Source organism: Streptomyces sp. NPDC001070 (genome assembly GCF_053598835.1).
Genome location: NZ_JBSFLB010000005.1, coordinates 112,854 through 170,524, shown reverse-complemented (window position 1 = coordinate 170,524; position 57,671 = coordinate 112,854). Strand labels below are relative to the sequence as shown.

Annotated in this window: 48 protein-coding genes and 2 pseudogenes (2 of these 50 cut by a window edge); 31 read left to right on the top strand and 19 right to left on the bottom strand. The window is 72.3% G+C overall.

All coding sequences use genetic code 11. The features are described from left to right. The 3 genes in view from ACWDAS_RS08400 to ACWDAS_RS08390 are tightly spaced (at most 20 nt apart) and all read right to left on the bottom strand, a layout consistent with a single transcriptional unit that may run on beyond the window. Positions 1-240, bottom strand: partial view of a TolB-like translocation protein gene (locus tag ACWDAS_RS08400; RefSeq protein ID WP_450388079.1) — the 5' end (the start) only. 780 nt of this gene lie to the left of the window's left edge; the window shows 240 of its 1,020 coding nt (coding positions 1-240); the start codon lies at positions 238-240; the stop codon falls past the left edge of the window. Between the two features lie 20 nt (positions 241-260). Continuing rightward, the gene (locus tag ACWDAS_RS08395) at positions 261-1,523 is read right to left on the bottom strand and encodes an MFS transporter (RefSeq protein ID WP_450388078.1); all 1,263 of its coding nucleotides are present in this window, start codon (positions 1,521-1,523) and stop codon (positions 261-263) included. A gap of 7 nt (positions 1,524-1,530) precedes the next feature. Then, positions 1,531-2,430: an alkaline phosphatase family protein gene (locus ACWDAS_RS08390; protein WP_450388077.1), complete on the bottom strand. Its 900-nt coding sequence runs from the start codon at positions 2,428-2,430 to the stop codon at positions 1,531-1,533. 588 nt (positions 2,431-3,018) lie between these two features. Here ACWDAS_RS08390 and ACWDAS_RS08385 point away from each other — a divergent pair. The 4 genes from ACWDAS_RS08385 to ACWDAS_RS08370 all read left to right on the top strand — a co-directional run bounded on the left by ACWDAS_RS08385 (position 3,019) and on the right by ACWDAS_RS08370 (position 5,951). After that, the gene (locus ACWDAS_RS08385; protein ID WP_450388076.1) at positions 3,019-3,360 is read left to right on the top strand and encodes a hypothetical protein; all 342 of its coding nucleotides are present in this window, start codon (positions 3,019-3,021) and stop codon (positions 3,358-3,360) included. Positions 3,361-3,436: 76 nt separating this feature from the next. Next, positions 3,437-3,886 carry a hypothetical protein gene (locus tag ACWDAS_RS08380; RefSeq protein WP_450388075.1) on the top strand — a complete coding sequence of 150 codons (450 nt, stop codon included), beginning with the start codon at positions 3,437-3,439 and terminating at the stop codon, positions 3,884-3,886. Continuing rightward, positions 3,886-5,124 (top strand): hypothetical protein, encoded by a 1,239-nt coding sequence (locus ACWDAS_RS08375; protein ID WP_450388074.1) that lies wholly within the window; start codon positions 3,886-3,888, stop codon positions 5,122-5,124. Before ACWDAS_RS08380 ends, ACWDAS_RS08375 begins: the two co-directional genes overlap by 1 nt. 419 nt (positions 5,125-5,543) lie before the next feature. Then, positions 5,544-5,951, top strand: coding sequence for a hypothetical protein (locus tag ACWDAS_RS08370; protein WP_450388073.1), 408 nt, complete (start codon positions 5,544-5,546; stop codon positions 5,949-5,951). 124 nt (positions 5,952-6,075) lie between these two features. Here ACWDAS_RS08370 and ACWDAS_RS08365 read toward each other — a convergent pair whose 3' ends face one another. Beyond that, complete coding sequence (locus tag ACWDAS_RS08365; RefSeq protein ID WP_450388072.1) at positions 6,076-8,403, bottom strand: N-acetylmuramoyl-L-alanine amidase; 2,328 nt, start codon at positions 8,401-8,403, stop codon at positions 6,076-6,078. A 242-nt stretch (positions 8,404-8,645) separates the two neighbouring features. On the opposite strand from ACWDAS_RS08365, the gene ACWDAS_RS08360 reads away from it, so the two are divergent. Continuing rightward, complete coding sequence (locus ACWDAS_RS08360; protein ID WP_450388071.1) at positions 8,646-11,606, top strand: bifunctional [glutamine synthetase] adenylyltransferase/[glutamine synthetase]-adenylyl-L-tyrosine phosphorylase; 2,961 nt, start codon at positions 8,646-8,648, stop codon at positions 11,604-11,606. A gap of 51 nt (positions 11,607-11,657) precedes the next feature. Here the strand turns inward: ACWDAS_RS08360 and ACWDAS_RS08355 are convergent, their stop codons facing one another. The 3 genes from ACWDAS_RS08355 to ACWDAS_RS08345 are packed head-to-tail and all read right to left on the bottom strand — an operon-like array spanning position 11,658 to position 15,280. After that, positions 11,658-12,497: a phosphatase PAP2 family protein gene (locus ACWDAS_RS08355; RefSeq protein ID WP_450388070.1), complete on the bottom strand. Its 840-nt coding sequence runs from the start codon at positions 12,495-12,497 to the stop codon at positions 11,658-11,660. Between the two features lie 37 nt (positions 12,498-12,534). Further along, complete coding sequence (locus tag ACWDAS_RS08350; protein ID WP_450388068.1) at positions 12,535-13,623, bottom strand: LacI family DNA-binding transcriptional regulator; 1,089 nt, start codon at positions 13,621-13,623, stop codon at positions 12,535-12,537. A gap of 25 nt (positions 13,624-13,648) precedes the next feature. After that, positions 13,649-15,280, bottom strand: coding sequence for a glycoside hydrolase family 13 protein (locus tag ACWDAS_RS08345; protein ID WP_450388067.1), 1,632 nt, complete (start codon positions 15,278-15,280; stop codon positions 13,649-13,651). Between the two features lie 325 nt (positions 15,281-15,605). On the opposite strand from ACWDAS_RS08345, the gene ACWDAS_RS08340 reads away from it, so the two are divergent. The 8 genes from ACWDAS_RS08340 to ACWDAS_RS08305 all read left to right on the top strand — a co-directional run bounded on the left by ACWDAS_RS08340 (position 15,606) and on the right by ACWDAS_RS08305 (position 29,501). Continuing rightward, the gene (locus ACWDAS_RS08340) at positions 15,606-16,880 is read left to right on the top strand and encodes an extracellular solute-binding protein (RefSeq protein WP_450388066.1); all 1,275 of its coding nucleotides are present in this window, start codon (positions 15,606-15,608) and stop codon (positions 16,878-16,880) included. 135 nt (positions 16,881-17,015) lie between these two features. Further along, the gene (locus ACWDAS_RS08335) at positions 17,016-18,017 is read left to right on the top strand and encodes a carbohydrate ABC transporter permease (RefSeq protein ID WP_450388065.1); all 1,002 of its coding nucleotides are present in this window, start codon (positions 17,016-17,018) and stop codon (positions 18,015-18,017) included. Positions 18,018-18,072: 55 nt separating this feature from the next. Next, positions 18,073-18,999, top strand: a complete 927-nt coding sequence (locus tag ACWDAS_RS08330) for a sugar ABC transporter permease (protein ID WP_450388064.1) — start codon at positions 18,073-18,075, stop codon at positions 18,997-18,999. Positions 19,000-19,091: 92 nt separating this feature from the next. After that, complete coding sequence (locus tag ACWDAS_RS08325) at positions 19,092-20,723, top strand: glycoside hydrolase family 13 protein (protein WP_450388063.1); 1,632 nt, start codon at positions 19,092-19,094, stop codon at positions 20,721-20,723. A 31-nt stretch (positions 20,724-20,754) separates the two neighbouring features. Beyond that, positions 20,755-21,792 (top strand): LacI family DNA-binding transcriptional regulator, encoded by a 1,038-nt coding sequence (locus tag ACWDAS_RS08320; RefSeq protein WP_450388062.1) that lies wholly within the window; start codon positions 20,755-20,757, stop codon positions 21,790-21,792. 923 nt (positions 21,793-22,715) lie between these two features. Continuing rightward, positions 22,716-28,145, top strand: coding sequence for a pullulanase-type alpha-1,6-glucosidase (gene pulA, locus ACWDAS_RS08315; protein ID WP_450388061.1), 5,430 nt, complete (start codon positions 22,716-22,718; stop codon positions 28,143-28,145). 216 nt (positions 28,146-28,361) lie between these two features. Next, positions 28,362-29,138, top strand: a complete 777-nt coding sequence (locus ACWDAS_RS08310) for a TNT domain-containing protein (protein WP_450388060.1) — start codon at positions 28,362-28,364, stop codon at positions 29,136-29,138. Between the two features lie 12 nt (positions 29,139-29,150). Then, positions 29,151-29,501, top strand: a complete 351-nt coding sequence (locus tag ACWDAS_RS08305; protein ID WP_450388059.1) for a hypothetical protein — start codon at positions 29,151-29,153, stop codon at positions 29,499-29,501. A gap of 78 nt (positions 29,502-29,579) precedes the next feature. On the opposite strand, the gene ACWDAS_RS08300 is transcribed toward ACWDAS_RS08305, so the two are convergent. Beyond that, a complete protein-coding gene (locus tag ACWDAS_RS08300; RefSeq protein WP_450388058.1) occupies positions 29,580-30,086 on the bottom strand; it encodes a GNAT family N-acetyltransferase in 507 nt (168 codons plus the stop codon). Next, positions 30,083-30,205 (bottom strand): hypothetical protein, encoded by a 123-nt coding sequence (locus ACWDAS_RS08295; RefSeq protein WP_450388057.1) that lies wholly within the window; start codon positions 30,203-30,205, stop codon positions 30,083-30,085. Before ACWDAS_RS08295 ends, ACWDAS_RS08300 begins: the two co-directional genes overlap by 4 nt. Before the next feature lie 117 nt (positions 30,206-30,322). On the opposite strand from ACWDAS_RS08295, the pseudogene ACWDAS_RS08290 reads away from it, so the two are divergent. Beyond that, a pseudogene (locus ACWDAS_RS08290) lies at positions 30,323-30,434 on the top strand (DUF6230 family protein); the annotation flags it as partial. A 168-nt stretch (positions 30,435-30,602) separates the two neighbouring features. On the opposite strand, the gene ACWDAS_RS08285 reads toward ACWDAS_RS08290, so the two are convergent. Next, positions 30,603-32,570, bottom strand: coding sequence for a hypothetical protein (locus ACWDAS_RS08285; protein ID WP_450388056.1), 1,968 nt, complete (start codon positions 32,568-32,570; stop codon positions 30,603-30,605). A gap of 161 nt (positions 32,571-32,731) precedes the next feature. Between ACWDAS_RS08285 and ACWDAS_RS08280 the strand changes: the two genes are divergently transcribed. Then, positions 32,732-33,256: a DUF1203 domain-containing protein gene (locus ACWDAS_RS08280; protein ID WP_450388055.1), complete on the top strand. Its 525-nt coding sequence runs from the start codon at positions 32,732-32,734 to the stop codon at positions 33,254-33,256. 60 nt (positions 33,257-33,316) lie between these two features. Here ACWDAS_RS08280 and glnII read toward each other — a convergent pair whose 3' ends face one another. After that, positions 33,317-34,336: a glutamine synthetase gene (gene glnII / locus ACWDAS_RS08275; protein WP_450388054.1), complete on the bottom strand. Its 1,020-nt coding sequence runs from the start codon at positions 34,334-34,336 to the stop codon at positions 33,317-33,319. A gap of 308 nt (positions 34,337-34,644) precedes the next feature. On the opposite strand from glnII, the gene ACWDAS_RS08270 reads away from it, so the two are divergent. The 4 genes from ACWDAS_RS08270 to ACWDAS_RS08255 all read left to right on the top strand — a co-directional run bounded on the left by ACWDAS_RS08270 (position 34,645) and on the right by ACWDAS_RS08255 (position 37,169). Next, on the top strand, positions 34,645-35,019 hold the full coding sequence (locus ACWDAS_RS08270; RefSeq protein WP_450388053.1) for a 5-carboxymethyl-2-hydroxymuconate Delta-isomerase: 375 nt from the start codon (positions 34,645-34,647) through the stop codon (positions 35,017-35,019). Between the two features lie 2 nt (positions 35,020-35,021). Further along, positions 35,022-35,891 (top strand): Gfo/Idh/MocA family protein, encoded by an 870-nt coding sequence (locus ACWDAS_RS08265; RefSeq protein ID WP_450388052.1) that lies wholly within the window; start codon positions 35,022-35,024, stop codon positions 35,889-35,891. Positions 35,892-35,949: 58 nt separating this feature from the next. Further along, entirely contained in the window at positions 35,950-36,354 is a 405-nt protein-coding gene (locus ACWDAS_RS08260) for a hypothetical protein (protein WP_450388051.1), read from the top strand. A 230-nt stretch (positions 36,355-36,584) separates the two neighbouring features. Continuing rightward, positions 36,585-37,169 carry a TIGR03086 family metal-binding protein gene (locus ACWDAS_RS08255; protein ID WP_450388050.1) on the top strand — a complete coding sequence of 195 codons (585 nt, stop codon included), beginning with the start codon at positions 36,585-36,587 and terminating at the stop codon, positions 37,167-37,169. On the opposite strand, the gene ACWDAS_RS08250 is transcribed toward ACWDAS_RS08255, so the two are convergent. Next, a complete protein-coding gene (locus ACWDAS_RS08250; protein ID WP_450388049.1) occupies positions 37,159-37,995 on the bottom strand; it encodes an undecaprenyl-diphosphate phosphatase in 837 nt (278 codons plus the stop codon). The genes ACWDAS_RS08255 and ACWDAS_RS08250 overlap by 11 nt on opposite strands. Positions 37,996-38,414: 419 nt before the next feature. Here ACWDAS_RS08250 and ACWDAS_RS08245 point away from each other — a divergent pair, with 419 nt between their 5' ends. The 10 genes and pseudogenes from ACWDAS_RS08245 (at position 38,415) to ACWDAS_RS08200 (ending at position 48,172) form a co-directional block, all read left to right on the top strand. After that, a complete protein-coding gene (locus ACWDAS_RS08245; RefSeq protein WP_450388048.1) occupies positions 38,415-38,870 on the top strand; it encodes an SPW repeat protein in 456 nt (151 codons plus the stop codon). Positions 38,871-39,114: 244 nt separating this feature from the next. Next, entirely contained in the window at positions 39,115-40,209 is a 1,095-nt protein-coding gene (locus ACWDAS_RS08240; protein ID WP_450388047.1) for a magnesium and cobalt transport protein CorA, read from the top strand. Between the two features lie 26 nt (positions 40,210-40,235). Then, entirely contained in the window at positions 40,236-41,408 is a 1,173-nt protein-coding gene (locus ACWDAS_RS08235; protein WP_450388046.1) for an NAD(P)/FAD-dependent oxidoreductase, read from the top strand. Continuing rightward, a complete protein-coding gene (locus tag ACWDAS_RS08230) occupies positions 41,405-41,716 on the top strand; it encodes a (2Fe-2S)-binding protein (RefSeq protein ID WP_450388045.1) in 312 nt (103 codons plus the stop codon). Before ACWDAS_RS08235 ends, ACWDAS_RS08230 begins: the two co-directional genes overlap by 4 nt. 343 nt (positions 41,717-42,059) lie before the next feature. Beyond that, positions 42,060-43,399, top strand: a pseudogene (locus ACWDAS_RS08225) (FAD-dependent oxidoreductase). Next, entirely contained in the window at positions 43,396-44,295 is a 900-nt protein-coding gene (locus ACWDAS_RS08220; RefSeq protein ID WP_450388044.1) for a dihydrodipicolinate synthase family protein, read from the top strand. The pseudogene ACWDAS_RS08225 and the gene ACWDAS_RS08220 overlap by 4 nt, the downstream one beginning before the upstream one ends. 304 nt (positions 44,296-44,599) lie before the next feature. Further along, on the top strand, positions 44,600-45,601 hold the full coding sequence (locus ACWDAS_RS08215; RefSeq protein WP_450388043.1) for a proline racemase family protein: 1,002 nt from the start codon (positions 44,600-44,602) through the stop codon (positions 45,599-45,601). A 58-nt stretch (positions 45,602-45,659) separates the two neighbouring features. Then, positions 45,660-46,331 (top strand): GntR family transcriptional regulator, encoded by a 672-nt coding sequence (locus ACWDAS_RS08210; RefSeq protein ID WP_450388042.1) that lies wholly within the window; start codon positions 45,660-45,662, stop codon positions 46,329-46,331. Between the two features lie 14 nt (positions 46,332-46,345). Continuing rightward, positions 46,346-47,020 carry a (2Fe-2S)-binding protein gene (locus tag ACWDAS_RS08205; protein ID WP_450388041.1) on the top strand — a complete coding sequence of 225 codons (675 nt, stop codon included), beginning with the start codon at positions 46,346-46,348 and terminating at the stop codon, positions 47,018-47,020. A gap of 360 nt (positions 47,021-47,380) precedes the next feature. Further along, on the top strand, positions 47,381-48,172 hold the full coding sequence (locus ACWDAS_RS08200; RefSeq protein ID WP_450388040.1) for an SAM-dependent methyltransferase: 792 nt from the start codon (positions 47,381-47,383) through the stop codon (positions 48,170-48,172). Positions 48,173-48,187: 15 nt separating this feature from the next. Here the strand turns inward: ACWDAS_RS08200 and ACWDAS_RS08195 are convergent, their stop codons facing one another. Then, positions 48,188-48,646, bottom strand: a complete 459-nt coding sequence (locus ACWDAS_RS08195) for an SRPBCC family protein (protein ID WP_450388039.1) — start codon at positions 48,644-48,646, stop codon at positions 48,188-48,190. A 182-nt stretch (positions 48,647-48,828) separates the two neighbouring features. Next, positions 48,829-50,241, bottom strand: coding sequence for a type I glutamate--ammonia ligase (gene glnA, locus ACWDAS_RS08190; RefSeq protein WP_450388038.1), 1,413 nt, complete (start codon positions 50,239-50,241; stop codon positions 48,829-48,831). A gap of 199 nt (positions 50,242-50,440) precedes the next feature. On the opposite strand from glnA, the gene ACWDAS_RS08185 reads away from it, so the two are divergent. Next, positions 50,441-50,908, top strand: coding sequence for an RDD family protein (locus tag ACWDAS_RS08185; protein ID WP_450388037.1), 468 nt, complete (start codon positions 50,441-50,443; stop codon positions 50,906-50,908). A gap of 89 nt (positions 50,909-50,997) precedes the next feature. Here ACWDAS_RS08185 and ACWDAS_RS08180 read toward each other — a convergent pair whose 3' ends face one another. The 4 genes from ACWDAS_RS08180 to lipB all read right to left on the bottom strand — a co-directional run bounded on the left by ACWDAS_RS08180 (position 50,998) and on the right by lipB (position 54,145). After that, the gene (locus ACWDAS_RS08180) at positions 50,998-51,678 is read right to left on the bottom strand and encodes a DUF4191 domain-containing protein (protein ID WP_450388036.1); all 681 of its coding nucleotides are present in this window, start codon (positions 51,676-51,678) and stop codon (positions 50,998-51,000) included. Positions 51,679-51,752: 74 nt separating this feature from the next. Then, a complete protein-coding gene (locus tag ACWDAS_RS08175) occupies positions 51,753-51,992 on the bottom strand; it encodes an SCO2195 family GlnR-regulated protein (RefSeq protein WP_450388218.1) in 240 nt (79 codons plus the stop codon). A gap of 353 nt (positions 51,993-52,345) precedes the next feature. Next, positions 52,346-53,299, bottom strand: coding sequence for a lipoyl synthase (lipA, locus tag ACWDAS_RS08170; RefSeq protein ID WP_450388035.1), 954 nt, complete (start codon positions 53,297-53,299; stop codon positions 52,346-52,348). A gap of 39 nt (positions 53,300-53,338) precedes the next feature. Further along, positions 53,339-54,145, bottom strand: a complete 807-nt coding sequence (gene lipB, locus ACWDAS_RS08165; protein WP_450388034.1) for a lipoyl(octanoyl) transferase LipB — start codon at positions 54,143-54,145, stop codon at positions 53,339-53,341. Between the two features lie 361 nt (positions 54,146-54,506). On the opposite strand from lipB, the gene ACWDAS_RS08160 reads away from it, so the two are divergent. Next, positions 54,507-56,021, top strand: coding sequence for a regulator (locus ACWDAS_RS08160; protein ID WP_450388033.1), 1,515 nt, complete (start codon positions 54,507-54,509; stop codon positions 56,019-56,021). 683 nt (positions 56,022-56,704) lie between these two features. Here the strand turns inward: ACWDAS_RS08160 and ACWDAS_RS08155 are convergent. Then, positions 56,705-57,671, bottom strand: the 3' portion of a protein-coding gene (locus tag ACWDAS_RS08155) for an NAD(P)/FAD-dependent oxidoreductase (RefSeq protein WP_450388032.1). 320 nt of this gene lie beyond the right edge of the window; 967 of the gene's 1,287 nt are visible here — the last part of the coding sequence; its start codon lies beyond the right edge, outside the window; the stop codon is at positions 56,705-56,707.

Below are 57,671 nucleotides of genomic sequence, written 5' to 3'. Positions count from 1 at the left end.
GCTGCCCGCCGGGACGGTGGCGAGCTCGTCCCGGTGCGGGCCCCACGCCATGTTCCGGAACACCAGGCGGGGCGCGTCCGGCGCCAGCGTCACCGTCCCGGCCGTGACCGCGGGGCCGCCGGCCTGCGGGCGGTCCTTCTCCGCCGCGCGGTCGGCGGCGCGCAGGACGGAGACGGCGGCCACCGCGGCCAGGGCCACCACGGCGGCGAGCAGCACGATCAGACGGCTGCGGGTGTTCATGGGGGGCCTTTCCTCGGGGGTCACGTGCTCGGCGCCGGACGCAGGTACACCGCGCAGACCGCACACGCGGCCAGCGCCACCGCGGCGGTGGTGAGCGCCGTGCGGTCGCCCCAGGCGGTCCAGGCGGCGCCGAAGGCGAGGGAGGCGGCGAAGCGGGCCAGGACCTGCCCGGTCTGGACGAGGGCGAGCCCGGCTCCGCGCAGCTCGTCGGGGACGGCGGTGGAGGCGGCGGCCATCAGCACCCCGTCCGTGGCGGCGTAGAACGCCCCGTGCAGCAGCAGGACGGCGTACGCGGGACCGTGCGCGAGCAGCAGCCCGTAGCCGGCGAGCAGGGCGACGTGCCCCGCCAGGAACATCCGCCAGCGCCCGACGCGGTCGGCGAGCCGCCCCAGCGGCATCGCGAGCAGCAGGAAGGCCGCAGCGGTGCCCAGGGGGAGCAGCGCGAACCAGCGGTCGGGGACCCCGAGCCGGTGCTGGAGCAGCAGGTAGACGAAGGAGTCGCTGACCGTCGACAGGCCCAGCAGGGTCGCGCAGACCGTCAGCCGCCGCACGTCCCGGCGGCGCAGCAGCGCCACGGAGGCCCGCAGCGACGGCGCGGGGGAGTCCGCGGACGCGGACCCGGACGCGGTGGGGCCCCCGCCGCCGCGGCTGCCCGGCACGAAGAGCAGCAGCACCAGCACGCCCACGGCGGCCACGCAGAAGCTCACCGTGAAGACGGCGTCGTACCCCTCGGCCGCCTGCCGCAGGATGAGGAACGCCGCCAGCGGTCCCAGCAGGGCGCCCGCCGTGTCCATGGCCCGGTGCACGCCGAAGGCCCGGCCGCGCGCCTCCGCGGTGGAGGACAGCGAGATCAGCGCGTCCCGGGGGGCGGTGCGCAGGCCCTTGCCGGTGCGGTCGACGGCGAGGACGGCGCCGATCAGGGGCAGGCTGTGGACCATGAGCAGCGCGGGCTTGCACAGCGCCGACAGGCCGTAGCCGGCGGCGGCGACGACCTTGTGCCGGCCGCCGCCCCGGTCGGCGAGATGGCCCCCGGCCAGCCGTACGAGCGCGCTGAAGCCGTTGTAGAGGCCGTCCAGCAGACCGAAGCCGAGGGGGGACAGGCCGAGCCCGGCGACCAGGTAGAGCGGCAGGACCGCGGTGACCATCTCCGAGGAGACGTCGGTGATCAGGCTGACGGTGCCCAGGACGAGGACGGTGGGGGCGACGGCCGCGGCCCGGGGTCCGGGACGCGTCGCGTCCCGGACCCCGGTACCGGCTCCGCCGCGGCTGTCCGCGACGTACACGCCTGCCTCAGCTCGCCCAGATGCCGGTGATGTCCGAGGCGGAGGCCGCGTTGCCCGCGTGCGCGGTGAGACCGGCCAGGTCCTCCAGCGTGCGGAGCATGTTGTAGTGGTTGTACGTCGTGGCGGACGACGAACCGGCCTTCACCGGCTGGCCGTACAGGACCGTCGGGATGCGGTTGCCGCTCAGCCGGTTGTCCTCGTCGAAGGTGACGACGAGCAGGCTGTTGTGGGTCTTCGCCCACGTGGCGTACGCGCCCAGGTTGTTCTTCAGCCAGGTGTCGCCGGTCGACACCGAGCAGTCGTGCATGTCGCTGCACAGGTTCGGCACGACGAAGGAGACCTGCGGCAGGGTGCTGAAGTCCGTCGGGAACTGCGCGAAGGTCTTCGCCGTCGAGGTCGGCACGTTGCTGAAGGCGAACCACGGGTTGTGCTTGCGGGCGTAGTTGCCGCTGCTGCAGGTGGTGGAGCCCTGGCTGGGCAGCGTCTCGTTGTAGCTCGCCCAGCTCTTGCCGGCCGCGATCAGCTCGGAGGCGAGGTTGGGCTTGGAGCTGAAGCCGGGGGTGTAGCAGCTGTCGTCGGTGACGCCCTGGTTGCCGCCCGAGAAGATCTGCAGGTAGTTGGGCTGGCTGGGGTGGGTGACGCCGTACGACTGGGTGAGGACGGCACCGCCGGCCTTCAGCGTGTTGTTGATGTACGGCGCGCTGGAGCTGTCGATCACCTGGCTGTAGGCGTGGTTCTCGAGCATCACCACGACCGTGTGGTCGGGCGTGGGCACGCTGCCCGCGGCGTGCGCGGTGTCGGAGCCGCCGAGCCCGGCCCACAGGCCGAGGGAGGCGGCGGCGACGCCGAGAGCGGAAGTGAGGGCGGTGACGGTGCGACGGGGACTGGACAGGGACCAGCCGGACACGACGGACCTCCGAGAGGGGGGACGGGGAGTGGCGCCGCGCCAGGTTAGGTGGGAGATCAGAGACCCGGCACCGCTGCTCAGGTGAAGGTCTGCGGAACGCTGGGTACGTCTTCGGGTCTTGAGGTCAAGCGCGAGTAAAGCGGTCCGGGCGCGCCAGGCTTGTTTCCGGCCATGTGCCGACGCCAGGTCAGTTGCCCGGTAACCAGGCGGCGATGGCGTTCGAGGGGTCTCCCGAACGGCTCGCCGCCGTGACAGTGGAAGACGGTGGTCAGGGCTGCTTGCGGGCCGTTGGGTTGGGCCGGCTTGCTCGGATGTGCATCCGGGGAAGCCGGACCTTCCCCGTTGAGTTCCAGAAGGCGGGCGACAGGGGTGCGTTGGCCTCGGTTCTTCGGCTGCCATGCGGTCTCCCGCACACGCGACCTGCGAGCTTGTCCGGACGACGCCGGCGGCGACACCGAGGGCGAGATACGACTGCACCGCCTGCGAGCGACGACACATCGGAGTGCTTGGATGGCAGTCGTGCTTGACGCGGCGCGCCGGGTGGTCACCCGGCGCGCCGCGCATCCTTGTGGAGCGAGAGGAAGACAAGTGATCGCCCGTGAAAGTCGCTTGGGCTCGTGGGTTCGGGCTCTTGTCGCGGTAGGACTGTATATTTCTGCGGTTCTCTGGCTCGCCTTCAGCCTCCCGGCTATTGGTGAGGATATCGGGCCCACGAGTGATCCTGACGACGTGGCCGGGGCAAACTTCGTCCTGTTGATGTCCTTCCTCTTTCTTCTGGCCGCTGCGCTGGTGTCTCGCAGGTGGAAGGTCGCCTGGTCGCTGTGCGCAATTCTTCTGGTGCTGATTGTTGTCGTCTGGACCCAGGTGCCGTCTCTGATTACCTATTGGAATTTTGAGGGCCCGTGCCACAGCCCCGCTGGGCACTGCTGATGACGTCGGACAGTTTCTCGTGCACCGATGAACTCCAGAACCGGCATCGGCCCGACGCGTGAGAAGAGGCCTGGCGATGGCAACGCTTGCAGAGATCAAAGCCCTGTTGGGTGAACCCCGATTCAACTGGCCGGATCCGGCTCCATGGATCGAACTGGAGCAGGAACTCGGTATCGAGTTTCCTGCGGACTTCCGTGAGATCGTGAACGCCTATGGTTCGATCGAGGTCAACGGGCAGTTGCATTTGAAGCATCCCGCCGGCCATCTTCTGCACAGTCTGGGACGAAAGATCAGGGAGGATATCGAGTTCTGGCGCGAAGAGGACATGGCAGAGTTCCTGCCCGGTCGGGCAGGAGCGGATCCCGGGGAGTTGATTCCGGTGGCGTCGGCTACGACGGGGGAGCATGTTTTCCTTCGCGGCTGGACCGACGACGACAAGGATGAGCGCTACCTCCGGGACCGGGATGCGATGGCCGTCGTGACCCACCGGACGGGCACGGAATGCAAGGTGTACGTAAACGCGTGATGAACGTGCGAACTCTCGTGAATGTGGTGGTGGTCGCGTCGGTCGTCTCGGCCGTCGCGATCACCCCGCGTGTCCTGGCCCGCCGCTCCGACAAGGTCGGGGCGACGGGCCGTTCCGTCTTCTCTCCGGCCGCCGCGCTGGCGATGGTGACCGGTCTGATCTACGTCAATCAGGTGCTCTTCACCGTCTACGTACTGCGCGTCCACGACGGGGACCCGTCGTTCGTCGCGCGGTATCTGCCCGCCGGGTGGTTCGAGCTGGCGTCGCGGAACCCCGCCCTGCGCCATCTGGCCTGGCACTTCCCCGTGCCCGGGCTTCTCGCGCCGAGTGTGCTGCGGGTTCAGGCCTTTCTGGAGTTGCCGTTCGTTCTCCTGGCGTTCGCAACTGTGATGCGCTGGCTGGACGCCGAGCTTTACCGACGGATCGCCCGCTCCGCCGTGCTGCCGCTGGCGTCGGGGTCGTACACGGCCGTGTTCTGTCTGGTCGAGTGGGATCTGCGTAATCCGTACACCGCCGACGATCTTGTCGTACGGTCCGTCTCGGCCGTCCTCACGCCGATCGTTCTCGCTCTCTGTGCGGCCCGTGACGGGGCAACGTCCAGAACTCCCGCCTCGGTGCCCTGGCTGCTGACGTTCATCGGCTCCCTGGGGGCCTTGGGGGTGCTCGTCCTGGTCGTGTACGACACCGCCCTGCTCTACAGCCTGGGCCGACTGCCCCAGCGCCTGCCGCTCGCGCTGGCGGCGGCCGCCCTGTTGCTGGGCCTGCGCCGGGTGGCGTCCCGGCTGGAGGGAAGACCCGCCCGGGGCGGACTGGCGCTCGCGTTCCTGCAGCACGTACTGCGCTACTGGCTGAGTCTCTTCTTCGTACCGGCGTTGGCCGTGCGGTACGGCGTGCTGTTCGGGACACCGCGGCTGGCGGCGGGTGCGGGCCTGGTGACGGCTGCGGCGGCGTGCGCGCTGGCCGCACGCGACGTCCTGACCGGGGAACGGAAGACGGCGGACGGGGCCGTCGTGCCTTTGGACGGACGACCTGCCCCGGGCCTGCTGCTGGCCCGGAGACTGGGATGCGCCGTCCTGGCCGGAACCGGCGCCGCCTGCCTGGCCGCCTGGTTGACGCCCCGGTCCTACTACGAGGTCACGCTGCTGGCGGAGACGGCGGCGTTCCTGGTGGCGACGGTGGCTGTGTGCGGGTTCGCCGACGGCAGGTCGGCCACCCGCTCACCCCGCGCCGATGGCTGAGTCCCCTGCGCACTCACAGTTGTGCAGCCTATGAGAGCGCTCGGTCAGATGCGCTACACGACGGGTGGCATCCAGAGGTTGCCGGTGGAGGCGTGCTCCGGGGAGGTCTTGCGGAACGGGTCGGCGACGGCCACTGCTCCCCGTGCTGCTCACGATCGCCACAACGTTGGTGCTGCTGTGGCCGCCGATGGCGATACGGCATGCACCGGGCGGGTACCCGGTGAGCACCCGCCCGCCGGACAACATGCCAGACCAGCACGGCTGCACCGGCGACGTGGCGTTGCAGCCGGCCCGCAACGGTCGGCCTCGCCGGCCGATTCTCGAAGCAGGACCGGGCCACGTTCCCGGCCGACAACCACGCGGCGTACCTCGACTCCACCACCAGCCAGGCGCGCCATTTCTACCGGAGGGCGAATTTCATGGAGACAAAGGAAGTACCGACTTCCCCTGCGGAGAAGGCGGTGCGGTACAGCGCTGGTGCCTGGTTGATCGGGTCGGCGGTCTTTCTGGGCTCCGGGTATATGACGTCGCTGGTTCTGTTCAGTACCTGGGTGAACTGCGATATCGGAGCCAATGGCGCCTACCAACTCGTCTCGCTGGTGGCCACGGCCACCGGCATGGCGATGGCGTCGACTGTGCTGTGGGCTGTGATGCGCAAGGTGACCGGCCGTCAACGCCTGCTGCTGCCGCTGGTGCTGACGGTCATCGCCACGGCGGCGCTGCTCTGGCCGGTGCTGGCGGTCTGGTACGTCTCTCCCGGGCATCCGGAGAGCATGTGCCAACCGGGCGGCACGCCCGTGGGGTGGCCCGGTTGGCTGCCTCTGTGAGGCGTGCCGGCAGCGCAGCGCCTCGCGCCGGTGCCCGCGCGCGGGAGTGGTGAGCGCTGCCAAAGGGAAGGTCCGGGGAACGCGCGATGCGTTCCCCGGACCTTTTCGTTGCCGCCTCAGGGCGTCACTTCACGTACGTGATGCCGTCCGTGGTGACCGCCGGGCGCCCGGAGGTGCCGACGACGACGATCTTCAGCGTGTGCTTGGCGCTGGTGGTCCAGGACTTGGACCAGATCGTCTGCCGGTAGGCGGTGGTGGAGGACTTGAGGTCCACCGTGGTCACCTTCACACCGTCCACGTAGACGTACGCCTGGCCGGAGGTCGAGGCCCGGGAGACCACCCAGCCCACCGAGCGGCCGGTGAACGTCCACGTCAGGCTGGCGTTCTTCGAGGACGAGGTGAGCGACTTCCCGCCGAGGTAGCTGGTGCTGCTCTTCGCCGTCCACGTCCCGGACTTCGTCGCCGAGGTCTCCTGGAGGATCGACGCCGTGCGGCTCACCGAGGCGGTGGTGTAGTTCCCGGCGGCGTCGGTGGCCTTCACGCTGTACGTGACGGCGGTGTTCACCTTGCCCGAGGTGCTCCACGAGGTCGTGGTCGCGCCGAAGGTGGCCGCGCTGGGCGCGGTCGCGGCGACGCTCTTGAGCGCCCCGTTGTCCGCGGCCTTCCAGCTCAGGGTGACCGGCACGGAGGTGCTGGACACGGTGGCGTTGCGGATCTTCACCTCGGGTGCGGTGGTGAACGTCGGCTTCGTGGTGTCGCCGACGATCGTGTACGAGGACGCCGACACCGCCGACTTGTTATTGATGTGCACCGCCCGCACCGTCACCGTGTGCTTGCCCGCCGGAACCGTGATGGCCGCCGAGGTGGCGGTCCGGGTCGCGGTGGCCGCGACGGCACCGTCCACGAGGACCTCGAAGCGCTTGACGACGGCGTACGGGGTGGATTCCTTCCACGAGACCGTGGCCGTGCCCTTGGTGTAGTACGAGGACCCGGACAGGCTGGCGCCGCTGACGCCGTTCAGCGTCGGCGCGGCGACGCCGGCGGCGTAGGAGCGGATCGTGGCCAGCTTGTCGTACAGGTTCTGGCCGGGGCAGGCGGTGGCGTAGCCGTTGCGGTGCCCGGAGATCGGCTGGAACGTGTACGTCTGCCCGTAGGTGAACCCGTAGCTGTCCTTGGCACCTTCCACGAGGGACTGCGTCTTGGTGCTCGGGTTGGGCGCGATTCCGTACTGGCCGAGCTTCCACGCGGACAGCGCCGCGACCGAGCCCAGCATCTGCGAGGTGATGGGGGTGGCCGCCACGCCGTTGATGACCTGGTACGTGCCGAGCACGGCGATGCCCCAGCTGCGGGTGTTGAAGCCGTAGGTGTGCGCGCCGATGACCGGCAGGTCGAGACCGCCGAAGCGGCCTTCGAAGATCTTTCCGCACTTGTCGACCAGGGCGTTGTAGCCGATGTCGCGCCAGCCCTCGCTCTGCACGTGGTACGCGTAGATCCAGCGCACCATGCTGGCCGAGTCGGCGCAGTCGTAGCTCGCCGCGGTGTCGGTGTGGTGGACGAAGACGACGTTCACCTTGTCCCCGTAGGAGGGGTCGCCGGCCTCGCGGATCTTCTCGTCGGCACCCCAGCCGGCCCGGGTCACGACGGCCGGCTTCGCCACGGTGGACGCCGGGGCGGTCGGCCGGGTCGAGCTCGGGGACGGCGAGGCCGACTTGCTCGCGGAGGCGCTCGCGGACGCACTCGCGGACGCCGAGGAACCGCCGGCCGGCGGCGTGCTGCTCGCCGGCGCCGACGTCGACGGGGCCGCCGTGTCGCTCGGGGAGGAACCGGCCGGGTCCGGGGTGGCGGTGTCGGTCGCCGTCACGGTCGCGGAGGGGTCGGCCGTCGGGGTCGAGGTGTCCTCGGCGTCGGCGGCGAAGGCGGCGGGCGCCATCGCGACGTCGGTGCCGTTCTTCTTGGCGTCGCCGACCAGATCGAGCCGGAGGCCCTTGGGAAGGGTGCCCGAGGCGCCGTCCGCCGAGTCGACCTTGAGCTCGACGCCGTTGGACAGGCCCACGTACAGCGGGGCCGAGCCGCCCCGGGTGGCGCCCTCGCTCTTCGGGTCCGGAGCGTCGTCGTAGTGCGCGTCGACCGGGTGCCAGTCGGACCACTGCCCGGTCTTCACGGAACGGGTGCGCACCTGCACCGTGCCGTCCAGTTCGGTGCGCGGGTCGTCCCACGTCACGCCCAGCAGGCCGAAGGTGTTCGTGTCACGCCGCGCCAGGGTGCGCTCACCGCCCTTGCCCTGGAGTCCGAGCGACTGGACCGCGCTGGGCACCGGCCCCTTCGATTCCGCCGAGGGGGCGGACCCCTCGGGACCGCTCGCCACGGACGCCGCCGTCACGACTCCGGCCCCACCGAGCACGATCGCTCCGACCGCAAGCCAGGCCCGCCCCCGCAGACGTATTCGCCTCATACTCACTTTCCCGCCCCGTCCCACCCCTGAGTAGCTGTGGGTACCGATGGTTGACTTATGAAACCTCTGAAACAGCAAGCGCTTTATACCAGAAGGACTAGACCGCCCTCACACCGCGCCACCATTCCGGCCAAAGCGGTCATACCGTCAGGTAAAAGAGCCGGGACAGGGCGGATACTCTCTCTTGGGCGGATCAGCTGGGTGGATCGGCCCGGCCGGGGACACCGGGAAAGGCGGGCAGCGTGCTGGAAGGGCGACGGGACACCAGGTTCGGGAGGCTGCTGCGACACGGCTTCAGCGACGCCGCGGCGGCCGAGGCGCTGCTGGGCGGCGACGAGCTCGCGCCGGTGCGCAGCGACCCGGTCCTCCTCGACGCGCTGGGCGCCACCGCCGACCCGGACCAGGCACTCGCCTCCCTCGTACGGCTGGTGGACGCCCTCGACCCGGGGGAGCGGCGCACCCTCCTCGACACGCTCACCGCGGCCAAGCCGCTGCGTGACCGGCTGCTCGGTGTGCTCGGCGCCTCCGCCGCCCTCGCCGACCACCTGACCCGGCATCCGCGCGACTGGCACGCCCTGGTCACCTACGAGCACGCGGACCTGCACCCGGGCACGACGGAATTCGAGCGCGGACTGGCCGGCGCCACCGACCCCGAGTCGCTGCGGGTCGCCTACCGCCGCTGCATGCTGGGCATCGCCGCCCGTGACGTGTGCGGCACCAGCGACCTGGTGCACACGGCCGCGGAACTGGCCGACCTCGCCACCGCGACGCTGCGGGCCGCCCTGGCCATGGCCGAGGCGGAGGCGCCGGGCGACGCCGCGCTGTGCCGGCTGGCCGTGATCGGCATGGGCAAGTGCGGCGGCCACGAGCTCAACTACATCTCCGACGTCGACGTCATCTTCGTGGCCGAGGCCCGCCCGGAGGCCGACGAGGCCAAGGCCCTGCAGGCCGCCACGCGCCTGGCCTCCCACATGATGCGGATCTGCTCGGACACCACCGTCGAGGGCAGCATCTGGCAGGTGGACGCCAACCTGCGCCCCGAGGGCCGGCGCGGCCCGCTGGTGCGCACCCTCTCCAGCCACCTGGCCTACTACAAGCGCTGGGCCAAGACCTGGGAGTTCCAGGCACTGCTCAAGGCCCGCCCGGTCGCCGGCGACCCCGCGCTGGGCCAGGAGTACGTCGAGGCGCTGTCGCCGATGGTGTGGCAGGCCGCGGAGCGCGACCACTTCGTCCAGGACGTGCAGGAGATGCGGCGCCGGGTCGTGGAGAACATCCCCGTCGCGCACCTGGACCGGGAGCTCAAGCTGGGGCCCGGCGGACTGCGGGACGTGGAGTTCGCCGTGCAGCTGCTCCAGCTCGTGCACGGCCGCACCGACCCGTCGCTGCGCAGCGGAACCACCCTGACCGCCCTGGCCCAGCTCGCCGCGGGCGGTTACGTGGGGCGGGCCGACGCGGCCGCGCTCGACACCTCGTACCGCTTCCTGCGCACGATGGAGCACCGCATCCAGCTCCACAAGCTGCGCCGCACCCACCTGGTGCCCGAGGACGAGACCGATCTGCGGCGGCTCGGCCGTTCCCTCGGCTTCCGCTCGGACCCGGTCTCCGAGCTGCAGCGAGAGTGGCGGCGGCACGCGCGCGAGGTGCGCCGCCTGCACGAGAAGCTCTTCTACCGGCCCCTGCTGGACGCGGTCGCCCAGCTCGCCCCCGGCGAGGTGGGCCTGACCCCGGACGCGGCCAAGCAGCGCCTGGAGGCACTCGGCTACACCGACCCCACCGCCGCCCTGCGCCACCTGGAGGCACTGGCCTCGGGCGTCAGCCGCAAGGCCGCCATCCAGCGGACCCTGCTGCCGGTGCTGCTGGGCTGGTTCGCCGACTCCGCCGACCCCGACGCGGGCCTGCTGAACTTCCGCAAGGTCAGCGACGCGCTGGGCCGCACGCCCTGGTATCTGCGGCTGCTGCGCGACGAGGGCGCCGCCGCCGTCAACCTCGCGCGCGTCCTGTCCTCCGGACGGCTCGCCCCCGACCTGCTGATGCGGGCCCCCGAGGCGGTCGCCCTGCTCGGCGACGACGAGGGACTGCAGCCGCGGACGCGCGCCGCCCTGGACCAGGAGGTGCTGGCCGCGGTCCACCGCGCGGACTCCGCCGAGCAGGCCGTCGCCGCCGTACGGGGGGTCCGCCGCCGCGAGCTGTTCCGCACCGCCGCCGCCGACCTCACCGGCGTCCACCGCGAGGACCCCGACGCGGTCGGCGCCGCCCTCACCGACCTCAACGCCGCCGCCGTCACCGGGGCCCTCCAGGCCGCGGTCAACGCCGTCGAGGCGGCCGTGGGCGAGGCCCTGCCGACCCGGTTCTCGGTCATCGCCATGGGCCGCTTCGGCGGTCGCGAACTGGGCTACGGCTCCGACGCGGACGTCCTGTTCGTCCACGAGCCGCACGAGGGCGTCGACGAGCCCCGGGCCTCCCGTGCCGCCCTGAAGGTCGCCAACGAGCTGCGCCGGCTGCTGCAGATCCCCACCACCGACCCGCCGCTGCTCATCGACGCCGACCTGCGCCCCGAGGGCAAGAGCGGACCGCTGGTGCGCACGCTCGCCTCGTACGCGGCCTACTACCGGCGCTGGTCCCTGGTGTGGGAGAGGCACGCCCTGCTGCGCGCCGAACCGGTCGCGGGGGACGAGGACCTGGGCGCGCGCTTCATCGCCCTCGTCGACCCCTTGCGCCACCCGGCCGACGGGCTGACGGAGGAGGAGGTCCGCGAGATCCGCCGGCTCAAGGCCCGTATGGAGTCCGAGCGGCTGCCGCGCGGCGCCGACCCCACGACCCACGCCAAACTGGGCCGGGGCGGGCTCAGCGACGTCGAGTGGACCGTGCAGCTGCTGCAGCTCCAGCACGCCGCCGGGGTCCCGGGACTGCGGACCACCCGTACCCGGCCGGCGCTCGCCGCGGCCGCGGAGGCGGGGCTGGTCCCCGCCGAGGACGCCGCCGTACTGGACGCCGCGTGGATCCTGGCCAGCCGGATGCGCAACGCCGTCATGCTCGTCCGGGCCCGCCCCGGGGACACCTTCCCCGGCGACGGGAAGGAGCTGGCGGCGGTGGGGCGGTACCTCGGGTACGAGCCGGGCCACGTCGGCGACATGGTCGAGGACTACCGCCGCGCCACCCGCCGCGCCCGCGCGGTGGTGGAACGCCTCTTCTACGACACGTAGCCCGCCGGGGCCGGAGCCGGGGGAGCGGGCGGCGGAGCCTGGGTCGCGGCGCTACGCCGTGGCGACGCGGACCTGCCGTGGCAGGCGGTAGGCGAGGCCGCCGTAGACCGCCCAGGAGGCGGCGAAGCCGACACCGAGGCAGAGGGTGCCGCCGGCGGCGTCGAGCCAGAAGTGGTTGGCGGTGGAGACGATGACGAGCAGCGTGACCACCGGGTAGAGCACGCCCAGCACCCGCACCCAGGCCCACCGCGCCAGCATCGCGACGGTGATGCCGCACCACAGCGACCAGCCGATGTGCATGGACGGCATGGCGGCGTACTGGTTGGAGACGTGCGCCAGGTCGCCGGAGGCCATGGACCCCCAGGTGTGGTGGATCTTCACCGTGTCGATGAAGCCGCCGCCCTCCATCAGCCGGGGCGGCGCCAGGGGGAAGAAGTAGTAGCCGAGCAGGGCGATGCCGGTCGTCACGAAGAGCACGAGCCGGGTCGGCGCGTAGCGCCCGGGGTGCCTGCGGAACAGCCAGACGAGCACGGTGAGGGTTACGACGAAGTGGAGCGTCGCGTAGTAATAGTTCATCGCGACGATGAGCCACGTTACGGAGTTCACGGCATGATTGACCGCGTGCTCGAAGGCGAGCCCGAGGGATCGCTCCAGACCCCAGACGTGGTCCGCGTTCCGCATCGCGTCGTCCTGCTGCTCGGGCACGGCGTTGCGCACGAGAGAGTAGATCCAGTAGCTGACCGCGATCAGCAGGATCTCGAACCACAGCCGGGGACGGCGTGGCGCCAGCAGCCCGTTGCCCGTCGTCGCTCCATCGGCGTCACGGGAATCGATGGAGCGCGGCGCGACGCCGCTGCGGTGGGCCATGATCTTCGCTGTCGATTCCCCCATGGGGCGATAGTCTGCCATGCGGTCCGGTGTCGTCCGATCAACCCCCGGTGGGATTCCGTGCATCCGGTGTACGCCTCCCGGCCGACTGCTGTACGGGTACGGCTGCCCCGGCCTTGGGGCCCGATGCCGTCGAACCGCGGACGACCAGTTCGGGCAGGAAGACGAACTCGCTGTGCGGCGCCGGGGTGCCGCCGACCTCCTCGAGCAGAGCGCGCACGGCGGCCTGGCCCATGGACGTGACGGGCTGCCGGATCGTGGTGAGCGGCGGGTCGGTGAAGGCGATGAGCGGGGAGTCGTCGAAGCCGACGACGGAGACGTCCCCCGGTACGGACAGCCCCCGCTGCCGCGCGGCGCGGACGGCCCCCAGCGCCATCATGTCGGAGGCGCACACCACCGCCGTGCAGCCGGCGTCGATCAGGCCGGACGCGGCGGCCTGGCCGCCCTCGAGGGTGAACAGGGAGTGCTGGATGCGGTCGGCGGCCTCGTCGGCCGGTATGCCCAGCACCTCCTCCATGCTGCGCAGGAAGCCCTCGATCTTGCGCTGTACGGGGACGAACCGCTTGGGTCCCACCGCGAGGCCGATCCGCTCGTGTCCGAGTGCAGCCAGATGAGTGACGGCCAGTCGCATCGCACCCCGGTCGTCGGGCGAGACGAACGGCGCCTTGATCTTGTCGGAGAAACCGTTGATGAGGACGAAGGGCACGCCCTGGCCGTGCAGCCGGTCGTAGCGCTCCATGTCGGCGGTGGAGTCGGCGTGCAGGCCGGAGACGAAGATGATCCCGGCGACACCGCGCTCGACGAGCATTTCGACCAGTTCGTCCTCGGTCGAGCCGCCCGGGGTCTGGGTGGCCAGCACCGGGGTGTATCCCTGGCGGGTCAGGGCCTGCCCGATGACCTGGGCGAAGGCCGGGAAGATCGGGTTCTCCAGTTCGGGGGTGATGAGCCCGACGAGGCCGGCGCTGCGCTGACGCAGTCGCACGGGCCGCTCATAGCCCAGCAGGTCGAGGGCGGCCAGCACGGATTGGCGGGTGGCGGCGGAGACCCCGGGCTTGCCGTTGAGGACACGGCTGACGGTCGCTTCGCTCACCCCCGCCTGGGCTGCGATGTCGGCAAGCCTTGCGGTCACAGGATTGGACTGTACCGGTCGCATCTCAGATCGCCCACCAGATGCACGAATCAGCCGGAAGACGGACGGATCCTCCGGCGAAGGAGACGGGCTCCGAGGAGAGCACCGGACGCCCCGGCACCGGGAGTTGGACCGGCACCGGATTGGCGTTGACGGTGCACACCAGGCCGGGCCGGGAGAACATCAGGACCCCCTCGGGGGCGTCCAGCCAGCGCATCGGCCCGTCGCCGAGGCCGGGCAGTTCGCGTCGCAGCCGCAGGGCGGAGCGGTACAGCTCCAGCGTGGAGTCGGGGTCGCCGGTCTGGGCCTGGACGCTCAGCTCCCCCCAGCCCGCGGGCTGCGGCAGCCAGCTGCCGGCGGGGCCGAAGCCGTGGCTGGGGCCGTCGGTGGTCCAGGGGATGGGTACCCGGCAGCCGTCGCGCAGTCCGTCCTGGCCGTTGTCCCGGAAGAAGGAGGGGTCCTGGCGGACCCCGTCCGGCAGATCGGTGACCTCCGGCAGGCCCAGTTCCTCACCCTGGTAGACGTATACGGAACCGGGCAGCGCGAGCATCAGCAGCGCCGCGGCCCGGGCCCTCCGCAGCCCGGTCGTGCCGCCGCCGTAGCGGGTGGCATGGCGGACCACGTCGTGGTTGGAGAGCACCCAGGTGGTGGGGGCGCCGACCGAGACGGTGGCGGCGAGGGACTCCTCGATCACCGCGCGCATCGCCCCGGCATCCCACGGGCACTGCAGGAAGTGGAAGTTGAAGGCCTGGTGCAGCTCGTCGGGGCGTACGTACAGCGCCATGCGCTCCGCGTCGGGCGCCCAGGCCTCGGCCACACCGATGCGCTCGCCCCCATAGGTGTCGAGCAGACGGCGAAAGCCGCGGTGGATCTCGTGCACCCCGTCCTGGTCGAAGAACGGCAGCACCTGGGAGCCGATCATCTTGACCTGCTCCTTTTGCCCGATGTCGGGCAGCCCGGCGGCCTTGACCATGCCGTGCGCGACGTCGATGCGGAAACCGTCGACGCCCAGGTCCAGCCAGAAGCGCAGGACCGCGTCGAACTCCTCGTGGACCTCGGGGTGGTCCCAGTTGAGGTCGGGCTGCTCGGGAGCGAAGAGGTGGAGGTACCACTCGCCGTCTGCGACGCGGGTCCAGGCGGGCCCGCCGAAGACCGACTCCCAGTCGTTGGGGGGCAGTTCGCCGTGCTCGCCCGTTCCGGGGCGGAAGTGGTAGCGCTCGCGGGCCGGCCCCCCGCGCCGGTCCGCGAGCGCCGCCCGGAACCACGCGTGCCGGTCGGAGGTGTGGTTCGGGACGATGTCCACGATCACCCGCAGGCCCAGCTCGTGGGCGGTGCGGACGAGCGCGTCGGCGTCCGCGAGGGAGCCGAAGAGGGGGTCGACGCTGCGGTAGTCGGCGACGTCGTAGCCGCCGTCCGCCTGGGGGGAGGCGTAGAAGGGGGTCAGCCAGACCGCGTCGGCGCCCAGTTCCGCCAGATACGGCAGCCGGGCCCGGATGCCGGGGAGGTCACCGACTCCGTCGCCGTCGCCGTCTGCGAAGGAGCGCACGTACACCTGGTAGATGACGGCGCTGCGCCACCAGCCGGGAGCGCCCCCTTCGGGGGTGGCCGGGGTCTCGTCGGTCGCGTCGTGGATGGCGGGGGCGAGCTCTTGGGTCATGTCAGTCCCTCGTGAGTCGGCGCCGTTTCCTGTCGATGATTCCGATCCGCCGCTCGATCGGCAATGTCTTTCAGAAATTTGCGGAAGATCGCGCAACAGCTTCCAGGCTGCTGAGATTCCCACGCCACGTCTCCTCTGTGCAACTGCGAGGACACACGGATGTAACGATCGGAAGATCTTGCAAGTCTTTGCAGCAAGGTCTTTCGTCAGGCTTTCATCCCTGTTACGTTCCTCGACAGCCCGGCGGCCGCAATGGCGCAGTCGGCAGGAGGGACGCGGCAACGCGCCCCGCACCATCACGGGCTTTCATCCTGGAGGAGATCACATGCGGCGTGGCATAGCGGCCACCGCGCTGGTTGCGGCGCTCGGGCTTGCGGCGACGGCTTGCGGCGGCGACGACAGCGGCAGTGACAAGGCCGGCGGTCCCGTCACCATCACCTGGTGGGACACCTCGAACGCGACGAACGAGGCGCCGACCTACAAGGCCCTGATCGCGGACTTCGAGAAGGCGAACCCGAAGATCAAGGTCAAGTACGTCAACGTGCCGTTCGACCAGGCGCAGAACAAGTTCCAGACCGCCGCGGGCAGCAAGGGCGCCCCGGACGTCATCCGCGCCGAGGTCGGCTGGACCGCCTCCTGGGCGAAGTCCCAGTTCCTCGCGCCGCTGGACGGCACCCCGGCGCTGGACAACCAGGACGACATCAACCCGTCCCTGCTCAAGCAGGCCCAGTACGAGGGCAAGACCTACGGTGCGCCGATCGTCACCGACACCCTCGCGCTGATGTGGAACAAGGACCTGCTGAAGAAGGCCGGCTTCGACAAGGCCCCCGCCACCTGGGACGAGCTGAAGGCCGTCGCCAAGGCGGTCAAGGCGAAGGACAAGGTCGACGGCTTCTGGATGCGTGCCGACTCGTACTACGAGCTGCCCTTCCTCTTCGGTGAGGGCACCGACATGGTCGACGCCTCGGCGAAGAAGATCACGATCAACTCGCCCGAGGCCGTCAAGGCCGTCGACGTGAGCAAGTCCGTGCTCGCCTCCCCCGGTGTCCACAAGCTGGACGTGACCGCCGACTCCTACGCCCACATGCAGGACGCGTTCGTCGGCGGCAAGGTCGCCATGATCATCCAGGGCCCCTGGGAGCTGACCAACATCTACAAGGGCTCCGCCTTCACGGACAAGGCCAACCTGGGCATCTCCTCCGTCCCGGCCGGCTCCACCGGCAAGGCGGGCGCCCCGACCGGCGGTCACAACCTGGCCGTCTACGCCGGCTCGGACAAGGCCCACCAGGAGGCGGCGGAGAAGTTCGTCGGCTTCATGACCTCGGGTGAGACCCAGGCCCAGATCACGCTGAAGAACGGCACCCTGCCGACCCGCACCTCCGCCTACACCGCCGAGGTCAAGGCCGCTCCCGGTGTCGCCGACTTCCAGTCGATCCTCGCCGACGTCGCCCGTCCGCGTCCGGAGCTGGCGGAGTACAGCTCGCTGTTCGCCGACTTCAACACCGGCCTGACCAACATCCTCCAGAACAAGGTCAGCACCCAGAAGGGTCTGGACGCGACCGCCGAGGCCTACAAGAAGCTCGTCAAGGACTTCCAGTAAGGCCCTGAGCCGTCCGGTCCGCCTCCCCGAAGCCGGGAGGCGGACCGGACGGCCCACCCGCGTCGGCACGCATGGTTCCCCGCCGTGTGACGCGGCTGTACCAACCTCTGAGAACCTCTCGAAAAGGTGCCGAAGATGACCGTCGCCGTCCAGGGCGGGACCCGGAAGACCAAGCGTGGCGCCGCGCCGCGCCCCGGTCCGCTCCGCCGCATCCGGCAGTCGTACAACCGCAACTGGTATGCCTGGGCCATGGTGGCGCCGGTCGTCGCCGTCATAGGCGTGCTGGTGCTCTACCCCCTGGTCCGCGGCATCTACCTGTCGCTGACCGACGCCAACAGCCAGAACGTCGGGCGGACGATCGGCGTCAACAAGATCCCGGACTCCTTCTCCTGGGTCGGCTTCAAGAACTACACGGAGATCCTCTCCGGGGCGGACCACCAGTTCTGGCCGCACTTCACCTGGACCATCATCTGGACCGTGGTCTGCGTCACCCTGCACTACGGTCTCGGCCTCGGTCTCGCGATGCTGCTCAACCGCAAGCTGCGCGGCCGCACCTTCTACCGGCTGGTCCTGATCCTCCCCTGGGCCGTCCCCACCTTCGTCACCGTCTTCTCCTGGCGGCTGATCCTCGCCGACGACGGCGGCATCCTGAACACCGTGCTGGGCTGGGCCCACCTGCCCACGCCCGCCTGGCTCAGCGACTCCTTCTGGCAGAAGACCTCCGCCATCCTGGTCAACACCTGGGTCGGTGTGCCCTTCATGATGGTCTCGCTGCTCGGCGGTCTGCAGTCGATCCCGAGCGAGCTGTACGAAGCCGCCGAGATGGACGGCGCCACCCCGTGGCAGCGCTTCCGCTTCGTCACACTCCCCGGGCTGCGCTCGGTGAGCAGCACGGTGATCCTGCTCGGCATCATCTGGACCTTCAACCAGTTCGTCGTCATCTTCCTGCTGTTCGGCGCCAGTGCAGGCCAGGACGCCCAGATCCTGGTCACCTGGGCCTACCGCCTCGGCTTCGGGCAGGACCCGCGCGACTACGCCGGCTCGGCCGCGTACGGCGTGATCATCCTGTCCATGCTCATCGTCTTCGCCTCCGTCTACCGGCGCTGGCTGGCCCGCAACGAGAACGCCACCGCCTGACGGCCGGCCCCGGCCAGGACACCAGCCACGACGAGAGAGAGGCAGCCACCCCCCCATGAGCACCACCGCAGACCTTCCCGTCACGGGAGCCACCCAGCACCCGGGCCCCGCCGCGGGCTCCCGCACCTCCGCCGGACGCCGGCCCCGGGGCCGCGGGGAGCGCAGCCGCGGCGCCTCGGTGCTGATCCACGCCGTCCTGCTCTTCGCGAGCTTCATCGCGGCCTTCCCGGTCCTGTGGATCGCCTGGGTCTCCTTCGGCCCGGACAAGACCGACTTCCTCCACCCGGCAGGGATCGCGGGCAAGTTCAGCTTCGAGAACTACACCAAGGTCCTCGGCGACACGAACTTCCTGCAGTGGTTCGTGAACTCCATGATCGTCGCCCTCGGCACCTGCGTGCTCGGCGTGTTCATCGCCGCCAGCGCCGGCTACGCGGTCTCCCGGATGCGCTTCCCCGGCCACCGGCAGCTGATGTGGACGTTCCTGGTGACCCAGATGTTCCCGGTCGCCATCCTCATCGTGCCGCTCTACAACATCCTGGCCAGCCTGGACCTGCTGGACACCTACTGGGCGCTCATCCTGGTCTACTGCACCACCGCGGTGCCGTACTGCGCCTGGCTGCTCAAGGGCTACTTCGACACCATCCCCCAGGAGATCGACGAAGCCGGCCGGGTCGACGGCCTCACCCCGTTCGGCACCTTCTACCGGCTGATCCTCCCGCTGGCGCGGCCGGGCCTGGCGGTGGCGGCCTTCTACACCTTCCTCACCGCCTGGGGCGAGGTCGCCTACGCGTCGGTCCTCATGCTCGGCGACGACAAGTACACCCTCGCCGTCGGCCTGACCACCTTCATCAGCGAGCACGACAACCAGTGGGACCTGATGGCGGCCACTTCCGTGCTCATCGCCCTTCCCGCGTCCGGGTTCTTCTACATCGTCCAGCGCCACCTGGTCACCGGCCTCACCGCCGGCGCGGCCAAGTCCTGACCCTTACCACCCGGGGCACCCGGCCCGACCGGCCGGGTGCCCCGGCCCTGCCTCATCGCCGTACCGAGCCTTCCATCCTCCAAGGGATCACCATGACCCAGTACCTGGCGGACTCCACCCGTCACCCCCACACCTCCGACCAGCCCGTGGCCGCCACGGACTGGTGGAGAGACGCGGTCATCTACCAGGTCTACCCCCGCAGCTTCGCCGACGGGAACGGCGACGGCATGGGTGACATCCCCGGCATCCGCGAGCGGCTCCCGTACCTGCGCGACCTCGGCGTCGACGCCGTCTGGCTGAGCCCCTTCTACGCCTCCCCCCAGGCGGACGCCGGCTACGACGTCGCCGACTACCGGGCCATCGACCCGATGTTCGGCACCCTCCACGACGCCGACGGACTGATCCGCGACGCCCACCGGCTGGGCCTGCGGATCATCGTGGACCTCGTCCCCAACCACTCCTCCGACCAGCACGAGTGGTTCAAGCAGGCGCTGCGCGAGGGCCCCGGCTCCCCGCTGCGGGCGCGCTACCACTTCCGTCCTGGCAAGGGCGAGAACGGCGAACTGCCGCCCAACGACTGGGAGTCCATCTTCGGCGGCCCCGCCTGGACCCGCGCCGCCGACGGCGAGTGGTTCCTGCACCTGTTCGCCCCCGAGCAGCCCGACTTCAACTGGGAGCACCCGGCCGTCCAGGACGAGTTCCGCTCGATCCTGCGCTTCTGGCTGGACATGGGCGTCGACGGCTTCCGCATCGACGTCGCGCACGGCCTGGTCAAGGCCGACGGCCTGCCCGACATCGGCGCCCACGAGCAGCTCAAGCTCCTTGGCAACGATGTCCTGCCCTTCTTCGACCAGGACGGCGTCCACGAGATCTACCGCTCCTGGCGGCGCATCCTCGACGAGTACGACGGCGAGCGCATCGCGGTCGCCGAGGCCTGGACCCCCACCGTCGAGCGCACGGCCAACTACGTCCGCTCCGACGAGCTGCACCAGGCGTTCAACTTCCAGTACCTCGGCACGAAGTGGGACGCCGTCGAGCTGCGCGAGGTCATCGACCGCTCGCTCGACGCCATGCGACCGGTCGCCGCGCCCACCACCTGGGTCCTGTCCAACCACGACGTGGTCCGCCACGCCACCCGGCTGTCCTCCGACGGCAAGACCTACGACCTGCGCCGCGCCCGCGCCGCCTCCCTGCTGATGCTGGCCCTGCCGGGCTCGGCGTACGTCTACCAGGGCGAGGAGCTGGGCCTGCCGGAGGTCACCGACCTTCCCGACGAGGCCCGCCAGGACCCGGCGTTCTTCCGCGCCGCCGGCCAGGACGGCTTCCGCGACGGCTGCCGCGTGCCGATCCCGTGGACCGCCGAGGGCACCAGCCACGGCTTCGGCAGCGGCGGCAGCTGGCTGCCGCAGCCCGAGGAGTGGGCGGGCCTCAGCGTCGCCGCGCAGACCGGCGACCCCGGCTCCACCCTGGAGCTGTACCGCTCCGCGCTGCGGCTGCGCCGCGACCAGCAGGGGCTGGGCGCGGGCGAGTCGGTCCAGTGGCAGGACGCCCCGGAGGGCGTGCTCTCCTTCCGCCGGCCCGGCTTCGCGTGCACCGTCAACACCACCGACGCGCCGGTGACGCTGCCCGTGCCGGGCATGGTCCTGCTGGCCAGCTCGCCGGTGGAGGTCACGGCGGACGGGGTCGTCGTCCCGGCCGACACGACCGTCTGGTGGGCCGTTTGACGTGCGTCGCGGTCGCATAGGGTCTGGAGCTGTGAGCACCACAGCCCGACTTGCCGACATCGCGGCCCAGGCGGGGGTCAGCGAGGCCACCGCCAGCCGCGTGCTGAACGGGAAGGCGGGGGTCGCCCCCGCCACCCGGCAGAAGGTGCTGGCCGCACTGGACGTGCTCGGTTACGAGCGTCCGGTGCGGCTGCGCCAGCGCAGCGCCGGCCAGATCGGGCTGATCACCCCCGAGCTCAACAACCCGATCTTCCCCGCCTTCGCCCAGGTCATCGAGCAGAACCTGACCGGCTACGGCTACACCGCGGTGCTGTGCACCCAGCACCCCGGCGGCTCCACCGAGGACGAACTGGTGGAGGCGCTCGTGGAGCGCGGGGTGCGCGGCATCGTCTTCCTGTCGGGGCTGCACGCCGACGTCACCGCCGACCCCGAGCGCTACGCCCGCCTCCTCGGCCAGGGCGTGCCCTACGTCCTGGTCAACGGCTTCAACCCGGCCATCGCCGGACCGTACATCTCGCCGGACGAGCGCGCCTCGGCGCGCATCGCCGTGCAGCACCTGGTGGAGCTCGGCCACCAGCGCATCGGCCTGGCCGTCGGGCCCAACCGCTATGTGCCGGTGCACCGCAAGGTCGAGGGCTTCGTGGAGGCGCTCGGCACCCTGCTGGGCCTCGGCGAGCGGGAGGCGGCGGGGTACGTCCAGCACACGCTGTTCTCCGTCGAGGGCGGTCATGCGGCCGCCGGGGCGCTGCTGGACAAGGGCTGCACGGGCATCGTGTGCGGCAGCGACCTGATGGCGCTGGGCGCCGTGCGGGCGGTGCGGGAGCGGGGGTTGTCCGTTCCCGGGGACGTCTCGGTCGTGGGTTACGACGACTCGCCGCTGATCGCCTTCACCGACCCGCCGCTGACCACGGTCCGCCAGCCGGTCGAGGCGATGGGCGCGGCCGCCGTGAACGCGCTGCTGGAGGAGATCGGCGGCAACCCGGTGCAGCGCTCGGAGTTCGTCTTCCAGACGGAGCTCGTCGTCCGCGGCTCCACGGGCCAGGCGCCCGGCGCCGGCCGGCACTCCTGAGCACGGGCCGATCCCGGCACCGGCCCGGCCGGTGGCCGCTTTCCGCGGGCCGGGCGGCTTCCGGCATGTGTTGAGGCGGGCCCCGGACCTGCCCCGGTCGGGGCGCAGCGGGGTGGCCTGACGGTCCGGGGCCCGCCTCCGTCTTGATGGCGACCGGTCCAGCCGGCCGGGCGCGTGGGACCCGCCGTCAGGGGCGGACCCCCGGCCGGCCGAACCGGGCCGAAGAGGAACGTAACAGCCGCTCCAGCCAGGAAGGAAGGCCCCTGCAGAAACTTTCTGCAAGATTCTGCAGGGGCCTTGCGGAGGCCTTGCGGGGGCCCTGCGAGGGGCCCCGTGAAAGACCTTGCGGAAGGACGCGGCGCAGGTGGGAGGCGGTCGGGGCGCGATGCCCACGCCGTCCGGACGGCTCCACGCCCGCTCCCGCCCGGTGACAGCGCCGGGCGGTCGGCGGGGGCGGGCCCGCCGGCCGCGGACGCCGGTACGGGCCCGGTCAGGGCGGCGGCGAGGAGTGCGGCGACTCCCGCGAGCGGCAGGGAGATGCGGCGGCGTGCGGGTCCGGACCGGGGGGCGGCGAGAGGGAGCGCCCGGTGACCGTCGTCCCGTCCTTCCGTCGTCGTCCGGCGCTTCGTTTCGCGGGCCCCGGGGTTCGGGGACGCGGGCGGCAGGGGTCCGGAGCCGTGGCCTTTGCGTTCACAGTGTCCGGTGTTCCGTCGCGGCGAAGCCGGATCTGACGGCCCGTCATCATTGGGTGGCCGCCGCGGAGACGACCTCATTGGAAATCCTTGCGACATCTTGCTGTAAGACCTTCGTAAGGGGTACGGTCCCGGTCACCGGTCCGGCACCGCTGCCGGACGAAGGCTCATGGCGCGTGGGCTCCCAGAGGTACAACCGTCCGCACACGGATTCCGCAAGGAGAACACCCCGTGGCCCAGCACACCGGGCTGCCCGCGTCCACGCGCTCACGCGCGCGTAGACGCGGAGCCGCAGCCGTCGCGGTGGCGGCGCTCGCCGCCGCCTTCGCCGTCCCCGCCGTGGCGCCCGCCGCTTCGGCGGCCGCCCCGCCCGCCCCGCCCTCCGACGCGGCGCTCGCCGCGCAGCCGGCGCGTCACGACCTCACGCGGGAGCAGTTCTACTTCGTACTGCCGGACCGTTTCGCCAACGGCGACGCGTCCAACGACAGGGGCGGCCTGACCGGCACCCGGCTCAGCACCGGCTACGACCCCACCGACAAGGGCTTCTACCAGGGCGGTGACCTCAAGGGGCTCACCCAGCGCCTCGACTACATCAAGGGCCTCGGCACCACCGCGATATGGATGGCGCCGATCTTCAAGAACCGGCCCGTCCAGGGCACCGGCGACAACGCGTCCGCCGGCTACCACGGCTACTGGATCACCGACTTCACCCAGGTCGACCCGCACTTCGGCACCAACGCCGACCTCAAGGCGCTGATATCCAAGGCCCACGCCAAGGGCATGAAGGTCTTCTTCGACGTCATCACCAACCACACCGCGGACGTGGTCGACTACGACGAGAAGTCCTACGGCTACCTCTCCAAGGGCGCCTTCCCGTACCTGACGAAGGACGGTGTGCCCTTCGACGACAGCGACTACGCCAAGGGCGGCAAGGCCTTCCCCGCGGTCGACCGCGACTCCTTCCCCCGCACCCCCGTCGTCACCGCGCAGAGCAAGGTCCCGGCCTGGCTCAACGACCCGACGATGTACCACAACCGGGGCGACTCCACCTTCGCCGGCGAGAGCTCCGACCAGGGCGACTTCTCCGGCCTGGACGACCTGTGGACCGAGCGTCCCGAGGTGGTGAAGGGCATGGAGGAGATCTACGAGAAGTGGGTCCGCGACTTCGCCGTCGACGGCTTCCGCATCGACACCGTCAAACACGTCGACCTGCCCTTCTGGACGCAGTGGGCCACCGCCCTCGACGCGTACGCGGCGAAGCACGGCCGCAAGGACTTCTTCATGTTCGGCGAGGTGTACTCGGCCGACACCGCCATCACGTCCCCGTACGTCACGCGGGGCCGCCTCGACTCGACGCTCGACTTCCCCTTCCAGGACGCCGCCCGCCAGTACGCCTCCCAGAGCGGCTCCGCGGCGAAGCTGGCCGGGGTCTTCGGTGACGACTACCGGTACACGACCGACAAGGCCAACGCGTACGAGCAGGTCACCTTCCTCGGCAACCACGACATGGGCCGCATCGGCACGTTCCTCAGGCAGGACAACCCGAAGGCCGACGACACCGAGCTCGTGAAGCGGGACCGGCTCGCCAACGAGCTGATGTTCCTCTCGCGCGGCAACCCGGTCGTCTACTACGGCGACGAGCAGGGCTTCACCGGCGCCGGCGGCGACAAGGACGCCCGCCAGACGATGTTCGCGTCCAAGGTCGCCGACTACCTCGACGACGACGAGCTGGGCACCGACCGCACCCACGCCAGCGACGCGTACGACACCGGCGCCCCGCTCTACAAGGCGATCGCCAAGCTGGCCGCGCTCCGCAAGGCCGAACCCGCGCTGGCCGACGGCGTCCAGACCGAGCGCTACGCCGCCGACGGCACCGGGATCTACGCCTTCTCCCGCACCGACGCCAAGACCCGCACCGAGTACGTCGTGGCCGTGAACAACGCGACCGAGGCGCGGACCGCCGACGTCCCCACCGGCTCCGCGAACACCGCCTTCACCGCCCTCTACGGCACGGACGGCTCCGTCACCAGCGGCTCCGACCGGAGGATCGGTGTCACCGTCCCGGCCCTGTCCACCGTGGTCTACAAGGCCGTGAAGCCGCTCGGCACCCCCGCCGCCAAGCCCGCCCTGACCCTGAAGGCCCCCGCCGCCGGTGCCACCGGCACCGTCGAGCTCTCCGCCGACGTCGACGGCGGGCAGCTGAACCGGGTCGTCTTCGCCGCGCAGACCGGCAACGGGGCGTGGCAGGTCCTCGGCTCCGCGGACCACGCGCCGTACAAGGTCACCCAGACGGTCGGCGACGACGTGACGCCCGGCACCGCGCTGCGGTACAAGGCCGTCGTGATCGATTCCGCCGGCCGTACCGCGAGCGCCACCGCCGAGACGACCAGCGGTACCCCGGCCCAGCCGGAGACCCCGGTGGCGAGCAGCCGCGACTACGCGGTCGTCCACTACAAGCGGGCCGACAACAATTACACCGACTGGCGCCTGTACACCTGGGGCGACATCGCCGACGGCGAGGGCACCACCTGGCCGGCCGGCCACGACTTCATCGGCCGCGACGCCTACGGCGCCTTCGCCTATGTGAAGCTCAAGCCGGGTGCGTCCAGCGTCGGTTACCTCGTCATCGACAAGGACGGCAACAAGGACGTCGCCGCCGACCGCTTCATCGACGTCACCAAGACCGGTGAGATCTGGGTGGAGCAGGGCAAGGAGGCAGTCGCCACCCAGGCACCGTCCGGCACCGAGCCGGGTCAGGACACGACCAAGGCCGTCCTGCACTACCACCGCGCCGACGGCGACTACAGCGGCTGGGGCCTGCACACCTGGACCGGTGCCGCGAACCCGACCGACTGGCCGAGCCCGCTGCAGCCGGTGCGCATCGACGCCTACGGCGCCGTCTTCGAGGTGCCGCTCGCCGCGGGTGCCACATCGCTCAGCTACATCATCCACAAGGGCGACACCAAGGACCTGCCCGCCGACCAGTCGCTGGACCTCGCCACCTACGGACACGAGGTGTGGCTGCTGAACGGCACCGAGAAGTACCTCCTGCCCTCCACCGCGGGCTCCTCCGCCGACCTCGACCTGTCGTCGGCCAAGGCCCAGTGGATCGACGCCGACACCGTCGCCTGGAAGACCGGTGACACCGCCGCGAGCTACCAACTGGTGTACGCCCCTGGCGGCGGCCTGGCCGCCAAGGACGGAGCGCTGTCCGGCGAGGGCCACTGGCTGCGCCTGAAGCCCGTCGCGGGCGGCCTCACCGACGCCCAGAAGGCCCGCTTCCCGCACCTGAAGGACTACGCGGCCTTCACGATCGACCCGCGCGACCGCGACCGCGTCCGCACCGCCCTCACCGGTCAGGTCGTCGCCACCCAGCGTCTCGCCAACGGCGCGTTGCTGTCCGCAACGGGCGTCCAGATCCAGGGCGTCCTCGACGACCTGTACGCGGCGAAGGCGACCAAGGCCGCCCTCGGCCCGGTCTTCGACCACGGCAGGCCCACGCTGTCCGTGTGGGCCCCCACCGCCCAGTCCGTGGCCCTGGACCTGGACGGCGCCGCCGTCCCGATGCGGCGCGACGCCTCCACCGGCGTGTGGAGCGTCAACGGCAAGCAGAGCTGGACCGGCAAGCCGTACCGCTACGTCGTCAAGGTCTGGGCGCCCAGCGTCCAGAAGGTCGTCACCAACAAGGTGACCGACCCCTACTCGGTCGCCCTGACCGCCGACTCCGAGCAGAGCCTGATCGTCGACCTCGACGACGACTCCCTTGCCCCCGGCGGCTGGTCCGGCCTGGCCAAGCCCAGGGCGGTCGGCCTGAACAACGCCCAGATCCAGGAGCTCCACATCCGGGACTTCTCCGCCGAGGACGCCACCGTCCCGGCGAAGGACAAGGGCAAGTACACCGCCTTCACCGACACCGGCTCCGCGGGCATGAAGCACCTGCGGGCGCTCGCGAAGTCCGGGGTCTCCTACGTCCACCTGCTGCCGGCCTTCGACTTCGCCACCGTCGCCGAGAAGAGCGCCGACCAGGCCCGTGTCGACTGCGATCTGGCCGCCTACCCGGCCGACTCCGACAAGCAGCAGGAGTGCGTGGCGGCGGTCGCCGCCAAGGACGCCTACAACTGGGGCTACGACCCCCTCCACTACACCGTCCCCGAGGGCTCCTACGCCACCGACCCGGACGGCACGAAGCGCACCGTCGAGTTCCGCAGGATGGTGCAGAGCCTCAACAAGGCAGGCCTGCGGGTCGTCATGGACGTGGTCTACAACCACACCGCCGCCAGCGGCCAGGACGACAAGTCCGTCCTCGACAGGATCGTGCCCGGCTACTACCAGCGGCTGCTCCCCGACGGCACCGTCGCCAACTCCACCTGCTGCTCCAACACCGCGCCCGAGAACGCGATGATGGGCAAGCTGGTCGTCGACTCCATCGTCACCTGGGCGAAGGAGTACAAGGTCGACGGCTTCCGCTTCGACCTGATGGGCCACCACCCCAAGGCGAACATCCTCGCCGTCCGCAAGGCGCTGGACGCGTTGACCCCCGCGAAGGACGGCGTCGACGGCAAGAAGATCATCCTCTACGGCGAGGGCTGGAACTTCGGCGAGGTCGCCGACGACGCCCGTTTCGTGCAGGCCACCCAGAAGAACATGGCCGGCACCGGCGTCGCCACGTTCTCCGACCGGGCCCGCGACGCGGTCCGCGGAGGCGGCCCCTTCGACTCCGACCCCGGCGTCCAGGGCTTCGCCTCGGGCCTGTACAACGAGCCCAACGGCTCGGCCGCCAACGGCACCGAGGCCGAGCAGAGGGCCCGCCTGCTGCACTACCAGGACCTCATCAAGGTCGGCCTCACCGGCAACCTGAAGTCCTTCTCCTTCACCGACAGCAGCGGCAAGGAGGTCACCGGCGCCGAGGTCGACTACAACGGCTCGCCCGCGGGGTACGCCGACGCCCCCGGTGACGCCCTCGCCTACGCAGACGCCCACGACAACGAGGCGCTGTACGACGCCCTCGCCTACAAGCTGCCCAAGGACACCCCGGCAGCCGACCGGGCCCGCATGCAGGTCGTCGCCGAGGCCGTCTCCGCGCTCTCCCAGGGCCCGGCGCTGTACCAGGCGGGCTCGGACCTGCTGCGCTCCAAGTCCCTGGACCGCAACTCGTTCGACTCCGGCGACTGGTTCAACGCCATCCACTGGGACTGCTCGGCCGGCAACGGCTTCGGCCGCGGCCTGCCGCCGAAGGCCGACAACGAGTCCAAGTGGGGTTACGCCAGACCGCTGCTGACCGCGGACACCCTCAAGGTCGGCTGCGCCCAGATCACCTCGGCCTCGGCCGCGTACCGGGACCTGCTGCGGATCCGCTCCACCGAGCCGGCCTTCGGGCTGACCACGGCGGCGCAGGTCCGGGAGCAGCTCTCCTTCCCGCTGTCCGGCAAGGACGAGACCCCGGGCGTCATCATCATGAAGGCCGGCAAGCTGGTCGTGGTCTTCAACGCCACCCCCAAGAGCCAGGACCAGCGGATCGGCGCCCTGTCCGGGAAGGGCTACGCCCTCCACCCGGTCCAGGCCGCCGGCTCCGACGCCGTGGTGAAGCGGGCCTCGTACGACGCCGCCTCCGGTACGTTCACCGTCCCGGCCCGCACGGTCGCGGTGTACGTCCAGAAGTAGCGACACGTTCCGTCACCGCCCGGCCGGCGGCCCCGCTCACCGCGGGCCTCGGCCGGGCGGTGCTGCGTACGGGCGAAGTGCGAGGCCAACCGGATGAATCGGCGGCGTGTCGGTCCGGGTGCCGGGTCGGGCAGGGGTACGTATCCGCGCGGCTCCGGTGACGCAGTGTGACTGGCGTTCCGGACGGCCTCGTTCCCGTCGTCCTCTGGAGGACCCTTGAAGCGGCGCCAGCGAATATCGCTCACCACTCTTCCCGCCCTGCTCGTCCTGATCGTCAGCACCCTCATAGGCACGGTCGCACCCGCCCACGCCGACGACTGGGGCCCGGGCGCACGCTTGCCGGCTTCCCCCGGCCACCCCACGGCCGAACCTGGGACGGGCCATGTGCCGCGCCCCTTGACGGGCCCCGCGCAGCGCCCACCGTCGGGCGTTCCCGGCGGGCCGGAGAACCGGCGTATCTGCGTCGGTGCCACCTTCACCAGTCCCAAGTTCTTCTGCGGTGACCCCCGGCTCGGCCCGCGCAACCTGCCGACCAAGGGACTGCTCGGCGCGATCCTGGCCAACTACCGGCGCCTCGACTCTCAGAACGCCAACGGGTTCCTTGGCACCTGGTGGGACTTCACGACGAACAGCTACAAGTTCCCGCCCACCGGGACCAACCCCGACGGATTCCGCACGGATTTCACCCCAGTCGACCTGACCCTGAGCGTCGGACAGAGGATCGACCGCTTCGGCAACGAGAGCGGGAGGTTCCTCGCGCCGGCGGGCTCGCCGTTCTCCCAGCGCTCCATCCCCCCGTCGAACCTCAACACCTTCGACGCGGGCTACCCCTTCAACTACCACCTGTACAAGGTCGCCAAGCCCTTCGTCGTCAAGGCGGGACCCGCGGAGCCCTGGTTCGGCCAGCCGGGCAACGGCCTCCAGTACGTGCTGCCCATGGGCGACACCGTGGCCAACCACGTCGCCAACCACGACCTCGTCCGGCTGAACTGACAGGCCCGGCCCATGGACCGACGTGAGCTGACCGAGGCGCTCGCCGCCGCCGGGGTGCCCGGCGGGCTGTACGAGATCCCCGGCTTCCACGAGTTCGACCTGAGGCCCCCGGACTTCAGGTACCTCCGGCAGGAGGGCGACATGTGGGTGGTCGGCAACTTCGAACGCGGCGTCCACGACCCGCAGCGGTGCTTCGACACCGAGGACGCGGCATGCCGCTACCTCTACGACCGGCTCACGAACCGCGGCCCCGGTCCGGGCCCCGGATCCGACGAGGAGATGGAGGAGGTTCTCCGCGACCGGGAGGAGATCCAGCGCGCGGCCCATGACGCCTACGAGCGGGCCCGGCGCCGGGAGACCTGACCCCGGGAACCTCGTCGGCCGCAGACGGCGGAGCGGCCCGCCCCCGAACCTCCGGGCGGGCCGCTCCGCTTCGTGTGCCTACAGCTTCTTCTCCAGCAGCGTCACCGCGTACGGGCTGCCCTTGCCGCCCTGCTTGTGGGGCTGCTCGCCGACGACCGTGTAGCCCGCCCCCTCGTAGTACGCCCGCAGCTGCGGATTGCTCGCCACGCAGTCCAGCCGTGCGTACGGGCGGCCCTCCGCGGCGATGCGGCGCTCCGCCCGGTCGAGCATCGCCCGGCCCGCGCCCCGCGGGGCCGCCGCCCGGTCCACCATCAGGCGGTGGATGTAGCCCGCGTCCGGTGGGCGCACTCCCCAGGCGTGCTCGTCGGTCCACCACAGCTCCCAGGCGCCGACCACGCGGTCGCCGTGCTCCGACAGCCAGACCTCGCCCTCCGCCATGCGCGCGCGGAAGTGCTCCTCGCCCATCTCGCCCGGCTTCCACTGGTCGATGCCGTGCTCCTGCATCCAGCGCGCCGCGCCGTCCCGGAGGCGTACGAGGGTGGGAGCGTCGTCGGGCCGCGCGAGGCGGTATGCGAGATCGTTCATGCCCCCATTGTCACGGAGCCGTTCCCCTGCCATCGCTCGGCCGGTCCCGCGAGGGCCGGGCCGACCAGCCCCATGCCGACCAGGCCGGGCATGCCCAGCACATGGAGCAAGGCGAGCACCGAGCCCCAGTCCCTCGCGCGCCGGGATGCGTCACGACCTCCACCGGCTTGTCCGGATGGTCGAGCCGTCCACCGGGGTCACGGTGACGACGCCGTCGCAGGAGACGGCCGAGGTGCGGCCAGGTCCTGGTCGTGGCCTCCGCGATCAAGAGGGCGACGCTCACCAGCCTCTGCCAGAGCGTCGACCGCGGCGGCACCAACCTGGTCATCACGGCGGGCGGCGGCCCGCGGTCACCTCGAACCTCGGCGGCTTCCTCGTCGGGCTGCCGCTCGGCGTCGCCGGCGGCTGCCTCGCCTTCGGCCGGCAGCCGGGCGCCGGGGGTGCCTCCCGGCCGCCGACGCGGCGCCCCGGCGGCCGCTCCCGCGGAGCCGGCCGCCGGGGCGGGGCAGGGCGGGCTCAGCGCAGCGTCGTGAGCTTCGCGCCCGAGTCGAGCACCGCCGACAGTTCGGCCCGGGCGCCCTGCTCGGCCCGTACCGCCATCGTCGGACCCTTCGTGGAGCCGGTCACGCCGCCCGTGGCCTTGATCCGCGCCACGTCACGGCTGCCCGCCGCCAGCAGATACCAGTGCCCGGCCGTGGACTTCCACAGTGCCCCGGCCAGCACCTGGGGCACCGCCCGGCCGCATGCCCCGGTGTCCCGGCCGCTCTGGCCCACCGGTGCGCCGGGGCTGCCCGGCTTCGACACCGGCGGCATGAACAGGGCCAGCGCCCGGCCGTCCGTGCCGCGCCAGGTGTCGGCGCGGGCGCAGACCCACGACGCCTGCCCGTTGTCCTCCGGCAGCCGCTGCACCGCGTACCGCCAGACGTTGACCGACCGGGTGCCCAGCCCGCTCATCGAGGAGAGGTTGCAGGCCGTGCGGGCCACGTTCGCCAGCGCCGTCGGACCGGTGGCCTCCATCCGGGCGCCGCCCCCGGCCGGCTGGTAGGTGAGGTGCGCCGGTACGAGATCGCCGAGGTCGGTGAGGAGGAACGACCGGTCCACGCCGAGCCCGGCGGCGGCGCGGAACTGCAGCGCCGGCCAGGTGTCCCCGCACACCCCGGGACCGCTGTCCGCGCCGGGCATCCGCACCGGTTCGGTCACCCCGTCCGCCGCGCGGTCGAGCTTCGCCGTCCCGCGCTTGGGGTCCAGCAGGTCACGGGAGGCCGCCTCGGTGACCCAGGGGGCGGTCAGGAAGCGCGTGTTGCCGTCCGTCCGGCCGAGCACCACGGCCGCCGTGGTGACGTCCGCGCCGTCCACCCTGGCGAAGTCCAGCGCCGCGGAGCCCCCGCCGTCGCGCGGTTCGGCGTACCGCACCAGCCGCAGACCGTCGTACATCAGCACCACGGTCGCGCCGTCCACGTCGCCCGCGTACAGCAACTGCGGCTGCTGCGCGGGCAGGCCCTCGGCGGTTCCCTTGGTGGCCGAGACGGCGACCCGGGCGCCGGGGTGCGCCCACACCGCCATGGCGCGCCCCAGCAGCGCGGTGTCACCGGTGCGTCCGCCGCGGGCCGGCCAGGCCGTGAAGTCCACGCGGGTGGCACGGGTCCACGCGGTGTTGCCGACCTTGACCAGCTTCGCCGGGTCCAGCAGTCCCGCGGTCCCGTAGCCGCCGGGCGACCCGCCCGCCGGGTACGGGTCCTGCCCGCCGCTCAGCACCGCGACCAGGGTCGCGGTGACGGCGATCGCGCCCGCCGCGATCAGGGCCGCCCGTACGTGCTGCCGCCTGCGCAGCAGATCTGTCGGCCGGGCCTGCACCGTGCACGGGTCGAATCCGCTGCCGCCGAGCAGCAGGCCCTCCGGCACCGCCCTGGCGGCCTTCAACGCGCCCCGCGGGTCGGGCACCCCGGCGGCCACCAGCAGCCTGCGCACCTCGCGGCCGTCCGCGTGCCGGGGCCGTTCCAGCTCCAGCAGCGCGTAGGCCGCCCGCCCGGCCGCGTTCAGCCCGGCCAGCGCCCGGTCCAGTTCCGCCTCGTCCGTCCCGTTCGCCTTGGCGTGCAGCCGCAGCCCCCAGACGTACGGCGCGGGACCGTCCGCCAGCGCCTTGCGCAGCCGGCCGCGCCAGCCCCGCTCGCGCCCGAACGCCAGCGCCGTGTCGAGTACTTCCTGCCGCACCAGCGCGTACGCCGGGTCGATCGACCCCCGTGGCCCCGGCACATCCACCACCGCGGGGTCCGGTTCGCAGGGCGACCGCGGCAGCGCGCCCTGCGTCAGGGTGTGCGCGGTCAGCACCCTTCGGTGCCGGCCGAGCGACGGAGGCAGCGTGAGATACGCCAGCCGGACCAGATGCGGATAGTTCTCGACGAGCGCGGCCTCCGCCTCCTCGACGTCCACGATGACGGGTGCGCCGTGCCGGGGACGGGTGGCGGTCGCGTGGTGGGCATTCACGTTCCGTAGAACGAGTGATTTCTGGGATGGTCACCCCGCCCGGCTCCGTGCCTGGTCGCGCGGCCGGTCCCGCGCCGGGCCCCGCGCCCGGCCCCGCGGGAGGCGAGTACGAGGTCCGAATCCCGCCGGACTCCGCGGGCGGACCCGGCGAGGCTGGGGGCATGGACACCGATCGCACCGTGTACGAGGTCCGGGCCGTCGACCCGGCCGTGGTCAAGGAGTTGCGCGACACCGATGACGCCGGTCTCGTCCCGCGCCCCGAACGGGACCCGGAGGGCGGCTCGCCGCTCCGCTGCTGCCTGCGGCACAGCGCGCCGGGCGAGCGGATCGCGCTGGTCGCCTACGCGCCGCTGCGGCGCTGGGCCGCGGCGACGGGGGCGGACCCCGGCCCGTACGCGGAGACCGGGCCGGTCTTCGTGCACGCCGCCGCCGAGGACTGCCCCGGCCCGCCGGACGACTCCCGCTACCCCGCGCCGCTCCACGGCGAGCGCAGGGTGTTCCGCTGCTACGACGCCCGCGGTCGCATCCTGGGCGGCCGTCTGGTGCAGCTGACCGCCGACGAGGTCGCCGCGGGTGCCGCCGACGCCGTCCTGGCGGCCCGTTTCGCCGACCCGCGCGTCGCCCTTGTGCACGTACGGGCCGTGGAGTACGGCTGCTTCCTCTTCGAGGCCGTCCGCACCGCGTGAACGCGCCGAGGGCGCCCGTCGTGTGGACGGGCGCCCTCGGGGAGGCGGTGGGCCGTGGCCTCAGACCAGTTCGGCCTTCTCCAGCGCCGAGCAGCAGGTGTCGACGATGAGGCGGGTGACGACGTAGGGGTCGACGTTGGCGTTGGGACGGCGGTCCTCGATGTAGCCCTTCTTGTCGACCTCGACCTGCCACGGGATGCGGACCGAGGCGCCGCGGTTGGAGACGCCGTAGCTGTACTCGCTCCACGGGGCGGTCTCGTGGGCACCGGTCAGGCGGGCCTCGACGCCGGAGCCGTACTGCGTGATGTGCTCCATCGGCTTGTCGTCGCGGCCGAGGGCCTCGCAGGCCTCGATGATCGCGTCGTAGCCCTCGCGCATGGCCTTGGTGGAGAAGTTGGTGTGCGCGCCCGCGCCGTTCCAGTCGCCCTTGGCCGGCTTGGGGTCGAGGGTGGCGGAGATGCCGAACTCCTCGGCGGTGCGGTAGAGCAGCCAGCGCGCGACCCACAGCTGGTCGGCGACCTCCAGCGGGCTCAGCGGACCGACCTGGAACTCCCACTGGCCGGGCATGACCTCGGCGTTGATGCCGGAGATGCCCAGGCCCGCGGCGAGGCAGTTGTCCAGGTGCTTCTCGACGACCTCGCGGCCGAAGATCTCGTCGGCGCCGACGCCGCAGTAGTAACCGCCCTGCGGGGCCGGGTAGCCGCCCTCGGGGAAGCCGAGCGGGCGGGAGCCCTGGAAGAAGGTGTACTCCTGCTCGATGCCGAACAGCGACTCCTGGCCCGCGAAGCGCTCGGCGACCGGGCGCAGCAGCGCACGGGTGTTGGACTCGTGCGGGGTGTCGTCGATGTTGAAGACCTCGCACAGGACGAGCACGTTGGCGCCGCCGCGGATCGGGTCCGGGTACGTGGCGACCGGCTTGAGCACACGGTCCGAGCTGTGGCCCTCGGCCTGGTTGGTGCTGGAGCCGTCGAAGCCCCAGGTACCGGGCTCCGCGCCGTCAGCGAGGATCTTGGTCTTCGAGCGCAGCTTGGCGGTCGGCTCGGTACCGTCGATCCAGATGTACTCGGCCTTGTAGCTCACGGGCGTCATCCTTGGGGGCGTGGGCCTTGCGGGGCGGGTTCTGTTGCCGCTGCAGCGTCACAACCTGCGATTTCGCATCCATTGCCCGTGTGTTAACCCGATGTGAACGCGCTGCTGTCTCATCTGCCGGACACTCCGCCCGCGCCTCCCGGCGGGCTCCCGCGAAGCCCGGCGGCCGCCGTCCGGGCGCCGTCGGGGCGCCGAAGAACCCGGGCCCGCGGACCGGTTGGCGCCCCCCGCGGGTTCCGGGGCCGGAGCGGGCACGGGTGCCCGCGGACCGCTGTGACCAGGGCCGTAGGGTGTGTGCCATGCCTCACATCACCGTGGACTACACCGGCAACCTCGCCGACGCGTTCGACCGGCGCGGCTTCGCGCTCGCGTTGCACCCGCTCGTCGCCAAGATCATCGACACCAGGGTCGAGGCGTGCAAGACCCGCTTCCGCCGGTCCGAGGAGTACGTCCTCGTCGACGGCGCCCCCGAGCACGCGATGATCCTCGTCCAGGCCGCCGTCCTGTCCGGGCGCACGCCCGAGGCGAAGACGCAGCTGAGCGAGGCCGTCCTGGAACTGCTGCGGGAGCACCTCGCGCCGACGCCGCAGCTGAGCGTGCAGACCGCCGTCGACATCGTCGACCTGGACCGCACCTGGTACCGCAGCCACACCGAGCCGGCGGGGGAGCGGTGACCATGCGCATCGGACTGCTCGGCACCGGCCCCTGGGCGGAGATCGCCCACGGTCCCGCCCTCGCCGCCCACCCCGAGGTCGAGTTCACCGGGATCTGGGGCCGCCGCCCCGATGCGGCGGCCGCGCTCGCCGCGACCCTCGGCACCCGCGCCTACGCGGACGTCGACGACCTCATCGCCGACGTGGACGCCGTCGCCGTCGCCCTGCCCCCGGACGTGCAGGCCCCGCTGGCCGCGCGCGCCGCCGAGGCCGGCCGGCACCTGCTGCTCGACAAGCCGGTCGCCACGACCGTCGCCGACGCCCGCCGCGTAGCCGACGCCGCCGAGGCCGCCGGAGTTGCGTCGGTGGTCTTCTTCACCCTGCGCTTCGACGCCACCAGTTCCGCCTGGATCGACGAGCAGTCCGCCCAGGACGGCTGGTTCACCGCCCGCGCGGAGTGGCTCGGCTCCGTCTTCACCTCCGGCGACAGCCCCTTCGCCGACTCCCCGTGGCGGCGCGAGAAGGGCGCGTTGTGGGACGTCGGCCCGCACGCGCTGTCCGTGCTGCTCCCCGTCCTCGGAGACGTCACCGCGCTCACCGCCGTCCAGGGACCCGGGGACACCGTCCACCTGGTGCTGCGGCACGACAGCGGGGCCTCCAGCACGGCGGCCCTCAGCCTCACCGCCCCGCCCGCGGCCGCGGGCATGACGGTCGAAGTGCGCGGCACCTCCGGCGTCGCCACGCTCCCCGGCCGCGCCGACGGGCCGGTGCCCGCCTTCGGCAACGCCATCGACGCCCTGCTCACGGCGGTCCGCACCGGAGTTCCCCACCCCTGCGACGCCCGGTTCGGGGCCCGCGTGACGGAGTTGCTGGCTTCGGCCGACCCTGCGTGACGCGCCGTCAGGGGCAGAACCCTGGCGGGCGACTTGCGAAGTGCCTATCGTTTTGGGTATGGCAGCGGACTGGTGGTCCATCGAAGTCCTCAACGCCAGCACATCCGCCGCGGCATGGCGTGACGCGTACGCGCCGACGCTCGTGGAGTCGGCGGTCACCAACCGTGCACTGGCGTGGGAATGGCACACGTACGGGTGGGGCGTCGTCTTCGAGTTGTGCTTCCGCGAAGAGGAGCACTGGCTCGCGTGGCGCGTCCTGCCCGGCACTCGCGCGGCGCTCGACGCCGTCCCCGATCCGGTCTCCGGCGTCCTGGTCCACCGCGGTCGCGGCGGCACCAGCGGCGCCTACGTCCCCCGCGCCCCGCGCCGCTCCCCGGGCGCGGCCGCGGTGGGACTCCCCGAGCCCCCGCCGGAACCGGCCGGCACCCCGGCCGTCCTGTGCGAACGGGCGGCGCGCGCGTAGCGCTTTCAGCGTGCGCCGCGCCGCGCCCTCGCCGACGGGGCCCTGCGGGCCGGCGAGGACGCCGGGCTGCCGCTGCACCGCTTCCCGCTGGAGCGCACCGGCGACGCGGCGGTGGAGGAGGGCGCGGTGGGCAAGGTCGTCATCGACGTGCAGGGCGCGGCACCCGCGGGCGGCCCCGGCTGTCGTGTTTGTTCAAGACCGGCCGTCGCCCGCGCCCCGAGCATGGGCGCATGACCGAACCCCACGCGCACATGATCGAAGCCGCCGTCGAGGCCGCCCGCGTCGCCCGGGGGGCGGGCGGCGACTCCGCCCTGCTCTCCGGGCCGACCCCCTGCGGGGAGTGGGACACCCGCACGCTGCTGAACCACTGGATCCTCTACACCTCGCACGGCCTGGAGCACCGGGCCCTGCGCAAGCCGCTGCCCGAGGAGCTCACCGCCCGCGACTTCACCGCCGATCCGGACTGGGCCGGGGCGTACGCGGAGCAGCTGGACCGCGCCGTCGCCGCCTGGGCGGCGCCGGAGGTCTGGGAGGGCGAGGTCGACCTCGGCCACGCGAAAATGCCCGCGGCGGAGATCGCCGCGATGATCGTCAAGGAGCTCGTGGTCCACGGCTGGGACGTCGCCCGCGCCACCGGCCAGGAGTACCGCTGCGGTGCGGGGCTCGGCGGGTTCGTGCTGGGGGTCGTCGACCGCTACGCCGAGGTCTACCGCCGGTACGAGGGCTTCGCCGCGCCCGTCACGCTCCCCGACCCCGGCGCGGCCACCGCCTTCGAGCGCGCGCTGGCCCTGTCGGGCCGCACGCCTACGCGCTGATGACGTTCGCGCCGAGCAGGCCGAAGAGCAGGACGCCGATCACGATCCGGTAGATGATGAACGCGTTGAAGGAGTGCTTCGCCACGAACTTCAGCAGCCAGGCGATCGAGGCGTACGCGACGACGAAGGAGACGACCGTCCCGACGACGAGCGGCGCCGTGTCCACCCCGGCGCCGAGCGCGTCCTTGAGCTCGTACAGGCCGGCGCCGGTCAGCGCGGGGATGCCCAGGAAGAAGGAGAGGCGGGTCGCGGCGACCCGGTCCAGGTCGAGGATGAGCGCGGTGGACATCGTCGCGCCGGAGCGGGAGAAGCCGGGGAAGAGCAGGGCGAGGATCTGCGAGGACCCGACGAGCATCGCGTCCTTGAACGTGGTGTCGTCCTCGCCGCGCTTGTGGCGGCCCATCTGGTCGGCCGCCCACATCACGCCGCTGCCGACGATCAGCGATCCGGCCACCACCCACAGCGAGGCCAGCGGCCCCTCGATCAGCTTCTTGGCGGCGAGGCCCACGACGACGATCGGGATGGTCGCGCAGATCACCCACCAGGCGAACTTGTAGTCGTGGTGGTAGCGCTCCTCGCGGTGGACCAGGCCGGTGAACCACGCCTTGCAGATCCGGACGATGTCCTTGAAGAAGTAGACCAGCACGGCCGCGATGGCGCCGGACTGGATGACCGCGGAGAAGGCGACGACGGCCTTGTCGTCGACCGGGATGCCCATCAGGCCTTCGGTGATCTTCAGGTGGCCGGTGGACGAGATCGGGAGGAACTCCGTGATCCCCTCCACGACGCCGAGCACAGCTGCCTGACCGATACTGATGGCGCTCATGGGACCCATCTCTGCGGAGGACGTGGCATGCCCGGGCCTGCACCGGCCGGAGCCCTACGGAGTGTAAGAGAAGTACCTCGCCGCCAGCGAACCAGGGCCTGCCGTGAGGGCGCGGCCCGGCGCCCGGGACCCCGCAACGGGGCGGCCGCGCGACAGGACAATCCGTTTCGACGTCGGATATGTCACATCATCGGCCCCCGGTGCCCCGCCTGTTCCGGGGGCAGGGCACCGGGCGGAACCAGGCCGTCGAGGGGCCCCGCGGGGTGGCCGGCACAACGCCCGCGCCCACGGCCGCGGGCAGCGGATTGTCATGAAACGGATATCTACCAATAAAGGTCATGGAAGCGCACAATGGTGCTGCGGTCGCGGTGCGGCCGTGCAGCGCGGTCCGACTTGCAGGCAAGAAGGAGGCGAGTCGTATGGCCGACCTCTCCCACCGCCCAGGTGACCTCGCCGGTCACCCCGATGTGCACGAGATGCGGGCCAGGTACGCCCGCATGCTCGAAGGCGGGCGGGATGTGGCGCTCGTCGACGGGCCGGTGTTCCTCGCCGGCCTCTACGGCGCCATCTCCCCCTGGACGGTCCACTTCTCGGGTGCCCATCCCGAACTGGCGCTCAACAACCTGGTCATCGGCATCGCCGTCGCCCTGCTCGGGCTCTGCCTCGCCATCGCGCCGGCCAGGATGTACGGCCTCAGCTGGGCCATCGCCGCCCTCGGCATCTGGATGATCATCTCGCCGTGGGTGGTGGCCACCACGAGCCCCGGCACCGGCGCGATCATCAACAACGTCGTCGTCGGCGCGGTGACCTGCTTGCTCGGCCTGGTCGCCGCGGGCACCCTCGGCCGCACCCAGCGCGGCACTCCCGCCATGTGAAGGAGGCAGCGGCGTTCCCACCGCCGCAACCGGCCAGGCCCCTCCCGCCGTGCGCCCTCACCGGCCGGAGGGGCCTCCGCGTGCCCGTGGTGCCGCGTGCCCGTGGCGCCGCGCGGCGGGGGAGCGTGTGGCGGGGGAGCCGTGTGGCGAAGTCCCGCACGGTGGAAGGACCATGTGACGGAAGGCTCGAACAGGGCGGGGCGTGGGCAATACTGGCGGCCGCACGCCTGCGTAGGAGCCCTTCATGTCGATGATCAGCAATCTCCGCAAAGCCGTCCGCCTCACCAACCTTCGGCAACGGCGAGTGGACCTCAGTCATCCGGCGCGCTCGCCGCTCGGCAGCTCGGTGGTGAACTGCGTGGTCTACATGGACGGATTGCGCCAGGACGACTGCGCCGCGTACGAGGCGATCGCCCGGGTGCGCAAGTCCGGCCGGGGCTTCGTCTGGATCGGGTTGCACGAGCCGTCGGAGGCGGAATTCGCCGGTGTCGCCGAGCTGTTCGGGCTCCATCCGCTCGCCGTGGAGGACGCCGTCCACGCCCAGCAGCGGCCCAAGCTGGAGCGGTACGGCGACACCCTGTTCACCGCCCTCAAGACCGCCCGCTACGTCGAGCACGACCGGCTCACCGCCACCAGCGAGGTCGTGGAGACCGGTGACCTCATGGTCTTCACCGGCCCGGACTTCGTCATCACGGTGCGCCACGGCGGCCACGGCTCCCTCGGCCCCCTCCGCGAGGGCCTGGAGACCGTGCCCGACCAGCTCGCCAAGGGCCCGGCCGCCGTCCTGCACGCGATAACCGACCATGTCGTCGACCAGTACCTCGCCGTCACCTCCGCCGTCCACGCGGACATCGAGCAGGTCGAGACCGACGTCTTCTCCGACCACCGCGGCCGCGGCGCCGACGCCGGCCGGATCTACCAGCTCAAGCGCGAACTCCTCGAACTCAAGCGGGCCGTGGCCCCGCTCGGCCGCCCGCTCCAGCGGCTCGCCGAGGACCCGCTGCCCGGCGTCGAGCCCGACCTGCGGACCTACTTCCGCGACGCCGCCGACCACCTCGCCCGCGTCACCGAGCAGGTCAACTCCTTCGACGAACTGCTCAACTCGATCCTCCAGGCCAACATCGCGCAGGTGACCATGGCCCAGAACGAGGACATGCGCAAGATCAGCGCCTGGGTCGCGATCCTCGCCGTCCCCACCATGATCTGCGGCCTGTACGGGATGAACTTCGACCACATGCCGGAGCTGCGCTGGACCTACGGCTACCCGCTCGCGGTGGGCGTGATGGTCGTCGCCTGCTTCGTCATCCACCGCGGATTCCGGCGCAACGGCTGGTTGTGAGCAGTGCTGTGTGACATATTACCGGCGTGAGCAAGCCGACGAGCTGCGATGTCGTGGTCGTCGGCGCCGGAATGGTCGGCGCGGCCTGCGCCTTCCACGCCGCATCGGCCGGGCTCCGCACCGTCCTGGTGGACCGCGGACCCGTGGCCGGCGGCACCACCGGGGCCGGCGAGGGCAATCTGCTGGTCTCCGACAAGGAGCCGGGACCGGAGCTCGCCCTCGCCCTGCTGTCCGCCCGGCTGTGGCGCGAACTGACGGAATGTCACGCGCTCGGCAGGACCATCGAGTACGAGCCCAAGGGCGGGCTCGTCGTCGCCTCCGGGCAGGACGGACTGCGCGCCCTGCTGGACTTCGCCGCAGCCCAGCGCGGGTCCGGCGTCGAGGCCGTGCCCGTGCCGGCGGACGGGCTGCGCGTCCTCGAACCCCACCTGGCGGAGGGCCTCGCCGGGGGCGTCCACTACCCCCAGGACGCCCAGGTGCAGCCCGCGCTCGCCGCCGCCCGGCTGGTCCGCGCCGCCCGCGATCTGGGCGCCGAGGCGCGGCTCGCCACCACGGTGACGGCGGTGCTCCGCACGTCCGGCGGCGCGGTGCGCGGGGTCCGCACCGACCGGGGCGACATCCACGCCCCGGCTGTCGTCAACGCCGCGGGCACCTGGGGCGGCGAGGTGGCCGCCCTCGCCGGGGTGCGGCTGCCCGTGCTGCCGCGGCGCGGCTTCGTCCTGGTGACCGAGCCCCTGCCGGCGCGCACCGTCCGGCACAAGGTGTACGCGGCCGACTACGTCGCCGACGTCGCCAGCGACTCGGCCGCCCTGCAGACCTCGGCCGTCGTGGAGGCGACCGCCGCAGGCCCGGTCCTCATCGGCGCCAGCCGTGAACGCGTCGGCTTCGACCGCGCCTTCTCCCTGCCCGTGGCCCGCCGCCTCGCCGCCCAGGCGCTCGCCCTCTTCCCGCTGCTCCGGGACGTCGCCGTGCTGCGCGCGTACGTGGGCTTCCGGCCCTACCTGCCGGACCACCTGCCCGCGATCGGCCCCGATCCCCGCGTGCCCGGGCTCCACCACGCCTGCGGCCACGAGGGCGCGGGCATCGGACTCGCTCCGGCGACCGGCCGCCTGATCGCGCAGTGCCTCACCGGAGTCCGCCCCGACCTCGATCTCGCGCCCTTCCGCCCCGACCGCTTCCCCGCCGAGGGGGCCCCGTGAGCCGCCGCCGCACCCCCCTGCGCCTGGCCCGCGCCGCACCCGGACCGGGCTTCACCTTCGCCTTCGACGGACGCGACATCCCCGCCCACCCCGGTCAGTCCGTCGCCGCCGCCCTCTGGTCGGCCGGCATCCTGTCCTGGCGCACCACCCGCCGCGACGGCGCACCCCGCGGCGTCTTCTGCGGCATCGGCGTCTGCTTCGACTGCCTCGTCACGGTCAACGGCCGTCCGGGCCAACGCGCCTGCGTCACCCTCGCCCGCCCCGGCGACGTCGTCACCCCGCAGGCCGGGACCGGTGAACTGCCGTGAGCGCGCGTGTCGGGGCGGCCGCCGGTCTCGGTCCGGTGTGGTACGGCGGTCCGGGGCGGCGGTGGGCCTCGGCGAAGGGGCGCGGGGAGCGGAATCCCCGGGAGGGGACGGCGGGTCCCGCCGTGGAGCGGCCCGCCCGGCACTCGTTCCGGACGCCGTCCATCGGCCCGGCCGGGCTCCGGCGTGGCGTGCCGGGCCGTGAGCCGGACCCGGCGGACGGCATCGCAGCGGTCGAAGCTGGGCGGCCGGGGCACGAGTGGGCCTCGTCCGCGCGGACGGGTGCGGTCCGCAGGGGCCGCTCCGCGTCGGGTCCGTGGGGGAGACGTGGTCCGGGGAGGCGGGCGTGACCGGGGACAGGTACGACCTGGCGGTGGTCGGGGCGGGGCCCGCCGGGATCGCGGCGGCGCTGGCGGCCGGCGACGGGGGCGTGCGGGTCGCCCTGGTCGACGCCGCGCCGCAGGCGGGCGGGCAGTTCTACCGGCAGCCCGCGACGGGGCTGCGGGCGCGCAGGACGCGGGCGCTGCACCACGCGTGGCGTACCTGGCGGGGACTGCGCGGGCGCCTGGACGCGCACATCGCCGCCGGGCGGATCACGCACCTGGCGGGCCGTCAGGTCTGGTGTATGGAACCGGGCTTCATCCTCCACACGCTGGAGGCGGGCGCGATCCGGGCGGACGGGGTCGTCCTCGCGACCGGGGCCTACGAGAAGGTGCTGCCGTTCCCCGGCTGGACGCTGCCCGGGGTCGTCACGGCGGGCGGTGCGCAGGCCATGCTCAAGAGCGGCCTGGTGCTCCCCGGCCGTACGGTCGTCGTCGCCGGAACGGGGCCCCTGCTCCTGCCGGTCGCGGCGGGCCTGGCGGCGGCCGGGGCGCACATCGCGGCGCTCGCCGACGCCGCCGACCCCCGCGAGCTGCTCCGGCACGCCTGCGCCGTACCGCTCGGCAAGGCCGTGGAGGGCGCCGCCTACGCCGCCCGGCTCGCGCGCCACGGGATCCGGCCGCGGTGGCGGCACACGGTCGTGGCCGCCCACGGCGAGGACCGCGTCGAGGCGGTCACCCTGGCCGCGCCCGACGGCACCCGGTGGCGCGTGGCGTGCGACGCCCTCGCCGTCGGCCACGGGCTGCTGCCGCACACCGACCTCGCCGACTGCTTCGAGGTGGACGCCGAGCAGCGCACCCCCGCCCCGGGCGTCTGGGCCGCGGGCGAGGTCACCGGTGTCGGGGGCGCGGATCTGGCCGCGCCGAGGGGGAGATCGCCGGCCGCTCCGCCGCGGCCCGGCTGCGGTACACGGAACCCGACCCCGCGACGTGGGCCGCCGCGGGCCGCCGCCGGGAGCGCCTGCGGAGGTTCGCCGCCGCGCTCGACGCCGTGTACCGCGTCCCCGACGACTGGCCGGAGACCGTCGTCACCGACGACACCCTGCTGTGCCGCTGCGAGGAGGTGCCCGCCTCCGCCGTCCGAGAGGCCGTCCGCGACCTGGGGGCCGGCGATCTCCGAACGGTCAAGCTCCTCACCCGCGCCGGCATGGGCTGGTGCCAGGGCCGCGTCTGCGCCCCTGGTGTCGCCGCCGTCGCCGGGTGCCCCTTCACCGTCCCCGGGCGGTCCCTCGCCCGGCCCGTACCGCTCGGCCTCCTGGCCGGCGGCGGGGAGGAAGCGCCGGAGGAAGAGAGGGAAGAGTCATGAGCACCGCCCCGAACCGCCCGTGGCACGGCGTGCTGGTCGCCACCGCGCTGCCGCTGCGCGCCGAGGACCTGTCCGTCGACTACGACGCCTACGCGGCCCACTGCGCCTGGCTGGTCGCGAACGGCTGCGACGGCGTCGTCCCCAACGGCTCCCTCGGCGAGTACCAGGTCCTGACCCCCGCCGAGCGCGCGCGGGTCGTGGAGACCGCCGTCGCCGCGATCGGCGGCGACCGCGTCGTGCCGGGCGTCGCCGCCTACGGCTCGGGCGAGGCCCGCCGCTGGGCGGGGCACGCCGCCGACGCCGGCTGCGCGGCCGTCATGCTGCTGCCGCCCAACGCCTACCGCGCGGACGAGCGTTCCGTGCGTGCCCACTACGCCGAGGTCGCGCGGGCCGGGCTGCCGGTCGTCGCGTACAACAACCCGTACGACACCAAGGTCGACCTGACCGCGCGGCTCCTCGCGGAGCTGTACGCGGCAGGCCACATCCAGGCCGTGAAGGAGTTCAGCGGAGACGTGCGCCGCGCCTGGGAGCTCGCCGAACTCGCACCGGGACTCGACCTCGTGACCGGCGCGGACGACGTGCTGCTCGAACTGGCCACCGCCGGCGCCAAGGGCTGGGTGGCCGGCTACCCCAACGCCCTGCCCCGGGCGTGCGCGGAGCTCTTCCGGGCCGCGACCGCCGGGGACACGGCCACCGCGCTGCCGCTCTACCGCTCGCTGCACCCGCTGCTGCGCTGGGACTCCAGGACGGAGTTCGTCCAGGCCATCAAGGTGTCGATGGACCTCACCGGCCGGTACGGCGGCCCCTGCCGCCCGCCGCGCGTGCCGCTCCTGCCGGAACAGGAGAAGGAGGTACGGGCCGCCACCGAGGCGGCGATCGCCGCCGGCCTGGCCTAGAACCTGTCGTCGCATTCCCCCCAACCTCCGGCCGGGGGTGCCCCACGCTGCGTTGTCGAATCGTCCGAGCAGCCCACTACGAGGACGACTCTCCGCCTTGCGATGCACCGCACCAGGGGGCACCCCAGCGGAGCTTGGGGAGCCGCGGGACCCGCCCTCCGGGCGGTGGGCGCACCTCCCGGCGAAGCCTGGGGAGCCAACGTGACGACAGGCTCCAGCGCCCGCGGCCCCGCACCGCCGCTCCGCCCCCGCACCGCCGCTCCGCCCACGACCGACCCCGGAACCAGGAGGAGGACACACCCCCATGCGCAGCAAACTCGTCCTGCACGCGGTGGACTCCCACACCGAGGGCATGCCGACGCGAGTCGTCACCGGCGGCATCGGCACCGTCCCCGGCGCCACCATGAACGAGCGCCGTCTCCACTTCCGCGACCACCTCGACCACATCCGGCACCTGCTGATGGACGAGCCGCGCGGCCACGCCGCGATGAGCGGGGCGATCCTGCAGCCGCCGACCCGCCCGGACGCGGACTACGGCGTGATCTACGTCGAGGTCTCCGGCTACCTGCCGATGTGCGGGCACGGCACGATCGGCGTGGCGACCGTCCTCGTCGAGACCGGCATGGTGCCGGTGACCGAGCCGGTCACCACCATCCGGCTGGACACGCCGGCCGGCCTGGTCGTCGCCGAGGTCGCCGTCACCGGGGGCGCGGCCACCGCGGTGACCCTGCGCAACGTCCCGTCCTTCTGCGTCGCACTGGACCGCAAGGCCACTCTCGCCGACGGCCGCACGGTGACCTACGACCTCGCCTACGGCGGCAACTTCTACGCGATCCTGCCGCTGGACGCCTTCGGCCTGCCCTTCGACCGGTCCCGCAAGGACGACATCCTCGCCGCCGGCCTGGCGCTGATGGAGGCCATCGACGCGCAGGACCCGCCCGTCCACCCCGAGGACCCCACGATCCGCGGCTGCAAACACGTCCAGCTGCTCGCCCCCGGTTCCACGGCCGCCCACTCGCGGCACGCCATGGCCATCCACCCCGGCTGGTTCGACCGTTCCCCGTGCGGCACGGGCACCAGCGCGCGCATGGCGCAGCTGCACGCCCGCGGCGAACTGCCCCTGCACCGGGACTTCGTCAACGAGTCCTTCATCGGCACGCACTTCACCGGCCGGCTCACCGGCACCACCGAGGTCGCCGGACGGCCGGCCGTGCTGCCGACCGTCACCGGCCGCGCCTGGATCACGGGCATCGCCCAGTACCTGCTGGACCCCGCCGATCCGTTCCCCGCCGGATTCGTCCTCTAGCCGCCCGGACACCGATACTGGACGCATACATGCCACACAGCCGAGGAGGAGCCACCGCATGGCAGCGCACGACGGGCCCGCCCTGCCCGCCCTCGGCGGGCAGCGGTCAGGAAGTTACCGCGAGCTCGTCGCGGACGCCCTGCGCGCAGCGCTGGTCGCGGGGGAACTGCGCCCCGGCGAGGTGCACTCCGCGCCCGCGCTGGCCACCCGCTTCGGTATCTCCGCGACCCCCGTGCGCGAGGCGCTGCTGGACCTGGTGAAGGAGGGCCTGCTCGACCCGGTGCCCAACAAGGGCTTCCGGGTCACCGCGGTCTCCGAGCGGCAACTGGACGAGTACACCCACATCCGCTCCCTCATCGAGATCCCGACCGTCACCGGCCTCGCCTCCACCGCCGACGCCACGGCGCTGGAGGCGCTGCGCCCGGCCGCCGAGGAGATCGTCGCCGCCGCTGCCGCCGGCGACCTCATCGCCTACGTCGAGGCCGACCGCCGCTTCCACCTCGGGCTGCTCGCCCTCGCCGGCAACGAGCACCTGGTCGAGGTCGTCGGCGACCTGCGCAAGCGCTCCCGGTTGTACGGCCTGACGGCGCTCGCCGAACGCGGACTGCTCCGGGCCTCCGCCGAGGAGCACCTGGAACTGCTGGACGCCCTCCTGGCCCGCGACGCCGCGACCGTACAGGCCGTCATGACCCGCCACCTCGGGCACATCAGGGGCCTGTGGGCGCGCTGAGGGGCGGGAGCGCCGTGGGACCGTTCTTCACCGTGCGCACGGGACCGGGAAAGCCGCGGGCCGAGGGCTTCGTGCCGCTGGCGGAGGTGTACGCGGCGCGGCCCTCGCCCGCGCTCACCGGCCGGGTGGCGGAGGTCGGGCGGCGGCTCGGCACGTCCGAGCGGCGCGTGGCCGCCTCACTGGCCCACCAGGGGCTGGCCGCACGGCTGTGGTCGGTCGCCCTCGGCCCGGCGGCGCTGGCCGGCCGTATGCCCGACCTGTCCGGCGGACGCCTGTGGTGGCACCCCGGGCGGTCCACCCCGGACGAGCTGTGGCTGCCGGACGACGCCCCGGACGTGCCCGCCGGCCGGCTGCGCGAGGACGTGCTCCACGGGCACCTCGTGCCGCTGTGCGAGGCCGTGCACGCGGTGGCGGGCGTCGCGCCCGGACTGCTGTGGGGCAACGTCGCCTCGTCGCTCGCCGGCACCCTGCGGGTGCTGCATTCCTGGTGCCTGGGGGAGGGCGGGCGCCCCGACGCCGCGGCCCGCGCCGTCGCGCTGACCGAGGAACTGATGGCGGACCCGCTGCTGCGCGACGCCGGCGACCTGCGGCTCACCGGGGCCGGCGCGCCCGCGTACGCGCGCCGCAGCTGCTGCCTGTACTACCGCGTGCCCGGCGGCGGGCTGTGCGGGGACTGCGCGCTGCGCTGAGGGCGGGCCGGCCGTCCGCCGGGCGCCGGCGGGAAGGACGATCACCCCGCGGGAAGAACGCGCCCGGGATCGCGGGCGCGGCGACTCCGAGGGGGCCGGCTCCGCCCTGTCCACCGTGTTGACGCACGGCAGTGGTTGAACGTCCGCCCCGACTGCGTCACCAGGCTCCGGCACCTCGTCGACCGGAACGACGTCGCCGCCCGCTTCGCCGCCGCACAGGCCGCGTCCCGTGTCTGACGGCCCCGCCCGCGCGCGCCCGCCGATCAGGAACTATGCACGTGGGCACAGAAGTTGATGATGTGAAAAGCTGTCGTCAGCGGTTCCGGGCCAGGGCCCGGACGGCCGCCGAGAGGAGCGCAGATGGAGAACGGCTTCCGCGCCGAGGAGATCGACACCGGCAGGCCGCACCCCGCGCGGATCTACGACTACCTGCTGGGCGGCAAGGACAACTACGAGGTGGACCGCACGGCCGCCGACGCGCTCGCCGCCGCGGCGCCCGAGGTGAGGATCGGCGTCCGCGCCAACCGGGCCTTCATGCGCCGCGCCGTCCGGCACGTGGTCGGCAGCGGCGTCCACCAGATCCTCGACATCGGCACCGGCCTGCCCACCTCCCCCAACGTGCACGAGATCGCCCAGGAAGTGGCGCCGGACGTCCGCATCGCGTACGTCGACAACGACCCGATCGTGAACACCCACGCCAACGTCCTGCTCAGCCGCTCGGGCTCCACCAGCGTCGTGCTCGCCGACCTGCGCGACCCCCGGGCCGTCCTGGACCACCCAGACGTCCGCCGGGTCATCGACTTCGAGGAACCGGTCGCCCTGCTCCTCGTGGCCGTCCTCCACTTCCTCACCGACGAGGAGAAGCCCGCGGAGGTGGTCGCCACCCTGCGCGACGCGCTCCCGGCCGGCAGCTACGTGGTGCTATCGCACGCCACCGGCGACTTCGCCGACCGCAGCGACGCCCAGGCCGTCTACAACAACGCCACCGCGACCTTGAACCTGCGCTCCCACCCCGAGGTCGAGCGGTTCTTCGACGGGTTCGAGCTGGAGGACCCCGGCCTCGTCCAGGTCCCCTTCTGGCGCCCCGACGCCCCGGTCCCGCCCCGCTCCGCCGAGATCGGTTTCTACGGGGGCGTGGCCCGCCGCGCCTAGCCGGACGGCGTCCCGTCAGGCGGGCCGGTCCAGGCGGGCGCCCAGGACCCGGGCCCTGGCCTGCTGGACCGCTCCCGCCTGGGAGGCGGCGAAGCGCAGCAGGCCGAGGGGCGTGCGGAGGTGCAGGGTGTCGGTGACGATGCTGCCGTCCCCGTCGCGGTCGATGGCGAAGCGGTAGCCCATGCGGACCCGGGCGGGGCTGCGCACCTCGCCGGAGATCTCGGCGGAGTGCGGGAGGCGATCCGGGACGGCGACGAGCGTGACGTCGATGACGTTGTCGTGCCGCAGGAGGCCGAGGAAGCGGAACCGCTCCACGGCCGTGTAACGCACGGTCCCGCCGCTGCGGCGCACGTCGCGGACGTCGACGAGGAGCGGCGACAGGCCGATGTAGTGCGACGGCTCCGCCAGGTGCGCGAAGACCTCCTCCGGGGGCGCGGCTATCCGGAAGGTGTGCTGCAGTTCGGCGGACGGCATCTCGGACCCCTCCTCGACACGGTGCGTGGCACGGTGATCCTCCCACCGCCCGCACCGTTCGCGCCCCGGCCGGCTTCCGGGACCGGGAAAGCCGTCGGCCGGCTCTCCCGGAGGGGGAGAGCCGGCCGACGGCCCGGACACGGCCCAGGCGAGCGGCTCCCCGCTCCGGCCTGGGGGCCGTATCAGATGTCGAAGTAGAGCTCGAACTCGTGCGGGTGCGGACGCAGCTGGATCGGCGCGATCTCGTTGGTCCGCTTGTAGTCGATCCAGGTCTCGATCAGGTCGGAGGTGAAGACACCGCCCTGGAGGAGGAACTCGTGGTCGGCCTCGAGGGACTCCAGCACCGCCGACAGCGAGGTCGGGACCTGCGGGACGCCCGCGTGCTCCTCGGGGGCGAGCTCGTAGAGGTCCTTGTCGACGGGCTCGGCCGGCTCGATCTTGTTCTTGATGCCGTCGAGGCCGGCGAGCAGCAGCGCCGAGAAGGCCAGGTACGGGTTGCCGGAGGAGTCCGGGGCGCGGAACTCGATGCGCTTGGCCTTGGGGTTCGCACCCGTGATCGGGATGCGGATGGCCGCCGAGCGGTTGCGCTGCGAGTAGACCAGGTTGACCGGGGCCTCGAAGCCGGGGACCAGGCGGTGGTAGGAGTTCACCGTGGGGTTGGTGAAGGCCAGCAGCGCCGGGGCGTGCTTCAGGATGCCGCCGATGTAGTAGCGGGCGGTGTCCGACAGCCCCGCGTAGCCCTGCTCGTCGTAGAACAGCGGGTCCCCGCCGGCCCACAGGGACTGGTGGACGTGCATGCCGGAACCGTTGTCACCGAAGATGGGCTTGGGCATGAAGGTCGCGGTCTTGCCGGCGCGCCAGGCGACGTTCTTCACGATGTACTTGAAGAGCATCAGGTCGTCGGCCGCGGCCAGCAGCGTGTTGAACTTGTAGTTGATCTCGGCCTGGCCGGCGGTGCCCACCTCGTGGTGCTGGCGCTCGACCTGCAGGCCCGACTTGATCAGCTCGAGGGTGATCTCGGCGCGGAGGTCGGCGAAGTGGTCGACCGGCGGGACCGGGAAGTAGCCGCCCTTGTACTTGACCTTGTAGCCGCGGTTGTCCTGCTCCGCACCGGTGTTCCAGGCACCCGCCTCGGAGTCGATGTGGTAGAAGGACTGGTTCGCGCTGGTCTCGAAGCGGGCGCTGTCGAAGACGTAGAACTCCGCCTCGGGCCCGAAGTACGCGGTGTCGGCGATGCCGGAGGAGGCCAGGTAGGCCTCGGCCTTCTTCGCCACGTTCCGCGGGTCACGGCTGTACTGCTCGCCGGTGATCGGGTCGTGGATGAAGAAGTTGACGTTGAGCGTGGAGTCCTTGCGGAACGGGTCCAGCTTGGCCGTGGAGAGGTCCGGTACCAGCGCCATGTCCGACTCGTGGATGGCCTGGAAGCCGCGGATCGAGGACCCGTCGAACATCAGCTGCTCGTCGGGGTCGAAGGACTCGACCGGGACCGTGAAGTGCTGCATCACGCCGGGCAGGTCGCAGAACCGGACGTCCACGAACTTGACGTCGTTGTCCGAGATGAACTTCTTCACCTCGTCGGCGTTTTGGAACGACATCCAACTCCTCCTTGGCCCGGCCCGGGAGGCCGGATTGCAGCTCATGGGTGCGACCAGTGCGGTGGCGCACTTTGGAGCCGACCATAGAGATCGGGCATTTCCCCGTCGTGACCCATTTGTTTCTTGCAGGTTAACCGAGGGGCCGTACGGGTGGCGGGTCGGACGCGGGCCCCCCAAGGGGGCGGGTTACCGTGGACGCGTGGACAACAGGGATGTCATCGGATCGTGGATCGAGGGCCCGAAGGCCGCCGCTGAGCGGATGGGCGTCGAGTTCGGCTACCGCGGACAGCGCCTCGGACTGCCGGAGGAGGGCCCCGGTTCGATCGCCCCGGTCGGGCGGCGGATCGCGGCGGTCTTCATCGACTGGGGGCTGTGCGCGTTGATCGCATACGGGCTGATCGCGCACCGTGACGCGGCCGCGGCCAATCCGTGGACCACGGTCGTCTTCGGCCTCATGAGCGTGATGCTGCTGGGCACCGTCGGCACCACCCCGGGCAAGCGCCTGCTGGGGCTGCGCGTGATCCGGGAGGACGGCGCGCGCCTGGGCATGGGCGCGGCGGCGCTGCGGACCCTGCTGCTCCTGCTCTTCATCCCCGCGGTGATCTGGGACCGCGACACCCGCGGCCTGCACGACCGGGCCGTCAAGGCGGTCCAGGTCCGGATCTGACCGCCGCGCGGCTCCGACGGCGAAACGAACGCGAAGTGCCCCGGACGAATCGAATCGTCCGGGGCACTTCGCGTTCCGTTCGTATGCGATCAGCGGCCCTTCGGCATGCGCATGCCCTTGGGCATCGGGCCCTTCGGCACCGGCATGTTGCTCATCAGGTCGCCCAGCGCCCGCAGCCGGTCGTTGACCTCGGTGACCTTGGGGCCCGGCAGCACGCGCGGCAGCTTCAGCAGCGTGGTGCGGATCTTCTTCAGCGGCACCTGGCCCTCGCCGTCACCCACGATGAAGTCGTTGACCGGGACGTCGACGACGACGCGCGCCATCTTCTTCTTCTCGGAGGCCAGCAGGCCCTTCACGCGGTTGGGGTTGCCCTCGCCGACCAGCACGATGCCGGCCTTGCCGACCGCGCGGTGCACGACGTCCTGGCTACGGGTGATGGCAACAGCGGGCGTCACCGACCAGCCGCGGCCGACGTTCTCCAGCACCGCCGCCGCTGCGCCGGGCTGCCCTTCGAGCTGCCCGAACGCGGCCTTCTCGGCGCGCCGGCCGAAGATGATCGCCATCGCCAGCAGGGCCAGCAGGAGGCCCAGGATGCCGGCGTAGATCTCGTGACCGATCAAGAAGCCGATGGCGAGGATGACACCGAAGGTGACGATTCCCACAGCCGCGAGGACGAGACCGACCTTGGGGTCGACCCGCCTGGTCATCTTGTAGGTCTGGGCGATCTGCTTCAGCCGCCCAGGGTTGCTCTCGGATGTATCCCTCGCCATGCCGCACAGGATACGTGGCCCGCGCGGTTCGGGCCCCACCGGAGGGGGTCCGGCTTCCGCCCGGCGGGGTCCGCCTAGAGGATGTCGCTGCGCGAGCTGCGCGCGGACACCAGTGCGTCCATCACGTGCTGGGCGTCGCGGCGGTCCTTGGCGCGCTTGCGGTCCTCCAGGACGGCGGACCACGCGTTGCGGCGGGCGGTCTCCTCGGCGCCGCGGAACAGGAAGGACTCCACGGCGCGCAGCGCGCCGGCGGCGGCGCCGGGGATGGTGCTCTGGCGGTGGAGGTGGTGGAGGTGTGCGGCCTCGGCCTGCATGGTGGTGTCCCCCTCAGGACGGCTCAGACGCGGGTGGGTGTTCCGCTTCTCCAGAGTCACCACATTGTGTTACCAGTCCGTGACTGGTCGGTCAAACCGTCGTGAAACCCCGGCGGTGGCTTCGCGCCGTTCTCCGCGGACGCCTTGCACGTCAGGGACGCGTCAGGGGCCCCGCGGGGGCCCCTGACGTGACGAACCGCACGTTCCGGTGGTGACCTGCACGGTCACCCGAGCGTGATCAGACCTCTGCTTACACGGCCGCTCGGCTGCGCTTCTGGTGCTTGTGGTCGAGCTTCGCCTCGCTGCCGTTTCGGCCGAGTGCCCTCGCTCGTTCCTCGCTCGTGGCCCTCGACCTACACGGCCGCTCGGCTGCGCTTCTCGATCGCCTGCTGGAAGAGGCGGCCGGCCCGGTACGAGGACCGAACGAGCGGGCCCGACATGACGCCGGCGAAGCCGATCTCCTCGGCCTCCTCCTTCAGCTCCACGAACTCCTGGGGCTTCACCCAACGCTCCACCGGGTGGTGCCGCAGGCTCGGACGCAGGTACTGGGTGATGGTGATCAGCTCGCAGCCAGCGTCGTGCAGGTCCTGCAGCGCCTGGCTGATCTCCTCGCGCTCCTCGCCCATCCCGAGGATGAGGTTGGACTTGGTCACCAGGCCGGCCTCGCGCGCCTTGGTGATGACCTCCAGCGAACGCTCGTAGCGGAAGCCGGGGCGGATGCGCTTGAAGATCCGCGGCACGGTCTCCACGTTGTGCGCCAGCACCTCGGGGCGGGCGCCGAAGACCTCGGCGAGCTGCTCCGGCACCGCGTTGAAGTCCGGGATCAGCAGCTCGACCTTGGTGCGGCCGGCGGCCCGGTCGGCGGTCATGGCGTGGATCTGCCGCACGGTCTCGGCATACAGCCAGGCGCCGCCGTCCTCCAGGTCGTCGCGGGCGACGCCGGTGATGGTGGCGTAGTTGAGGTCCATCGTGACGACGGACTCACCGACGCGACGCGGCTCGTCACGGTCGAGGGCCTGCGGCTTGCCGGTGTCGATCTGGCAGAAGTCGCAGCGCCGGGTGCACTGGTCGCCGCCGATGAGGAAGGTGGCCTCGCGGTCCTCCCAGCACTCGAAGATGTTGGGGCAGCCCGCCTCCTGGCACACCGTGTGCAGGCCCTCGCGCTTCACGAGGCTGTGCAGCTCGGTGTACTCGGGGCCCATCTTGGCCCGAGTCTTGATCCACTCGGGCTTCCGCTCGATGGGGGTCTGGCTGTTGCGGACCTCCAGACGCAGCATCTTGCGGCCTTCAGGCGCTACAGCAGACACGTCCGACTCCCTCTCGAGGCTTCGTTTCCTTGGTGAACATCAGCGTACGCCTGTGGATTCCTGGACGGCCCGGGGGAGCGGCACGGCCGACTCCAGGACCGCCCGCAAGTGCTTCTCGACCACCGGCACGACTTCCGCGACGGTGATGTCACGGCCGAGCTCGTTGCTGAGCGAGGCCACGCCCGCGTCCCGGATGCCGCACGGCACGATCCGGTCGAACCAGGTGTTGTCCGGGTTCACGTTCAGCGCGAAGCCGTGCATCGTCACGCCCTTCGCGACCCGGATGCCGATCGCGGCGAGCTTGCGGTCCTCGCGGCGCTGGCCGGCGTTGGACGGGGCGTACTCGGGGCCCGACAGGCGCGGGTCGAACTCGTCGTCCTGCAACCGCGGATCGAAGTCGAGGGTCAGGCCCGGGATCACCGGCGGACGGTCCTCGATCGGGTCGCCCAGCACCCAGACGCCGCTGCGGCCCTCGACCCGGGTGGTCTCCAGCCCGAACTCGGCGCACGCGTTGATCAGCGCCTCCTCCAGGCGGCGCACGTGGGCGACCACGTCCACCGGGCGGGGCAGCTTCAGGATCGGGTAGCCGACCAGCTGGCCCGGCCCGTGCCAGGTGATCTTGCCGCCGCGGTCGACGTCGACCACGGGAGTGCCGTCCAGCGGGCGCTCGCTGTCCTCGGTCCGGCGGCCCGCGGTGTACACCGGCGGGTGCTCAAGCAGCAGGCACGTGTCGGGGATCTCGTCGGCGAAGCGTGCGGCGTGCACGCGGCGCTGCTCCTCCCACGCCTCCACGTACTCCACCGCGTCCTCGCCGAAGCCCATGTGGACGAAGCGCAGGTCACTCACGGCCGCTCCCTTTGTGGTCCTCTTCGGCGCTCCTCCATGAGCGATGAGCGCCTCAGCAACTGTACGTCCGGTGCGGCGGAGTGCTGCACAGGGCTGGGGCCTTAGCACCCGTTGGCGGCCAAGGGAAGGATTCTGCCGATATGTGGGTGCAGATTCACCCGATACGGCGAATGCGAGGCGCTGGGGTGGTGAGTGAGTCGATACAGAACGTTACATTCGCGCCGTTCTGCGGATGGTCCCGCGGCGCACGGCCCGAAGTCGGACCGCCCGGGGCCGCACACCACAAACAGCGAACGCATGCCCGCACGCACCCGAACGCCCGCAAGCCCGGAAGCCCGGAAGGCAGGGGACCGCACCACCGATGTCCGACCGTTCCTCGCAGCGCCCCCCGAACCGTCAACTGGCCGCCCTGATCGCCGAAGCCGGCTTCTCCAACGCCGGGCTCGCCCGCCGGGTGGACCAGCTCGGCATCGAGCACGGTCTGGACCTGCGGTACGACAAGACCTCCGTCACCCGGTGGCTGCGCGGCCAGCAGCCGCGGGGCACGACGCCCGCACTCATCGCCGAGGTCTTCACCCGGCGGCTCGGGCGCCGGCTGTCCGCCCACGACCTCGGCCTCGACGCCGTCGCCCCGGTCTACGCGGGGCTGGAGTACGCCTCCTCCCCGGAGGAGGCCGTGGAGATCGTCTCGGGGCTGTGGCGGAAGGACACCGGGAACCAGGCCGACCTGCGCAAGATCGCGTTCACCCCCGCGGGGCTGGTCGTCCCCAGCCGCGACTGGCTGATCGGCCGGGCGGACGACCGGGTGGGGCGCAGCGCAGAACCGGGTCACGGGCCGGGCCCGGGACACGGCGTGGGGCACGGGGCGGCGCGGCTGCCGGCGCAGCGGGCCGGGGGCGGCTTACGGGGGGTGTCCGCGCCGGTCGCGACGGCCGCGCCCGCGGTGTTCGGCGGCGGTGTGCAGCGGGTCGGCATGGGGGACATCGCCGCCCTGCGGTCGGTCGGCGAACTCTTCCGCACCCTCGACAACGCGTACGGCGGCGGCCACGCCCGGCAGGCCCTCGTCCGCTACCTCGAGCACGAGGCCGAGCCCATGCTGCGGGGAACGTACGGGGAGACCATGGGGCGCCGTCTCTTCGCCGCGGTCGCCGACCTCACCCGGCTCGCGGGGTGGACCTCGTACGACATCGGCGCGCACGGGCTCGCGCAGCGGTACTTCGTCCAGGCGCTGCGGCTCGCGCAGGCCGCCGGGGACCGGGTCTACGGGGGCTACGTCCTCATCACGATGAGCCGCCAGGCGGTCTACCTCGGGCACGGCCGGGAGGCCGTCCAGCTGGCGCGGGTGGCCCAGCAGGGGGTCGGCAGCGGCGCCCCGCCGATCGTGCAGGCACTGTTCCACGCGGCGGAGGCGCGCGGGCACGGGCTGCTCGGGGAGGTCCGGGCGTGCACGGCGGCGCTGGTGCGGGCCGAACGGGCCCTGGAGGCGGTCCGGACCGGCGACGACGTACCGTCCTGGGCGCGCTTCTTCGACGAGGCTCAGCTCGCGGACGAGTTCGGGCACTGCCACCGGGACCTCGGGCAGTACCGGGCGGCGTCGCAGCACGCCGAGCGTTCGCTGCAGCTGCGGGGCCACGCGTACGCGCGCAGCCGCGTGTTCTGCCGTACGGTGCTGGCCTCCGCGCGGCTCGGCCTCGGCGAGGTCGACGCCGCCTGCGCGCTGGGGGCGGAGGCCATGCAGGCCGCGGTCGAGATGCGGTCGCTGCGTGCCGTGGAGTACGTCCGTGACTTCAGCCGCCGCCTGGAGGCCCACCGCGACGCCGCCCCCGTCCGTGCCTTCCACGACCGGGCGACGGCCCTGGGTGTCCCCGTGGGGTAGCCCCCGCCGGGCGCCGGGACCGGCGTGCCGGTGGGGCGGTCGTGTTCGTGGGCGGGTGCGGGTTCGTCTCGTGCCCTTCGGTCGCAATGCGGCGGGCTGCGGACGGGAAGGCGGGCGCGGGCCTGGTTCGCGGGGGTGCGGGCCGGTGGGTGGCCGGCGTTCGGGCGCCGGGGCGGGACACCGGTGCCGTGCTGCCGGACTCGTTGCCGTCCGCGGGTGGGACGGCCGCCTCCACGCCCGCTGTCGAGGTGGGCGCGCCCCCGCGAGCCGCGTCTGCGGCTGCTTCGTGGCGATCGGGCTCGCTGTCGCCCTCCTGGACGGCGACAGCGAGCCCGAAGTGCCGGCGGCCCCCGGCCGAGGGCCCGATGTGACCGCCACACCGCAAGCACCCGCAGACGCGCGTCGCGGCGGGCGCGCCCCCCGCCCACGGATGGCGTGGTCACCGGCCATCTGCACCCGCGGACGGCAACGAGACCGGAACCGGAGGAACAACCGGCTCCGCTCCGGCGCCCGAACACCCGCCACCCACCCGCCCGCACCCGGCGAACCGGGCCGCCGCCCCCACCTCCCGTCCGCAGCCGGCCGCTTTGCGCCGAAGGCGCGAGACGCCGGGAGAGCCGAAGGACTCGGGAAGGCCGAAGAACTCGGGAACACCCAAGAAACCGGGAACGCCCAAGAGGGCCCTACGCGGCGAGCGGCTGCGTGCCGGGGCCCCGGTGGATGCCGACGTCGCGCAGGAGGCGTTGCGCCGCACGGCGCCCGGAGAGCAGTGCCCCCTGCACCGTGCTGGTGTCGCGGTGGTCGCCGCACACGTAGAGCCCCTGCAGGATCCGCACCGGCCGCCGCAGATCGTGCGGCGCCGGCATCGCGGGCAGCGCGTCGGGGTCGTGGTGGACGGCGAGCAGTTCCCACCCCGCCGTGGAGGTGCCGTAGAGCTCCGCGAGGTGGGCCCGGACGGCGATGTCGTCCGGGGCTGGGACGGCGGCGGGGCCGAGCAGGACGGAGGTGACCAGGGCGCGGCCCACGGGCGCGCGGGAGGGGTCGACGAGGCTGGCCGGAATCGTGTGGGAGACCGGGCCGCGGCGGTCCGCGTCGAGCACGAGCACCGGCTGCCGCAGCGGCGCCACCGCCGCGGCATGGTGGACGACCGTGACGCCGTGGAAGGCCGGGATCCGCAGCCCGGGCAGGAGCCCGGCCGCCGCACGGGCCCCCGTGGCGACGACCACGGCCCGGCACGGGATCTCCTCCCCGCCCGCCGTACGGACGCCGTTGGTGGCCGCGGTGACCGCCCGCACCCCGGTGCGGACCGTCCCGGGCGGCAGCGCGGCCGCCAGCGCCTGGGGGACCGCCGCCGCGCCGCCCGCCGGCAGGCACGTACGGCCGAGGGCGAAGCCGCGCAGGACGAGGTCGGCGACCCGGCTGGAGGTGGTGAGGTCCGGGTCGCAGAGCAGCGCGGACAGCAGCGGCCGCAAGTAGCCGTCGACCGTGCGCGGCGCGAAGCCGCGCGAGGCGAGGGCGGCGGCCGCCGTGGTCTCGGGGCGGTCGAGGAGCCGGTCGGCGGGGGCGTCGGCGAGGCGGTTGAGGGCCGCCCGCAGCCGGGCCTTGTCCAGAGGCGAGCCGATGGGCGCGCGGGCCACGGCGAGCGCGGCG

Coding starts and splice junctions, on each gene's coding strand:
- ACWDAS_RS08380 (WP_450388075.1), top strand. CDS start 3,437: ATGGCAACGCTTGCAGAGATCAAAGCCCTGTTGGGTGAACCCCGATTC.
- ACWDAS_RS08375 (WP_450388074.1), top strand. CDS start 3,886: ATGAACGTGCGAACTCTCGTGAATGTGGTGGTGGTCGCGTCGGTCGTC.
- ACWDAS_RS08370 (WP_450388073.1), top strand. CDS start 5,544: ATGGAGACAAAGGAAGTACCGACTTCCCCTGCGGAGAAGGCGGTGCGG.
- ACWDAS_RS08365 (WP_450388072.1), bottom strand. CDS start 8,403: ATGAGGCGAATACGTCTGCGGGGGCGGGCCTGGCTTGCGGTCGGAGCG.
- ACWDAS_RS08355 (WP_450388070.1), bottom strand. CDS start 12,497: ATGGGGGAATCGACAGCGAAGATCATGGCCCACCGCAGCGGCGTCGCG.
- ACWDAS_RS08345 (WP_450388067.1), bottom strand. CDS start 15,280: ATGACCCAAGAGCTCGCCCCCGCCATCCACGACGCGACCGACGAGACC.
- ACWDAS_RS08340 (WP_450388066.1), top strand. CDS start 15,606: ATGCGGCGTGGCATAGCGGCCACCGCGCTGGTTGCGGCGCTCGGGCTT.
- ACWDAS_RS08335 (WP_450388065.1), top strand. CDS start 17,016: ATGACCGTCGCCGTCCAGGGCGGGACCCGGAAGACCAAGCGTGGCGCC.
- ACWDAS_RS08330 (WP_450388064.1), top strand. CDS start 18,073: ATGAGCACCACCGCAGACCTTCCCGTCACGGGAGCCACCCAGCACCCG.
- ACWDAS_RS08325 (WP_450388063.1), top strand. CDS start 19,092: ATGACCCAGTACCTGGCGGACTCCACCCGTCACCCCCACACCTCCGAC.
- ACWDAS_RS08305 (WP_450388059.1), top strand. CDS start 29,151: ATGGACCGACGTGAGCTGACCGAGGCGCTCGCCGCCGCCGGGGTGCCC.
- ACWDAS_RS08300 (WP_450388058.1), bottom strand. CDS start 30,086: ATGAACGATCTCGCATACCGCCTCGCGCGGCCCGACGACGCTCCCACC.
- ACWDAS_RS08280 (WP_450388055.1), top strand. CDS start 32,732: ATGGACACCGATCGCACCGTGTACGAGGTCCGGGCCGTCGACCCGGCC.
- ACWDAS_RS08270 (WP_450388053.1), top strand. CDS start 34,645: ATGCCTCACATCACCGTGGACTACACCGGCAACCTCGCCGACGCGTTC.
- ACWDAS_RS08265 (WP_450388052.1), top strand. CDS start 35,022: ATGCGCATCGGACTGCTCGGCACCGGCCCCTGGGCGGAGATCGCCCAC.
- ACWDAS_RS08260 (WP_450388051.1), top strand. CDS start 35,950: ATGGCAGCGGACTGGTGGTCCATCGAAGTCCTCAACGCCAGCACATCC.
- ACWDAS_RS08255 (WP_450388050.1), top strand. CDS start 36,585: ATGACCGAACCCCACGCGCACATGATCGAAGCCGCCGTCGAGGCCGCC.
- ACWDAS_RS08250 (WP_450388049.1), bottom strand. CDS start 37,995: ATGAGCGCCATCAGTATCGGTCAGGCAGCTGTGCTCGGCGTCGTGGAG.
- ACWDAS_RS08245 (WP_450388048.1), top strand. CDS start 38,415: ATGGCCGACCTCTCCCACCGCCCAGGTGACCTCGCCGGTCACCCCGAT.
- ACWDAS_RS08240 (WP_450388047.1), top strand. CDS start 39,115: ATGTCGATGATCAGCAATCTCCGCAAAGCCGTCCGCCTCACCAACCTT.
- ACWDAS_RS08220 (WP_450388044.1), top strand. CDS start 43,396: ATGAGCACCGCCCCGAACCGCCCGTGGCACGGCGTGCTGGTCGCCACC.
- ACWDAS_RS08215 (WP_450388043.1), top strand. CDS start 44,600: ATGCGCAGCAAACTCGTCCTGCACGCGGTGGACTCCCACACCGAGGGC.
- ACWDAS_RS08210 (WP_450388042.1), top strand. CDS start 45,660: ATGGCAGCGCACGACGGGCCCGCCCTGCCCGCCCTCGGCGGGCAGCGG.
- ACWDAS_RS08200 (WP_450388040.1), top strand. CDS start 47,381: ATGGAGAACGGCTTCCGCGCCGAGGAGATCGACACCGGCAGGCCGCAC.
- ACWDAS_RS08195 (WP_450388039.1), bottom strand. CDS start 48,646: ATGCCGTCCGCCGAACTGCAGCACACCTTCCGGATAGCCGCGCCCCCG.
- glnA (WP_450388038.1), bottom strand. CDS start 50,241: ATGTCGTTCCAAAACGCCGACGAGGTGAAGAAGTTCATCTCGGACAAC.
- ACWDAS_RS08180 (WP_450388036.1), bottom strand. CDS start 51,678: ATGGCGAGGGATACATCCGAGAGCAACCCTGGGCGGCTGAAGCAGATC.
- ACWDAS_RS08175 (WP_450388218.1), bottom strand. CDS start 51,992: ATGCAGGCCGAGGCCGCACACCTCCACCACCTCCACCGCCAGAGCACC.
- ACWDAS_RS08160 (WP_450388033.1), top strand. CDS start 54,507: ATGTCCGACCGTTCCTCGCAGCGCCCCCCGAACCGTCAACTGGCCGCC.